Source organism: Methyloversatilis universalis EHg5 (assembly GCF_000378945.1).
Taxonomy (GTDB): domain Bacteria; phylum Pseudomonadota; class Gammaproteobacteria; order Burkholderiales; family Rhodocyclaceae; genus Methyloversatilis; species Methyloversatilis universalis_A.
In genome coordinates this window covers 3,336,802-3,393,870 of record NZ_KB900539.1, presented here as the reverse complement: position 1 = coordinate 3,393,870, position 57,069 = coordinate 3,336,802, and the positions used below count along the sequence as shown (strand labels likewise).

Below are 57,069 nucleotides of genomic sequence, written 5' to 3'. Positions count from 1 at the left end.
CTGGGTTGGTCTGTTCCTGCTGATTTCGCCCTACCTGACCGCGCGCCTGCAGAACCTGGTGTGGAACAACACCCGGCTCGGCGCCCACCGTTTCGAGTCGCATGCGCGGGCACGCACGCTGTATGCGATCACGCTCACCAACCTGATCGCCATCGTGTGCACGCTGGGTTTCTTCGCGCCGTTCGCCGCCATCCGCACCGCGCGCTACCGGATCGAAAGCGTCACCCTGGTCAGTGCCGGCCCGCTGGACGATTTCGTGGCCGGACAGAAACAGGCGGTGTCGGCCACCGGCGAAGAGACCGCGGACATTTTCGATGTCGACATCGCCCTCTGAAGCGCTGACGGTTGCGGCGCTGTACTTCGACGGCCACAGCGCGCGTGCATGGCCAGCCACGCTGTCGCTGGACGGTGACGCGCTGCTGCTCGCCGCGGAAGGGCTGAGCCGCCGGGCCCCGCTGGCCACCCTGCGGCTGTCCGAACCGATGGGGGCGGCGCCGCGGCTGATCACCTTCGACGACGGTGCCCACGCCGAGGTAAGGGATCATGCCGCGCTCGCGCGCCTGCTCGGCGCCAGCGGCCAGCGCGACCGGCTGACGGTGCGCAGCGCCTTCGACCTGCGCATGGTGGCGGGTGCGCTTGCGCTGCTCGTCATCGTGCTGTGGGGCGCGGCGCGCTACGGTCTGCCGTGGGCGGCGGAAGTCGCCGCGCCGCGCGTACCGGAGGCGGTGGTGGCCGGCCTGTCACGCCAGACCCTGGAACTGATCGACGAGCACATGCTTGCGCCGAGCCGGTTGGACGAAGACGCGCAGTCCCGGCTGCGCGGCGTGCTGGCCGGTCGCACGACGCTGCCGCACGCGCTGGTGTTCCGTCACGGCGGCGCGGTCGGCGCCAACGCCTTCGCGCTGCCTGACGGCACGCTGGTGGTGACCGACGAACTGGTCGAGCTTGCCGGCGATGACGAACGCGTGATGGCGGTGCTGATGCACGAACTGGGTCACGTCGAAGGGCGTCATGGCATGCGCATGCTGCTGCAGGGCTCGGCGGTGGCGCTGTTCATGACCTGGTATGCCGGCGACGTGAGCAGCGTGATCGCGATGGCACCGACCGCGCTGATCCAGTCCGGCTATTCGCGCGACATGGAGCGCGAGGCGGACGACTATGCCGCGGCGGCGCTGCGCGCCCAGGGCCGTTCGCCCGCACTGCTGGCCGACATGCTGCAGCGCCTGTCCGAATCTGCCGAGCGCGGCCGCAAGGACGGCGCTGGCTGGCTGGACAGCCACCCGGACAGCGCACAGCGCATCGAGCGGCTGCGCGACCGCTCCTGACGCCGGGCGGGCTGCTCGCCGGTGCGGTCGGCGCCGCCGGCAGGCCACGCGTGTTGCATCGCAACGCGTTCTGAGCGCCGATTGACCTTGGTCAACGCAGGGGTATCAGCCCTTCGGAATACTGCACACCACTGAATGCGATTTCACTTTCTCTGGAGTGCACGACAATGAAGGCGATCAAGTGGGTGGGTGTGGCTGCGCTGGCAGCCGTGGCCGGTGTGGCGAATGCGGCCGACGAAGGCAACTGGATGGTGCGCGCCCGCGCGCTGTACATGAATCCGGACAATGACAATTCCGGTGGCCTGAACCTGCCGATCGACGTGAAGGCCGAGAACAAGACCTTCCCGGAAATCGACATCACCTACTTTTTCACCAAGAACATCGCGGCTGAACTGATTCTGACCTATCCGCAGAAGCATGACGTCGAACTGGGCGGCGTAGGCATCGGCTCGGTCAAGCATCTGCCGCCGACGCTCACCCTGCAGTACCACTTCAACCCGGAAGGCACGATTCGTCCGTACGCCGGTCTGGGCCTGAACTACACCCGTTTCAGCAGCGTCGATCTCGACGCCGGCACCGTGCTTGGCGGCAGCGTGCCGCTGCGCATCGACCGCAGCAGCTTCGGCTGGGCCGCCCAGGTGGGCGCCGACTTCCAGATCGCGCCGAAGTGGTTCTTCAACGTCGACGTGAAGTACGTGAATATCGACACCGACATTTTCGTGAAGGGCACCGGCGCCAAGGTGACTTCGCTGAACATCGACCCGATGCTGTATTCGGTCGGTATCGGTTACCGCTTCTGAGTTCGAGCGGGTCCGTCGGCCCAGGGCCACAAGCCCGAAAGCCGGCGGGCAGCTCACTGGTTCTTCCTGCAGTCCCGGTTCGGGCACCCATTGGGTGCCCATTTTTTTTGCGGTGATCGGTGCAGGGTGTCCGGACGGCGGGAGCAGTGCCCCCGCCGCGGTGGCCGTCGAAAATGCGGTCAGGGTTTGATGGCCTGACCCCATCGCAGTGAGGGCGCCGCGGAAGACGCTGTCAGGCGAGCCAGTCCCGCGGCGGCAGGAAGTCTGTGTAGAGCTTCGCTTCCGGCGAACCGTCTTCCGGGTGCCAGTCGTAGCGCCACTTCACCACCGGCGGCATGGACATCAGGATGGATTCGGTGCGACCGCCCGACTGCAGGCCGAACAGCGTGCCGCGGTCGAATACCAGATTGAATTCGACGTAACGGCCGCGGCGGTAGGCCTGGAAGTCGCGTTCGCGTTCGCCGTAGGGCAGGTCGCGGCGGCGTTGCACGATAGGCAGATAGGCGTCGAGGAAGCCGTTGCCGACCGCCTGCGTCAGACCGTAAGCCTGCTCGAAATCCACGCTGCCGTCGGCACCGAGATCATCGAAGAACACGCCGCCGACGCCGCGTGCTTCCTTGCGGTGCTTGAGATGGAAATACTCGTCGCACCACTGCTTGTAGCGCATCCAGGTGTCGGCGCCGTAGGGCGCCAGCGCGTCGCGGCAGGTGCGGTGGAAGTGGGCCGCGTCATCCTCGAAACCGTAGTAGGGCGTCAGATCCATGCCGCCGCCGAACCACCACACCGCTTCGCCGTCCTGCGGCTGGGCGGTGAAGAAGCGCACGTTCAGGTGCACGGTCGGTACGTAGGGGTTGCGCGGGTGCAGCACCAGTGACACGCCCATCGCCTCGAACGAGGCGCCGGCCAGATCGGCGCGGTGGGCCGAGGCGGAAGGCGGCAGACGATCGCCGCGCACATGCGAGAAATTGCAGCCGCCGCGCTCGAACAGTCTGCCTTCCTCGATCAGCCGGGTGCGGCCGTCGCCCTGCAGTCTTTCTTCCGGGCCGCGCACCCAGCCGTCGGTCAGGAAGGGCGAGCCGTCAGCAGCTTCAAGGCCGGCGATGATGCGGTCCTGGAGATCCAGCAGCCAGGCACGGACCTGTTCGGCGCGCGTGCTCATCGACGCACCGCGCGGTGACCGATGTCGCGGCGGAACTGCGCGCCGTCGAACTGGATCTGGTCGCACAGCGTGTAGGCCGCGCGCTGCGCCTGTTTCACCGTGTCGCCGAGTGCGGTCACGCACAGCACGCGGCCGCCGCTGGTGACCACCGCGTCGTCCTGGTGGGCGGTGCCGGCGTGGAACACATGGCTGTCTTCGGTCGCGGCCGGCAGGCCGGTGATCACGTCACCCTTGCGCGGCGCGTCCGGATAGCCGGCGGAGGCCAGCACCACACCCAGCGCCACCCGGCGGTCCCAGTCGGTGCTGGCTTCGGACAGGCGGTATTCCAGCGCCGCCTCGACCAGATCGACCAGATCGGTCTTCAGCCGCATCATGATGGGCTGGGTTTCCGGGTCGCCCATGCGACAGTTGAATTCCAGCACCTTGATGTCGCCCTCCGGCGAAATCATCAGGCCGGCGTACAGGAAGCCGGTGTAGGGCAGGCCGTCCAGTGCCATGCCGGTGAGTACCGGCTGGATCACCTCGCGCATCACGCGTGCGTGGATTTCCGGCGTGACCACCGGCGCCGGCGAATAGGCGCCCATGCCGCCGGTGTTCGGGCCGGCGTCGCCGTCGAGCAGGCGTTTGTGGTCCTGGCTGGTGGCCAGCGGCAGCGCGCTCTGGCCGTCGCACATGACGATGAAGCTCGCTTCTTCGCCCTGCAGGAATTCCTCGATCACCACGCGCGACTTGCCGCCGTCGTCGCCAGGCAGCATGGCGCCGATGGCGGCGTGCGCCTCGGTCAGCGTCATCGCCACCACCACGCCCTTGCCGGCGGCCAGGCCGTCGGCCTTGATCACGATGGGTGCGCCCTTCTCGTCGACGAAGGCGCGCGCGGCGGCGGCGTCGGTAAAGGTCTGGTACCAGGCGGTCGGGATGTTGTTGCGCACCATGAACTGCTTGGCGAAGTCCTTGGAGCTTTCCAGCTGGGCCGCCTTGCGGGCCGGGCCGAAAACCTTCAGGCCGCGCACCCGGAAACAGTCCACCACGCCAGCGGCCAGCGGCGCTTCCGGGCCGACCACGGTGAAGGCGATGTTCTCGTTCTCGACGAAGCTGATGAGCTCGGCGAAATCGGTGATCGGCAGGTTTTCGATATTGGGTTCGAGCGCGGTACCGGCATTGCCCGGCGCCACATAGACCTTCTGTACGCGCGGACTCTGCGCGAGTTTCCAGGCAATGGCGTGCTCGCGGCCGCCCGAACCGATGACCAGCAGTTTCATGTCGCGTCCTTCTTCAATCGTGCGCGGGTACAGCTCAGTGACGGAAGTGGCGGGTGCCGGTGAACACCATGGCCAGGCCGTGCTCGTCGGCGGCGGCGATCACTTCTTCGTCGCGCATGCTGCCGCCCGGCTGGATGATGGCCTTGGCGCCGGCTTCGGCCAGCACGTCCACACCGTCGCGGAAGGGGAAGAAGGCGTCGGACGCCACCACCGAACCGGCAATGGTCAGACCTGCGTTCTCTGCCTTGATTCGCGCGATCCGCGTCGAGTCAACGCGGCTCATCTGGCCGGCGCCGACACCGACCGTCGCGCCGTCGCGGCAATACACGATGGCGTTCGACTTCACGTACATGGCGACGCGCCAGGCGAAGGTGAGGTCGGTCATTTCCTGCGCGGTCGGGGCGCGCTTGGTGACCACCGTGAGGCGGCCTTCCAGCGATTCCGGTTCGTCCGCGGTCTGGATGAGCAGGCCGGAGCCGACCCGCTTCACATCGTGCAGATTGCGGCCGCGCGCCCAGGCGGTCGCGCCCTTCGGATCGACGCCATCGAGCGGGATTTCCAGCACGCGCACATTGGCCTTGGCCGCAAGCAGCTTCAGCGCGTCGGCGGTGAAGGCGGGCGCCATCAGCACTTCGACAAACTGGCCGCTGACCGCTTCGGCGGTGGCGGCGTCGACCGGGGTGTTGAAGGCGATGATGCCGCCGAAAGCCGAGGTCGGATCGGTGGCGAAGGCCTTGCGGTAGGCCTCAAGCGGGGTGGCGCCGAGTGCCACGCCGCAGGGGTTGGCGTGCTTGACGATGACGCAGGCGCCGGTGTCGAAGCTCTTCACGCATTCCCAGGCGGCGTCGCCGTCGGCGATGTTGTTGTACGACAGTTCCTTGCCCTGCAGCTGTTTCGCGCTGACCAGCGAACCCGGTGCCGGGTACAGGTCGCGGTAGAAGGCGGCGCGCTGGTGCGGGTTCTCGCCGTAGCGCAGGTCCTGGATCTTGACGAAGCGGCCGTTCGACTGTGCCGGGAACTCGGCGCGCGAGCCGTCGGCGTTCAGTGCCGACAGGTAGTCGCTGATCGCGGCGTCGTAGTTCGAAATGCGGTTGAACGCGGCCACCGACAGCGCGAAGCGGGTGGCGTCGGACAGCGCGCCGCTGGCGCGCAGTTCGTCCAGCACGCCGGCGTACTGCGAGGCGTCGGTCAGCACGCCGACACCGCGCCAGTTCTTGGCGGCGGAGCGCACCATGGCCGGGCCGCCGATGTCGATGTTCTCGATCGCGTCTTCCAGCGTGCAGCCGGCCTTGGCGACCGTCGCCTCGAACGGATACAGATTCACCACCAGCAGATCGATGGTCGGAATGTCGTGTTCCGCCAGCGCCTGCATGTGGGCCTCGACTTCGCGCCGGGCCAGCAGGCCGCCGTGGATGCGCGGGTGCAGCGTCTTGACGCGTCCGTCCAGCATTTCCGGGAAGCCGGTGTGGTCGGCCACTTCGGTCACCTTCAGGCCGGCGTTGGCCAGCAGTTGTGCGGTGCCGCCGGTGGACAGCAGTTCGATGCCGAGCCCGGTCAGGGCGGTGGCGAATTCAACGATGCCGGTCTTGTCGGACACGCTGATCAATGCACGCTGTACTTTCATGCGCTTTTCCGGTGGGAAGTTGAGGAATTCGGGGTAGGGGATGCGGCGCGGGCCGCGTCAGAGCATGCCGTGATCGGTGAGCTTGCGGCGCAGCGTATTGCGGTTCATGCCCAGCATGTCGGCGGCGCGGGTCTGGTTGCCTTCGGCTTCACGCATGACCACCTCCAGCATCGGGCGCTCCATCTGGCGCAGCACCATGTCATAGAGGCCGCTCGGCGGTTCCCCGTCCAGATCACGGAAATATCGTTCCAGCGAGTGTCTTACGCACTCGGCAATGTCACTGCGTCCGCTCATGGCGGCGTCTCCCTGATGGTCGGTGCTGAGTGCGCCCGGTCGGGCGTTCAGGCGGCCAGTTCCTGCGCGTCGTCGTCGGAATCCGGCTCGTAGGCGAGCCTGTCGTTGTCGGCCGCCATGCGGCCGAAGAACTCGTCGATCGCAGCCATCTGCGCGTCCGTCGTTTCCAGACGGTTCATCGCGTGACGGAAGGCGGCCGATCCGACCAGTCCCTTGGTGTACCAGGAGATGTGCTTGCGCGCGATGCGCAGGCCGCTCTCTGCGCCGTAGAAGCCGTACAGGTCTTCGACGTGCTCGCGGCACACGCGATGGATTTCGCTCACTTCGGGCGGCGCCAGCAGTTCGCCGGTGGCCAGGAAGTGCTCGATCTCGCGGAAGATCCAGGGCCGGCCCTGGGCGGCGCGTCCCACCATGACGCCGTCGGCACCGCTGACGGTCAGCACTTCGCGCGCCTTCTGCGGCGTGGTGATATCGCCGTTGGCGATCACCGGAATGTTCACGGCAGCCTTCACCGCACGAATGGTGTCGTACTCGGCGTGGCCGGTGTACTGGTCGGCGCGGGTGCGGCCGTGGATGGCCAGCGCGCGGATGCCGCTCTGTTCGGCCATGCGTGCCAGCATCGGTGCGTTCTTGTTGGCGCGGTTCCAGCCGGTGCGCATCTTCAGCGTGACCGGGGTGTCGGGCACCGCCTGCACCACTGCTTCAAGGATGCGCGCCACCAGCGGCTCGTCCTGCATCAGCGCCGAACCGGCCATCACGTTGCAGATCTTCTTGGCCGGACAGCCCATGTTGATGTCGATGATCTGGGCGCCGCGGTCCACGTTGTGGCGGGCGGCATCGGCCATCATTTTCGGGTCGGCACCGGCGATCTGCACCGAGATCGGCGCCACCTCGCCGTCGTGGTTCGCCCGACGCTGGGTCTTCGCGCTGCCGTACAGCAGCGAGTTGGAGGTGACCATTTCGGACACTGCGAGTCCGGCGCCCAGCTTCTTGCACAGCTGGCGGAAGGGGCGGTCGGTCACGCCGGCCATGGGCGCGACGAACAGGTTGTTTCGCAGATTGAAGCCGACGAACTGCATGGTTGGACGAGGGTGATGGACGAACGGGCAAGGGCGGGATTCTACCGCGATGCGGCGGCACGGCGAAATGTCGCGCCGCCGGCCGTGCGCATGGTCACTCCGTCGCGACGGGGGCGCCGAACGCGGCGTCCAGATCGCGCTGCAGATCCGGCCGCGCGGCCAGCACGCGGCGTGTCTCGCCGGCCCAGTCGGCGGCTGCGGTCGCCGGCGTGAGCCGCCGGCCGAAGTCGTCGTCCGGCGGCGCTTCCGGCGCCAGCGCGCGCGCCAGCATGCGCGCACCGAGCGCGGCCTTGAAATGGCCGCCTTCCCAATAGCCGCGGGTGACCGTGCGGCGGTCGTCGCGTGCCGGCACCGCCTCGGCGCTGTCCGCACCGGGCAGCGAAAAATCCCAGGCGCGCACCTGCACGCCGCGTGCCGCAGCGGCCGCCACCGTGTCGGCCACGGCCTGTTTCCAGGTGCTCACCTCTCTGTCCATGTGCTCGCGCGCCAGCGCGCCCAGAATGTGCATGTGATAGGGGTAGCTCATCACCTCCACCCGCATGCGGTGCTCGCCGGCAATATCGAGCAGGCGCCGCAGTGCGACGAAATCGGCGGTGGCGTGCAGATCCTGTGGCCAGTGACGGGCGCGGATGCGTTTCACGTTGTCCGCGGCGCGCTGGCGGAACAGTGCCTGGTAGCCGTCGCGGGCGGCCATCGCGCCATAGTCGTACAGCGGGTTGAAGCCGTCGTCGCGCATCGTCGCGGCAAAGCGGTCGTGCTGGGCGTACAGCGTGCGCACGCTGTCAGCGGTGGCGGCCAGCGTGATCAGGCTCTGTGCCATCACCGTGCGCTGGCGCTGCCAGGCATCGGTGCGCGGATACCACTCACGGTCGCCGTCCGGCGGATTCAGTGCGTCGAACAGTTCCACGCCGACCACCAGCAGGCGTGGCCGGTGGCCGGCTTCCAGCAGGGTTTCCAGATAGCGCACCTGGCTGGTCAGTGCCGCCCCCGGTTCGGCCATGTTGAAGGGCCGCGCGGCCAGTGCCCGCAGCGCCGGGTCGGCCGGGTCCAGACCGATGTCGGCGCGTGAATTGCCGAGGATGAGCGCGTCCGGTGAAGCGCGCAGTGCGCGCGACAGCTTCAGTTCGCCGAGGGGGCGTTCGGGCCGTATCTTGAGTGCGTTCAGGCCGTCTATGCGCGGGCCGTCGTGTAGGCCCCACGGGTCCATGAACCGGTTGAGCGCCATCGCGAGTGCCATCGCCAGCAGCAGCGTGAGCAGCCAGATGCGGGCGAATCGCGTGCGCTGCGCCATTGTTCAGAACTGGAAATAGAGGAATTCGGACGGCCGCGACAGCGACAGCACGCAGACCGTGCTGGCCAGCCCCAGTCCGACCGCCCAGCGCGTGCTCAATCTGAAGCGCAGGCCGTCGGACAGCGGCGCGACGCGTTCGATGGCCGGGCGCAGCCGGGCATGGATCTGCTGTGTGTTCGGGCACAGAAAGGCGATCAGCCCGGCCACCGTTACCCAGCTCCAGGTGGTGACGAACTGTTCGCCGCCGCCCGGATGGAAGCGGACACCTGCTGCCGCCAGCATCGGGGCGACACCGCCGATGAGCTGTCCTACGGCCTGCGGCAGCGCCACGCCGTGCAGTCCCGCCATGCCGGCCAGCAGGTCGAGTGCGCCGCTCAGCGTACCGGCTCTGAAGAATACCCAGGCCACCACCACGGCAGCGAAGGTGAGTGCCACCGCCAGCGGGCGCGGCAGCCGGAAGCGGGCGGACCAGGCGTGTTGTATGCACAGGTAGGCGCCGTGCAGTCCGCCCCACAGCAGGAAATTCCAGCCTGCGCCGTGCCACAGGCCGCCGAGCAGCATGGTGGTCATCAGGTTGGCGTAGCGGCGCACCGGCCCGTGCTTGTTGCCGCCGAGCGGGATGTAGAGGTAGTCGCGCAGGAAGCGCGACAGCGTCATGTGCCAGCGCCGCCAGAAGTCGGAAATGGTGGCCGCCTTGTAGGGTGAATTGAAATTCAGCGGCAGCTTCACGCCGAACAGTCGCGACAGGCCGATCGCCATGTCGGAATAGCCGGAGAAGTCGAAGTAGAGCTGGAAGGTGTAGGCCAGCACGCCGCCCCAGGCGGTCAGCAGTCCGGGTTGGGCTCCGCCCTCGAACACTGAGCCGGCCAGTGGCGCCAGGTTGTCGGCCAGCAGCACCTTCTTGGCCAGGCCGAACACGAAAATGCTGCTGCCGATCAGAATGTTGTTGAGCCGCAGCCGGTAATTCCGCGGCCGTTCGAACTGCGACATCATTTCGCCGTGGTGCAGCACCGGACCGGCGATCAGGTGCGGGAAGTAGGTGACGAACAGTGCGTAGTTGACCAGCCGGGTTTCATGCACCTTGCCGGCCCAGGCATCGACCAGGAAAGCGATCTGGGTGAAGGTGAAGAAGGAAATGCCCAGTGGCAGGATCAGTTCGGGCACCGGCAGCCCCAGGCCTGCCAGCCGGTTCGCGCTGTCGACGAACAGTGCGCTGTACTTGTACGCGATCAGCAGCGCCAGATCGGTACCGATGCCCAGTGCGAGCAGGCGGCCGGCTGCCGGCTGTCCGGCACGGGCGGCGATGGCGCGTCCGGTCGCGTAGTTGAACAGGATGGAGCCGAGCAGCAGCGGCAGGTAGCGCGCGTCCCACCAGCCGTAGAAAAACAGCGAAGCGAGCGTCAGCCAGCCGGCCGCCAGCGTGATCGAGCGTCGACCCATCAGAAAGTAGCCGGCCAGCGCGACCGGCAGGAAGGCGAACAGGAAGGCGTAGGAATTGAACAGCATGCGCAGCGCCAGCGGGGTGTGCGGCGGATTCTAGGCAGCCGCCCCCGAGCCGGCGCGCAACTGTGTCACTGTCATCACGCCAGACGCAGCGCTACCAGCCGCGGGCACCGAACATCATGCGGCGGCCGACGAACTGACGGGCCGGCGGAAAGGCGTCGAGCAGGGCCAGGGCGGCACCGCGCGCGTGGCCGGCCAGCGGGCCGAGCAGCGGGTCGCCGGCGCCCAGCGTAAACACGCGGGCAAGAAAGTCGGTGAAGCCGCCGGTGGCGGCGCGGTCGGTGCGGCGCAGCCGGGCGTAGCGGGCGAGCGCATCATCCAGCCCGAGGTCGTGGCGGGCGAGCGCGGGCAGCAGGCATTCGGCCAGTTGGCCGACGTCGCGCAGCGCGAGGTTCAGGCCCTGGCCGGCCACCGGGTGCAGGGTTTGCGCCGCGTTGCCCAGCCAGACCTGGCGGCCGCGCACGATGTCGGCACGCATGCGCAGCGCCAGCGGCCAGGCGCTGCGCGGCCCCAGGGCCGCGAAACGCACCCGGCCACCGACCGCGTCGCTCAGTCGCTGCATGAAGCGGGCGTCGGTTTCGTCGCGCAGCGCCTCGGCGTCGGCGGCGTCGCAGGTATAGACCACCGCGTAGTCGCGGCCGCAGGGCAGCAGGGCCACCGGGCCGTCCGGCGTGAAGCGCTCGTAGGCGACATGGCCGTGCGGCGCGGCCGGGGTGGCCAGTGCGATCACCGCGTGCTGGCCGTAGTCGTGGCTGCGTGCCAGTGCTTCGTCGTCAGCGACCCGGCCTTCGCACCACAGCAGCACGCGCGCCCGCACCGGGCCGTCGGCGGTGTGCACCTTGATCGCGTCACCGTCCTCATCTGCGCCGGTGACCGGCAGGCCGTAGCGGACATCCAGATCCAGCGCGTCGGCCCGGCTGCGCAGCGCGCGCACCAGACTGCCGGCGCGGGCGACGTGGCCGAGTGCGTCCAGGCCGAAATCGGCGGCGCGCAGTTCGGTGCGGCCGAAATGGCCGCGCTGGGAAATGTGTATGGTGCCGATGGGGGTGGCGTCGGCCGCCGGCCAGGCCTGCAGTGTGCCCAGGATGGCACGCGAGCCGGCGGACAGTGCGATCACCCGGCTGTCCTCGAGCGCGCGTTCGGCGCTGCCGGCGTCGGCCGCCTGCACGGTCAGGCCGGCGGCGCGCAGTGCGCAGCCGGTGGCCAGGCCGACCGGGCCGGCACCGACGATGAAGGCGTCCAGCACCGGTGTGGCGGCCGCTTCGCTCATCCGCGTGCCTCCGCCATCACCGCCTCGATGTCGGCCACCGTCTTGGGTGCAGCCGAGGTGTAGATGTCGCAACCGTCGGCGGTCACGATCACGTCGTCCTCGATCCGGATGCCGATGTTCCAGAACGCTTCCGGCACGTCGTCGGCCGGCCGGATGTAGCAGCCGGGCTCGACCGTGAGCACCATGCCCGGCTCAAGCTGTCGCCATTCATTGGGGCCGCCGCCGCGCGGCCGGTACTCGCCGGCGTCGTGCACGTCCATGCCCAGCCAGTGGCCGGTGCGGTGCATGTAGAAGCGGCGGTAGTCGCCCTTTTCGATCACGTCGTCCAGCGTGCCCTTGAGCAGGCCGAGGTCGATCAGGCCCTGGGCCAGTACCCGGACCGCGGCATCGTGGTAGTCGATGAAGCGTGTGCCGGGTTTCACTTCGGCGAAGGCGGCGTCCTGTGCGTCCAGCACCAGCTGGTACACGTCGCGCTGGGCGCCGGTGAAACGGCCATTGACCGGCCAGGTGCGGGTGATGTCCGCGGCGTAGCCGTGCAGTTCGCAGCCGGCGTCGATCAGCAGCAGGTCGCCGTCGCGCAGTGCGGCGTCGTTCGACACGTAGTGCAGCACGCAGGCGTTGGCGCCACCGGCGACGATGGAGCCGTAGGCCGGCGCTTCCGAACCGGCGCGGCGGAATTCGTGCAGGATTTCAGCCTCGATCTCGTACTCCATCGCGCCCGGCCGGGTGGCCTGCATCGCCCGCCGGTGGGCGCGGGCGGAAATGTCGGCTGCCTGCCGCATCAGCGTCTGTTCGTGCAGGTCCTTGATCAGCCGCATGTCGTCCAGCGGCTGGCGGATGTCCCGCAGCTCTGACGGCGCCTGGCGGCCGGCCCTTACCTGGGCGCGCACCGCGTTGAGTGCGGCCATCATGCGCTGGTCCCAGGCGGCGTCCTCGCCGATCACGTAATGCAGGCGCGGCTGGTCGGCCAGCAGTTCGGGCAGTTTCGCGTCCAGTTCGCCGCAGATGTGCGCTTCATCGAAGCCGAACTTCTCGCGCGCGGCGTCCGGGCCGTGGCGCCAGCCGTCCCAGATTTCCCTTTCCTCGTTCTTTTCGCGGCAGAACAGGATGCTGCGCGGTGCGTCGCCGGCGATCAGCACCAGCACCGCCTCCGGCTCGGCGAAGCCGGTCAGGTAATAGAAATAGCTGTCGTGGCGGTAGCCGTAGTGGGTGTCGCGGTTGCGCGTGCGTTCCGGTGCGGTGGCGATGACGGCCACGCCCGATCCCATGCGTTCGATCAGGCGGGCGCGGCGTTCTGAATAGGGGTGCATGTCGGGTTCCGGCTTTCGGTCAGGTCGGAAGTTTAGGGCCTTCTGCCGCCGAAACGTTCTGTTGCATCCGCTCCGAACGGCTTAAGTCCCGCTTAATCTTCTCCATCGAGCATGCCTCCATCGACAAGGAGGCATCCGATGCCGCATACCGCCGCACTGATTGCACTGACCCCCCGCCACGCCGTTGCCGGCAGCGCCTCTGCGCTGCAGGCCTGCGTGATCGGTGTCCGGGTCGAAGACAGCGCCCCAGAACTGGAAGTGATCGGCCACGGCCATCCGGCGCGGGCGTCGATCGAACGCTATATCGCCGGCTGCTTCCTGCGCAGCTATGGCGCGGTGATTTCCCGTTTCGCCGACACCCTTCTGGGGGTGCGCGGGCCGGACGGCGAGTGGCAGGCTGCGCTCGGCTATTCGCTGCCAGCCTCGCGGCCGGAAGTGTTCGTCGAACAGTATCTGGACCAGTCGCTCGAACAGGCGCTGTCGCAGGTGCTGCGCGAACCGGTGGCGCGTGGCGCGCTGGCCGAGGTCGGCAATATGGCCGCCACCTCCGCCGGCATGGGCCGGGCGCTGATCGCGCTGGCCACCCGCCACCTGTATGCGCGCGGCCTCGATTACGTGGTGTTCACCGCCACCCGGGCGCTGGCGAATTCCTTCGTCCGGCTGGGCATTCCCATCTTTTCGGTGGCACCGGCCGACCCGGCCCGCTTGCGCGATGGCGAAGCATCCTGGGGCAGCTATTACCGCAATACGCCGACCGTGATGGTCGGACGCATTGCCAGCGGCCTGCATACCGTGGGGGTGGAGGCAGCATGAACGACCACAACGGGCTGCCGTCGCTGATCGGCCCGCAAGGCGGGTTCGATGCCGGTGCGGTGCTGGGGCGGGTCGATGCACTGGCAGAACGCATGCGTGACTGCATCGGACAGGGCGCCTGTGCCGGCGACGTGATCGCGCTGCTGGCCGATAACGGCAAGGACTGGCTGATCGCCGATCGCGCGGTGCGTCAGATCGGTGCGGTGCTGCTGCCGCTGCCCACCTTCTTCACCGACGACCAGTGCCGGCACGCGCTCGATGCCGCCGGAGTCAGCCTGTTGATGACCGATGACCCGCTGCGGGCCCACCGCCTCGGGCGCGACGAGGACAGCCTGCTCAGTTCGGGCCGACTCACGCTGTTCCGCGGTGCCCCGCGGCCGGCTCGGGTGCTGCCGCCGGCCACCGCCAAGATCACCTTCACCTCCGGTACCACCGGCCAGCCCAAGGGCGTGTGCCTCAGCGCCGACCAGCTGGCTGCGGTCAGCGGCTCGCTGGCCGGCATCGCCCGCGATCTGGGCATACGACGCCATCTGTGCATGCTTCCGCTGGCGGTGCTGCTCGAAAATGTGGCCGGTGCCGATACCGCCTGGCTGGCTGGCGCCCAGTGCATCGTGCCGCCGCTGGCAGAAGTCGGCCTGACCGGCTCCAGCCATTTCGATGTGCGGGTGGCGCTGGCGGCGATCGAACGCTGGCAGCCGGACAGTCTCATCCTGCTGCCGCAGATGCTCACCGCGCTGGTGGCGGCGGTCGATGCCGGCCTGCCGGCGCCGCGCGGCCTGAAGCTGGTCGCGGTCGGCGGCGCCCGGGTGTCGCCCGACCTGATCACCCGTGCCCGCGCGCTGGGCATTCCGGCCTGCGAAGGCTATGGCCTGTCGGAAGCCGGTTCGGTGGTGGCGCTCAATCTGCCGGACGATGCGCCGGGCGCGGTCGGCCGTGTGCTGCCCCATCTGAAGGTGTCGCTGTCGGCCCGTGGCGAAATCCTGGTTGATGGCCCGCGCCTGCCGGGCTATCTCGGCACGCCGGCGTTGCCGGATGCACCTTTCCCGACCGGCGACATCGGTCATCTCGATGCCGAAGGCCGGTTGCATGTGACCGGCCGGCTCAAGCACCAGATCATCACCAGCTTCGGCCGCAACGTGTCGCCGGAATGGCCTGAAGCCGAACTGCTGGCCGCGCCCGAAATCGCCCAGGTGGTGGTGTTCGGCGAGGCGCAGCCGGCGCTGTCGGCGGTCATCGTGCCGCGCGGCGACATCAGCGACGAAGCGCTGGATGCCGCGGTCGACGCGGCCAACGTCCGCCTGCCCGACTACGCGCGCATCGGCATCCGCCTGCGCGCCGACGCTCCCTTCTCACCCGCAAACGGTCTGGCGACCGACAACGGCCGCGTACGCCGTGACGCGGTGTGGTCTTTCTACGGCGACCGGCTCGCCGTGCTGTACGCACATGCCTCAGGAGTCCCCGAACATGTCGTTTCATGAACGCCTGCAGCGCGAAACCGCTGCCGAACGTGCCCACCTGCTGTCCGCGCCCATCATCCAGGACGCCCTGTCCGGTCGCGTCACGCTGACCCAGTACCGCGCCTTTCTCGAACAGGCCTTCCACCATGTGCGGCACACCGTGCCGCTGCTGATGGCCTGCGGCGCGCGGCTGCCGGCCACCCACGAGTCGCTGCGCCGTGCGGTGGCCGAATACATCGAGGAGGAGATCGGCCACGAGGAGTGGATACTCGACGACATCGCCGCCTGCGGCGGTGATCGCGAAACCGCACGCCGCTCCGCACCGGGCGTCGAAGCCGAACTGATGGTGTCCTACGCCTACGACTGGATCGCGCGCAAGAATCCGGTCGGCTTCTTCGGCATGGTGCATGTGCTCGAAGGCACCAGCGTGCAGATCGCTACCGCCGCCGCCGAGCGCATCGCGCAGACCCTGCACCTGCCGCCGGCGGCTTTCAGCTATCTCAATTCGCACGGCAGCCTGGACCAGGACCATGTGCTGTTCTTCGCCACGCTGATGGACGGCCTGGAAGACGAGGAGGACAGGCTTGCGGTGATTCACGTGGCGCGCGTCATGTACCGCCTGTACGGCGACCTGTTCCGCGCGCTGCCGGCCAGCGACCAGGCGCTCGCGGCATGAAGAGCGGCTTGCGTGCAGTCATCACCGGCGCGGCCGGTGGCATCGGTCGTGCCATTGCCAGTGCGCTGGCCGGCCGCGCCAGCGCGCTGCTGCTGGTCGGGCGCGATGCTGCCCGGCTGGCCACGCTGGCCGACGAACTGGTGCGCAAGGCGCCCGATGTGCAGATCCGCACCGTGACCGCCGACCTGAATACCGCGGCCGGCCGCGAAGCCATCGTACAGGCCGCCGAAGCGTTGCCCGGCGGGCCGAATCTGCTGGTGAACAACGCAGGCGTCAGCGAACTGGCCTGGTTCGAGGACCAGTCGGACGCGCAGATCGAACGCATCGTGCAGACCAATCTGCTCGCACCGATGCTGCTCACCCGCGCGCTGCTGCCGCAGCTGCACCGCCAGACCCGGGCGCGGGTGGTCAATGTCGGCTCCATTCTTGGCGACATCGGCCACCCGGGCAGTGTCGCCTACTGCGCCAGCAAGTTCGCGTTGCGCGGCTTCACCGAAGCGCTGCGCCGCGAACTGGCCGGCAGCCGGGTGCAGCTGCAGTACCTGGCGCCGCGCGCCACCCGCACTGCGCTGAACAGCGATGCCCAGAACGCGCTGAACAGCGAACTGGGCGTGGCCAGCGATACGCCGGAATCGGTCGCCGCCGAGCTGCTGAAGCTGCTTGACGGCCCGCGCGCCGAGCGCCACTTGGGCTGGCCGGAAAAGCTGTTCGTCCGCATCAACCGCATGCTGCCCGCGCTGGTCGATTCCAGCCTCGCGAAGCAGCTTCCCGTCATCCGCCGTCACGCACAACAAGGAGTCAAACCGTGAATGCATTCCTCCGCGCCTCGTGCGCCCTGTTCGCCGCACTGCTCATCGCCCCCGCCTTTGCCGGCGTAGACGAATCGGTGGCCCGGCTGCAGTCCGAGTGGGAACAGATCAAGTACCGCCAGCCGGCGGACAAGCAGGAACAGGCCTTCGAGCATCTGAGCAAGGACGCGGCTGCGGTGCGGACCGAATTCCCGGATCGTGCCGAAGCCGACATCTGGTACGCCATCATCGTGGCCAGCCACGCCGGCGCCAAGGGCGGTCTGGGTGCGCTGTCACTGGCCAAGGAAGCCCGGGCGGCGCTGGAAAAGGCGCTGGCCAAGAATCCGAATGCGCTGGAAGGGTCGGCCTACACCAGTCTGGGCTCGCTCTACTACCAGGTGCCGGGCTGGCCGATCGGCTTCGGCGACAAGGACAAGGCGCGCGAACTGCTGAACAAGGCGCTGGCGATCAACCCCAAGGGAATAGACAGCAATTTCTTCATGGGTGATTTCCTGTACCGCAATGGCGAGTACGAGAAGGCGCGCGTGTCGCTGGAAGCTGCACTGCAGGCACCGGCCCGCCCGACCCGTCCGCTGGCCGACGAAGGCCGGCGCAAGGAAATCGAGGCGCTGCTGGTGAAGGTGCGCGAGAAGTTGAAGTAAACCCGTGCGCCTGCCCCTGAAACTGCAGGTGAACACGCCCTGCCGATGCAATTGTTCCCGGTCGGAGTCAGAATGACGGCATTCCGTTACGACATAAACCGACCGATGAAGGTACTGCTGGTCGAAGACGACGAACTGCTGGGGGCCGGCATACTCGATGCGCTTGAGCGTGCCCGCTATACGGTGGAATGGGTGCGCGACGGCATGCAGGCGCTGACCGCGCTGCGCGGCGGCGGCGTGGACATCGCGGTGCTCGACCTCGGCCTGCCGCGGCTGGACGGCATGGACGTGCTGCGTCGCGCGCGCGAGGCCGGTGTGGTGACGCCGGTGCTGGTGCTCAGTGCGCGCGACACCACCGCCCAGCGCATCGGCGGTCTGGACGCCGGTGCCGACGACTATCTGGTCAAGCCCTTCGACCTCGACGAGCTGCTGGCCCGCTTGCGCGTGCTTGAGCGGCGCACCCGGGGCTCGGTGTCCAACCTCATCCGTTACGGCACGATTGCGCTCGACACCTCCGGTCTCACGGTGAGCCACGACGAACGCCCGGTCGAACTGCAGCGCCGCGAATTCATGGTGCTGCGCCGGCTGCTGGAGAACATCGGCCACGTGATGAGCCGGCAGCAGCTGGTCGAGAACATCTATGGCTGGGACAGCGAACTGGAAAGCAATGCGCTGGACGTGCACATCCACAATCTGCGCAAGAAGTTCTATCCGGAGCTCATCCGTACCGTGCGCGGCGTCGGTTACGTGATCGACCCGCTGCCCGTGGCGCGGCAGGGCTGATGCGCGCGCTGCAGGGCGTGCCCTTGCGGGTGCTGTTGCTGGCCGGCAGTGCCTTCATCCTGTTGTGCGTGCTTGGTACTTCGGCGTTGCTGGCAGTACGCGCAGGCCAGGACGAGGCGGACGAGCTGTTTGACGCCCGCCTCGCCACCTCGGCTCGGGTGCTGGAAAGCCTGATGGCGCGCCAGGTCGAGCACGCCACCATCAATACGCCGCTGGTCATGTCGCTGCCGGTGCCGCTGGAGCTTGAAGCCGGCGAGCGCGATCGTCAGCTGGGCAGTCCGCAGCAGCTGTCATGGTCGGCGGTGCTGCAGGACTGGCTGTTCGGTCACCACGACATCGAAACCCCGCTGGGCCACGAGTACGAAACCCATATCGCGTATCAGATATGGACCGACTACGAAACCTTCGGCAGCGATGGTTTCCGCCTGCTTGCCCGTTCGTCGTCGGCACCGGCGATACCGATGGCGCCGATGCGCGCCGGCTTCAGCGACCATGATCTTGCGGGCAGCCTGTGGCGGGTATTCGTGCTGCATTCGGGCGATGTCTGGATACAGGTGGGCGAGCGGGTCGATGCGCGCGAGGAACTGTCGGCCAAGCTGGGCTGGGCCACAGGCGCACCGCTCCTGATCGGCCTGTTCGTGCTGCTGCTGCTCAACGGCCTGCTGATCGGCTACGGACTGGCGCCGCTGTCGGAGATGGCCGAGCGCATCGCCGGTCGCTCGCCGCGCGATGACCAGCCACTCACGCTGTCGCGGGTGCCGGCGGAAATCGCACCGGTGCTCAGTGCGCTCAATGCGCTGTTCGGCCGGGTGCGCGATGCGCTGGCGCGCGAGCGCCGCTTCATCGACGCCGCCGCGCATGAACTGCGCACGCCGCTGGCCGCGCTGCGCATCCACGCACAGAACGCGCGCCGCGCCGAAGATCCGGCCAGGCTGAACAAGTCGCTGGACAGCCTGCTCGAAGGGGTGGCCCGCACCGTTCATCTGACCGAACAGATGCTGGCGCACAGCCGGGCCGGCCGGGGCGCGCAGGACATTCCGCTGTCGCTGCGCGAGGTGGTGCGCGATGCGGTGGCCCAACGTCACCTGTCGTGCGAGGCCAGCGGTCATGCGCTCGCGCTGCAGGCGGACGAAGAGCCGCTGACCGTGATCGGTGACGCCAACAGCCTGTCGAGCATGGTGGGCAATCTGATCGACAACGCGCAACGCTATGCGCCGGCCGGCACCGCGATACGGCTGGAACTGGGGCGTGACGGAGATCAGGCGCGGCTGGTAGTGAGCGATGCCGGCCCCGGCATTCCGGAAGATCTGCGCGAGCGGGTGTTCGAACCGTATTTCCGCATTCCGGGTTCGGCCGGCAGCGGGTCCGGCCTCGGACTGGCCATTGTGCGAGAGGTGGTGGAATACCTGGGGGGGCAGATCGCGCTTGGCGAAGCCGAGGGCGGTGGCCTGCGGGTCGAGCTGCGGTTGCCGCTGGCGCCTGCCTGAGGCGGTTCAGCGTTCGCCGCGCACCAGCGCGTCGACCTCCGCCAGCCGCTGTGGCGTGCCGACATCGTGCCAGTGGCCGCCGTGGTGTGCCCCGGATACGCGCCCTTCGCGCATCGCCGTGCGCAGCCGTGGCGCCAGCTTCGCCGGGGCGTCCGGGTCGAGGCCATCGAACAGGGCGGGGTGATAGGCACCGATGCCGGAAAAAGTGAGCCGGCCATCAGCCTCGTCATGCACCCGGCCGTCGCGCAGCACGAAATCTCCGGCCGGGTTGTGCGGCGGGTTGTCCACCAGCAGCAGCCGGGCAAGGTCGCCATTGGCTGACAGCGTGGCAGCAGCGGTGGCGAACGCGCCGAAATCGGCGTCGCACCAGATGTCGCCATTGACCACGATGAAGGGCGCCTCACCGAGCAGGTGACGGGCGTGCGCGATGCCGCCGGCGGTTTCGAGCGCACCTTCCGGCTCGGCCGACCACGCGATGCGCACGCCGAGTGCGGACCCGTCACCCAGCGCCTCGACCAGTCGGTAACCAAGGTGGGCGTGGTTGATCACCAGGTCGGTGATGCCGGCGGCACGCAGCGCATCGATGTGCCACACGATGAGCGGTCTGCCGCCCACCGCCAGCAGCGGCTTGGGCAGGTGGTCGGTCAGCGGACGCATGCGCTCGCCCCGGCCGGCGGCGAGGATCATCGCTTTCATCGGGTGCAGGCCGCGGTCAGAAGGTGTAGCCGGCCTGCGGCGTGATGCCTTCCAGGCGGTTCAGCAGTTTTGCCAGCGGTGCGAGGTCGCGGTAGCGCATTGCGGTGGTGCGCAGGTAGTTCATGACCCGCGGCATGTCCTTCAGATAGCCGTCCTTGCCATCGCGATGGCAGAGGCGCGCGAAGATGCCGAGCACTTTCAGGTGGCGCTGGGCGCCCATGAATTCGTAGTCGCGGTGGAAATCGGCGAAGTCCTCGCGCACCGGCAGGCCGGCGCGCTTGGCGTCCTGCCAGTAGCGGATCAGCCAGTCCAGCACCTGTTCCTCGTCCCAGTCGATGTAGGCGTCCTTGAACAGGCTGACCAGGTCGTAGCTGATCGGGCCATACACCGCGTCCTGGAAGTCGATCACGCCGGGGTTGGGCGCGGTCACCATCAGATTGCGGCTGTGGTAGTCGCGGTGCACGAACACCTGCGGCTCGCCCAGGTTCACGTCCAGAATGCGGTCGAACACCTCGTACAGCGCAGTGGTTTCCGCCTCGCTCAGTTCGGCCTTCAGGTGGCGGCCCACGTACCACACCGGGAACAGTTCCATTTCCGCCAGCAGGCGGTCGCGGTCGTACTCCGGCAGCACGCCCGGGCGGCTGGCTTTCTGCATTGAAATCAGCGCGGTAGTGGCGTCGAAGTACAGCGCTGGGGCGTTTTCGGCATCCAGCACCTGCAGATAGGTGGTGCTGCCCAGGTCGGACAGCAGCAGGAAGCCCTGTTCGACATCCTGCGCACGCAGCGCCGGCACGTGGGCGCCGGCCGCCTCGAACAGGGCCTGTACCGCGACGAAGGGGCGGCAGTCTTCCTGTGGCGGCGGGGCGTCCATCGCGATATGGGTGCGGCCGTCCGGCAGCGTGACGCGGAAGTAGCGGCGGAAGCTCGCGTCGGCCGAAGCCGGGCGGATGTCCAGGGTCTGGCCCGGGAACTGCGCGTGCAGCCAGGCGGTGAGTGCGTCGAGGCGCAGGTCTTGGGTCATGGTCATTTCCGGGGCACCCGCTTGCAAATAGTTGCCGTCGCCGGCCGGGATGCGGGTGCCGTTTGATAAGATGCGCGATTCTATAACGCGGCCGCGCACGGACCGCCGACCTGTCGGCGCCGGACGAAGGCCGGTGTGCAACCCGCGATCAGCCCGCTTCCAGCCCTTTCATCCGTGCTCCGGCGTTCCGTCATTCTTTCCCTCGCCTGGATGTCCTGCACCGCGCAGGCGGCCGACGCCTTGCCGTCGCTCAAGGTCGATCCCGGTCTGCTGCCGCCGTCGCAGCGCCCGGCGAAACAGCCTGAGGCAAAGCAGGGCGCTGCCAAGCCTGCCGCGACCGGCAAGACGGCCGAACAGGCCCCGGATCAGAATCAGGGGTCTGCGTCCGCGCAGTCCGCTCCGCAGACCGCCGAAACCTTCCCGGTGGCGGCGCCCGGCGAAACCCCGGCAGCTGCGCCTGCAGCCGCTCCGGCTGCCGTCGCCGCCCCTCAGCCGGCCAAGACTGCCCCTGCGGCGGCGGCGCCCGCTGCCGCAGCGCCGGTCCGGGTGCCGGACGAAGGCCGTGCCGGACGTACGCCGATTGCCGACAGCATGACGGCGCGCAACATGCCGCCGCTCAAGGTCGATCGTTCGCTGGTGCGCAATCCGCCTTCGCGTGCGGCCGGTGCAGCGATCGCTGCCCAGGGCGGGCCCGCGTCGGTCGACGAACCGGTGGCCTATCGCAACGTGACGACCGCGCGCAACATGCAGCCGCTGAAGGTGGACCGCGCGCTGCTCGGCACGCCGCCGGTGGCGCGTCGCCGCTCACCGTCCGAACTGCCCGCCGGGGCGGTGGTGACCCAGCTCGCCGGCAATGCCGCTGCCGCAGATACCGGCGCGCTGCCACCCGCCGTGCCCGAGGACGACGAAAGCCGCATGCTGCGCGGTGCGATCACGCTGTCCGAATATGTAGAGAAGCACCCGGAATCGCGCGCCACGCTGATTGCCGCGGACCAGCTCGACGGCACCACCGACGAAGTCATGCGAGCGGTCGGTGCGGCCGAGCTGCGCCGGCCCGGTACTTCGCTCACCGCCGACACCATCACCTATGCACCGCCGACCGACGAACTGCAGGCCGACGGCAATGTGCGCCTGGTGCGCGGCGAGGACGTGGTCGAAGGACCGTCGCTGCGCTACCGGCTGGAGCGGGGTGAGGGCGTATTCGAGAAGCCGCGTTACACGATACGGCGCAATCTGCAGACTGGCGAAAACCTGCGTACCACCACCGGTCGCGGCGAAGCCGAGCAGATGGAATTCCTGAGCGACAGCCGGGTGCGCATGGACAAGGCCACGTATTCGACCTGCAGCCCGGACAGCCCGGACTGGTATGCCCAGGTCGATACGCTGAACCTCGATTTCGATTCCGAGGTCGGTGAAGGACGCAACGGCAAAATCGTGTTCAAGGGCGTGCCAGTGCTGTACTCGCCCTGGCTGGATTTTTCGCTGAACAACCGGCGCAAGTCCGGTTTCCTGACACCCACCTTCGGCGTGACCAACCGTACCGGTATCGACTTCCTGATGCCGTACTACTGGAATATCGCGCCGAACATGGACGCCACCATCGGTCTGCGCTTCCTCGGTACGCGCGGCCTGATGCTCAGCAACGAATTCCGCTATCTGCAGGAAGACTACGCCGGCAAGCTGCGGCTGGATTATCTGCCCAGCGACAGCATCGCCAACCGCAACCGCTATGCCTTCAGCTTCCAGCACGAACACCAGCTGAACGAGCGGCTGAGCGGCACGCTGAACATCAATTCGGTATCCGATCGCGACTACTACACCGATCTGGGTTCCCGCCTGGCCATCACCTCGCTCAGCTATCTGCCGCGGGAGGGCACGCTGACCTACAACGGCGACTGGTGGCGGGTGAATGCCAAGGCGACCGAGTACCAGGCGCTGGCCAACCGGCCGGAAATCTATCGCCAGATGCCGTCGGTCACCTTCAGTGCGCTGAAATCGGATCTGCCGGGCGGTCTGGTGTTCAGCACGATGGCGAACTACACCGATTTCGCGATCGATGACGTTCGCCGCGACCAGGGTCGTCGCGCGGTGCTGTATCCGCAGCTGTCGCTGCCGATGCGCAATCCGTACTTCTTCGTGACGCCGAAATTCGGCGTGCATCTGACCAATTACCAGATCGATCGCGGCACCAGCAACGCCGGTCTGCCGACCTCGCTGTCGCGCTCTATACCGATCTTCAGCCTGGACGCCGGCACGGTGTTCGAACGCGATTCCGATCTGTTCGGCCAGGGCTACATCCAGACCTTCGAGCCGCGCATGTATTACGTGCTGTCGAGCTACAAGAACCAGAACCGTTTCCCGGTGTTCGACAGCGCGCTGGCCGACTTCAACTTCGCTCAGATCTTCTCGGAGAACGTGTACGTCGGTCAGGACCGCATCGCCGACAGCAATCAGGTGACCGCAGCCGCGATTTCGCGTTTCATCGATCCGCAGACCGGTGCCGAACGCGCCCGCCTTGCGCTGGGCCAGCGTTTTTACTTCGCTGACCAGAACGTGGTGCTGCCCGGCGGCACGCCGCGCACCGGCAATATCGCCAGCACGCTGGCCGCGGTGTCCGGCGAGCTGATGGACAAGACCTGGATCGATGCCGCTGTCCAGTACAACACCGACCTTTCGCAGACCGAGCGCTACAGCATCACCGCGCGCTGGAATCCGCGCGAGGCGCAGGTATTCAATACCTCCTACCGCTTCCGCCGCGCTGGCGTGACCGCAGACGAGGTGCGCGATCTCGACCTGTCGGTGCAGTGGCCGCTGACCAACCGCTGGTATGCGCTGGCCCGCCACAACTATTCGATCGCCGACCGCCGGCTGGTCGAAGGTCTGGCCGGTTTTGAGTACAACGGCGGCTGCTGGGTCGGCCGTTTCGTGTTCCAGCGCATCGCGACCAACGTCTTGCGCACCCGCACCGCGCTGTTCTTCCAGCTCGAGCTGAACGACTTTTCCCGCATCGGTTCCAACCCGCTGGACGCGCTCAAGCGCAGCATCCCGGGTTATGGCCAGATCAACCAGAGCACTGCCGACCCGATCTTCGGCGGCGACTACTGACCGCCCAGATTTCCGACGGAACGCCCCCATGCTGAACACACGGTTTCTCGCCCTGCTGCTGAGCGCCTGCGCGCTGTTGTCTGCCGGCGGCGTCTATGCTCAGGCCAACCGCAACGCGCCCAGCGACGTGGTCGAGGTCGATCGCATTGTTGCGGTGGTCAACAGCGACGCGATCACGCTGTACGAACTGCGCTCGCGCACCGAGCAGGCGGTGGCCCAGCTGCGCGGCCGCAATGTCACGCCGCCGCCGATCGAGGATTTCGAGCGCCAGGTGCTCGAGCGCATGATCTACGAGAAGGTCCAGCTGCAGCACGCGGAAGAGACGCAGATGCGGGTGGACGACCGCATGCTTGAAGCCGCACTGGGCCGCATCGCCGAAAGCAACAACATGAATGCGACCCAGCTGCGCTCTGCGGTCGAACGCGACGGCATTTCGTGGTCGCGTTTCCGTGACGACATCCGCAAGGAAATCATCCTGAGCCGTCTGCGCGACCGCGAGGTCGAAAGCCGGGTCGTGGTGACCGAAGGCGAAATCGACAACTACCTCGCCAGTCCGCAGCGCAAGGCCGAACAGCCCGAGGAATACAACATTTCCCACATCCTGCTGCGGGTGCCGGAAGGCGCCAGCCCGGAAACGCTGATGCGGCTCAAGGCCCGCGCTGATGCGGCGCTCGATGCGATCAAGCGCGGCGAGGATTTCGCCCGCGTGGCCGCTTCGTATTCCGAGGCGCAGGACGCGCTGTCCGGTGGCAGCCTGGGCTGGCGCCCAGCCGACCGCATGCCCCAGCTGTTCGCCGACATGCTGCCCAAGCTCAAGGTGGGCGAGGTGAGCGACATTATGCGCAGCCCGGCCGGCTTCCACATCATGAAGGTGGTGGACAAGCGCGGCGGCGTGGGCGGTGGAGATGGCCGCGTCAGCCAGACCCGCGCCCGCCACATCCTGATCAAAACCTCCGAAGTGCTGAGCGACGCCGAAGCGCGTCGCCGGCTCACTTCGCTGAAGGAGCGTCTGGACAACGGAGGCAGTTTCGAGGAACTGGCCCGCTCCAATTCGCAGGATCTGTCGGCTGCCAAGGGCGGCGATCTGGGCTGGCTGTATCCGGGCGATACCGTGCCCGAATTCGAGAAGGTGATGAACGCGCTGCAGCCGGGTCAGGTGAGCGAACCGGTGCAGTCCCCGTTTGGCTGGCACCTGATCCAGGTGACCGAGCGCCGGGTCGAAGACGTGTCGACCGAACGCCAGCGTGCCGCCGCCCGTATGGCGCTGCGCGAGCGCAAGGCGGAAGAGGTGTATCAGGACTGGGTGCGCCAGCTGCGCGACCGCGCCTATGTCGAAATCCGGCTGAACGACGAACGGTGAGCCGTCCGCGCATCGCCCTCACCACCGGAGAGCCGGCCGGCATCGGCCCGGAACTGTGCGCCGCGCTGGCCGGCCGCCGGTTCGACGCCCGGCTGGTGCTGATCGGCGATGCCGGCCTGATCGCCGAGCGTGCCCGCGTCTGCGGCATTGAACTCGAACTGCGTCCTTACGACGCCTCGCAGCCGGACACCGCATCGGCGGACGGCCTCGAAGTGCTGCACGTGCCGCTTGCAGCACCTGCGGTCGCCGGCCGGCTCGATCCGGCCAACGCGCGCTACGTGCTGGCCCTGCTGGACCGCGCGCGCGACGGCTGCATGCGCGGTGAATTTTCCGCCATGGTCACCGCACCGCTTCACAAGGGCGTGATCAACGACGCCGGCATTGCCTTCACCGGCCACACCGAATATCTCGCCGACACCACCGGCACGCCACAGGTGGTGATGATGCTGGCCGGGCGCACCGGTGCAGACGCCCGGACGACGACCGATGGGCCCTGGCTGCGCGTGGCGCTGGCCACCACCCATCTGCCGCTGTCCGCGGTGCCGGCCGCCATCAACCGCGAATCGCTGGCGCGCACGCTGCGCATACTCGACCACGACCTGCGCGCCCATTTCGGCATTGCCCGGCCGCACATCGTGGTGGCCGGCCTGAATCCGCACGCCGGCGAAGGCGGCCACATGGGGCGGGAAGAACTGGACGTGATCGCGCCGGTGCTCGACGCGCTGCGTGCCGACGGCCTCGACCTCGAAGGCCCGCTACCGGCGGACACGCTGTTCGTACCGCGCCACCTCGACGGCGCCGATGCGGTGCTCGCCATGTTCCACGACCAGGGCCTGCCGGTGCTCAAGTACGCCACCTTCGGCCACGGCATCAACATCACGCTGGGTCTGCCGCTGATCCGCACCTCGGTCGATCACGGCACCGCGCTCGACCTGGCCGGCACCGGCCGTGCCGACACCGGCAGCCTGATCGAGGCGGTCGAAGCCGCGATTTCGATGGCGCACGCGCGCCGGACGCACTGACATGGAAGGTCACCGCGCACGCAAGCGCTTCGGCCAGAACTTCCTGGTCGATGGCAACATCATCCGCAAGATCGTCGCCGCCATCGATCCGAAGCCGGATCAGGTGATCGTGGAAATCGGCCCCGGTCTGGGCGCGATGACCCGGCCGGTCAGCGAAAAACTCGACCGCCTGCATGTGGTCGAGATCGACCGCGACCTCGCGCAGCGGCTGCGCGAAGGCGATCTGGCGCCCAAGCTGGAAATTCACGAAACCGACGCGCTGAAGTTCGACTTCGGCACGCTCGGCCCCGACCTGCGGGTGATCGGCAACCTGCCGTACAACATTTCCAGCCCGCTGCTGTTTCACCTCGCGGAGCACGCAGAGCGCATCCGCGACATGACCTTCATGCTGCAGAAGGAAGTGGTGGACCGCATCGTCGCCGCGCCCGATACCGACGAGTACGGCCGGCTGTCGGTCATGCTGCAGTACCGCTTCGAGTGCGCCCACCTGTTCGACGTGCCGCCCGGTGCGTTCAGGCCGGCGCCCAAGGTGATGTCGGCCATCGTCCATCTGAAGCCGCGCCCGGTCGAACAGCTCACCGCGCGCGATCCGTTGCTGATGTCCGCGATCGTCAAGGCCGCCTTCGGCCAGCGCCGCAAGACGCTGCGCAACACCCTGCGCGAACACCTCGACGTCGCCGACTGGGAGTCGCTGGGCATCGACCCCTCACGCCGCGGCGAAACGCTCGAAGTCGCCGACTACGTGCGCATCGCCAACCACTGCGCGGCGCGCGACTGAGCCGCTGCAGCGCGCACGTCTGAAGCGTCGCTTCAGGCGTCTTTCTTGATGCCGCAGGTGCTGATGCCCAGCAGCGGATAGGCCGGGCAGAAGTTGAACAGCCCGGTCAACAGCGGCACCACACCCAGATAGCCCCACACCCCGATGGTGCCGGTCGCCGCCATGGCGATCAGCGCGAGGCCGACGACGATGCGCAGGATCTTGTCGATGCCGCCCACATTGCTTTTCATGAATGTTCTCCCTTGAAGTGATCTGTGGGCACATGGTGCTGCGACGGCGGGGCGGGCTCAGTGACCCAGGTTACATTGCATAGTGCTCAATGTTTATGTCATACAAATGGATGATTTTATGCACAAAGGGTTGTTTTTATTAGACGCTACTCTGATCTTGATTCAGACAGTTACGGATAAGACATGATCAAAGGACTGTTCGTCAGTGCGCAGATTTTGCTGATTAGGATCATTTTCTTTTCGTACTCCGATGTCGCTGTCGCAGTGAAATACGACGATCTGGTTCCGGGCCATCCCACGTTCGTTTCTGACCAATACGGTACCGGGTGGTGGGCGAAAATGCAGATCCACGTTGGCTGCCCTGGACCAGATTTGGCGCCTTATGGTTGGCATATCCCGAGCTACTGGGGGGATTCGTTGGAGACGTGCAAGCTCTTCACGATTTGGGCTCGCCCGTCATGTCCTTCAGGTGAAGTAATCGGTGATGAGGGCTATTCATGTGGAGTTCCCAGTCCTCTCGCTCTCTCTGCTCGTAAATCCAAGGAGGCAGGCTTTCCGCTGTGCGGGACCTCGACAGAGTTTCCAATCAACTTTGCTGCTGGCAACAAGTTCTTGGCGGAGATTGATTTTGATGGTGCGCTGAGTCTTACGCGGTACTACAACAGCGTGAATCGTTCTGACCAGTTTACTGAACTGATCTCCAGTTCTGGAGGACAACAACCGTTCGGCCGCGGATGGAGTCATCGCTATTCCGCGAGACTGAAGCGCTCGACGGCTTCATCTCCGTCGGTATGGGTTGTGAGGCCTACGGGGCAAGTCCTACATTTTAGATTCAGCGGACTAGGTTGGTATGGTGAGGCAGATGTCTCTGACACTCTCGCTGAGATAAAGGATTCCAACGGTGTGACGACAGGTTGGCGTTACTGGGATCGAGCCGAAAGCGTATTGGAGACCTACGATGGCCAGGGGCGGTTGCAAAGGGTATCGCTGCGTGACGGCGGAGTGACGAGTGTTTTGTATAGCGACGGCACCGATGGTGCTGCGTCAGGTACCGGAGGCTTTATTCTCGATGAGAATGGCGTTCAAACGGCTCTTGTGCTACCGGCCGGTAGGTTGCTAATTGTTTTCGATCAGAACGGACGTCGACGATTCTTCGGTTATGACGCGGCTGGCCGGGTTGTGAAAATTACGGATTCTGAGTCGAGTCTCGCAATCCGATTTATTTACGACGAATCCGATCAGTTGGTTGAGGTGAAGTCTCCCGATCAATCTGTGAAGCGCTATCACTACAACGAGAGTTTGCAGACATCTGGAATTCACCTTCCGGGTACGATGACTGGAATCACTGATGAGAACGGCAGTCGATTCGTTTCTTACATGTACGACAGCGCTGGCCGAGCAATCGGCGAGGTTCTGGCAGGGGGAGTGTCCGCTACTCAAATCGCCTATTCGCTGAATGCGGCTCAGGAAGTTCTTGGCGCGACCGTCACAGACGCCTTGCTTACAGCACGCAGTTATAGTTTTTCGTCGAAAGTCGGACGCGCTCGACTTGGTACGGTGAGCCAGCCGGGTGGCCCCGGATGTGCAGCAGCGGTCTCGTCAAAGCGCTATGACGAACGTGCGAATGCTATCAGTTGGGCCGACTTCGCTGGGGCAAAGACTTGTGTTGAGGTGGCTCCCAATCGGAATGTTGAATTGGTGAGGCTTTCTGGCCTTTCTTCATCTACGTCTTGTCCGACATCTCTTTCCACCTATTCGCCGCTTGCATCCCAACGCAAGACGAGCACCGAGTGGCATCCTCTGTGGGACCTGAAGGTGCGCGAGGCGCAGCCGAACAAGATCACTACCTGGGTGTATCACGGCAGGCCGGATCCCACTGCGGGTGGCGCCATCGCCAGTTGCGCGCCGAGTGATGCGTACGTGTATGACACGGTCCCGATCGCCGTGCTGTGCAAGCAGGTGGAACAGGCGACGACGGACACCACAGGTGGCGCGGGCTTCGGTGCAACGGCCAATGGCGCGCCGCGCATCTGGACCTACACCTGGAACCGCCACGGCCAGATGCTCACAGCCAACGGTCCGCGCACCGACGTGGCCGATGTGACCACCTACGAGTACTACCCGGACACCACGGCGAACTGGACGAAGGGCGACCTCAAGACGCTCACCAACGCTCTGGGGCAGGTGTGGTCCTTCACCCAGTACGACGCGGCGGGGCGACTGCTGTCGATGACCGACCCGAACGGTGTGCTCACCACTCAGACCTGGCACCCGAGAGGGTGGCTGACCAGCCGCACCACGGCCGGGGCGACGACGAGCTGGAGCTACTACCCCACCGGACTGCTGCAGCGGCAGACGCTGCCGGATGGCCGCTACGACGACTACACCTGGGACGACGCGCACCGGCTCACCGACGTGACCGACGCACTGGGCAACCGCACGCACTACACGCTGGACGCCGCGGGCAACGTGACGCAGGTCGACGTCACCGACGCAGGCAATCAACTCGCCCGCCAGCAGCGCACCGAGTACGACCTGCTGGGCCGTCCGTGGAAGCGCCGGGACGCGGCTGGCAACGTGACCGAACAGCGTCACGACGCGATGAACCGACTGAACAAGCTCATCGACCCCAAGAACCGCGAGACGGACTACCAGTGGGATGCGCTGGGCAGGCTGCGGCAGATCGACGACGCGCAGCAACCGGTGCGCGGTGTCACCCAGGCGCAGTACGACGGGCAGGACCAGCTGAAGTCGCTGACGGCACCGAACGGCGCCAGCACGCAATTCATGGTCAGTGGTCTGGGTGACACCACGCAGGAGATCAGCCCGGACCGGGGCACCCTCAGCTACACGCATGACGCGGCAGGCAACGTCACCCAGCGCACCGACGGGATGGGTCGGGTGACGGGCTACACCTGGGATGCGCTGAACCGGCCGCTCACCGTGAGCTATCGGCCTTCGGCGGGTGGTGCCGTGAGCGAGACGGTCACCTATACCTGGGACACCTCAGCCGGATGCAGTCACGGCGTTGGGCGGCTGTGCGCGGTGAGTGATGGCGCAGGCAGCACGACCTACAGCTACAACGACAAGGGTTACCTGGTGTCAGCCACGCGCCTGGAAGCCGGGCAGACGCATGTCACGCAGTATGTGCGGGATCTGTCGGGTCAGGTGCTCTCGTGGGTGGATCCAACCAGTTTCCAGTTTTACTCGGGGCGAGATGAGATCGGACACATGAAATGGTTGCGCATGACACGAGCAGGGCAGCCGGTCAGCGCGATTGCAACAGACCTCTCCTATGACGCGACGGGCACGCTGACATCCTCTCGCATGGCTGCAGGGCAGGGGGCCGGCTCTGTCGGCGTATCGCGAGAGTTCAATGAAGATGGTCTGCTCATCGATGGTCGGCTGGCATCGCCGGGCACACTGTGGTCATTCGAATGGACACAGGCATACGCGCGGCGAGGAGAGTCTATTGAGGTGCAGGTCACGATAAGCCCTGCAGAAGTGCGTGGAGTTCTGATGATCTGCAAATGGCCGTCTGCGCCATGTACGCCCGAAACCAAGCTCGGCGAGACTCGCGTCGACAGCGGCGGCACTTACACGGTACGCACATCAACCGACCTGCCGGTAGGAATCTATTGGGCGGGCATGCGGTTTGAGCCGTATCCCCCATTCAAAGCGCGTTTCGAAACTTCGATGCGACTACTCTTTATCGGGGTTCCACCGAGTCAGTTGATCGACGATCTGTTGCAGTAAGCACATTCAGGGAGAGGACAAAAGCATGAAGCTTCGCATCAAGAATTGGGCAGCTGCGATAGGGCTGTCCTTGTTGGCGGCGGGTTCGGTCCATGCGGCCACGCTGACCTGCACCGGGCTGGTCAATGCGGTGACGGCACACGCTGACGGCAGTGTGTGGATCACGGCGGCGTGGAACAACAATCCGGTGCAGGTCTGCAATACGGTGACAGCGTGGAAGTCTGTGCCGACGGAAGCGTGCAAGCGCTGGCATGCGGCGGCGCTGCTGGCGCGCACGACGCAACAGGCACTGCAGGTGTATTACGGCAGCACGGCAGCGGCAAGCTGCTCAGGCATGGGCAGCTACGGTGCGGCGGATGCACCGACGACGCTGACCAACTAGTAAGACAGCGAGCCTCTCCATGAGACGAGCACTGAGGTACGCGTGGATGCTGTGCATGGTGCTCGTGCTGTCCGGCGCGGTGCGCGCGGACAGCTACGAGTACGACGAACTGGGCAACCTGAAGACCCAGACGACGCCGCGTGGAGTACGCGGTTACACCTATGACGAGATCCAGCGGCTGGATACGGAGACGGGCTACAGCGGCAATCGGGATCACGCCTACGACCTGAACGGCAACCGTACGACGGACGGAGCCAGCGCACCGGGCACGCCGACCACGGCGACCTACACCTCGAACACGAACCGGATCGCGACGATCAACGGTGCGGCGGTGACGATCGACGCAGCGGGTCAGATCACGAACGACGGGCTGAACAGCTACACGTGGGACGACGCCGGGCGGCTGAAGACAGTGAGCCGAGGCGGACAGCTCAGGGCGACGTACCACTACGATCACAAGCACCGTCGGACGAGAAAGGTGACGACGGCGGCCGCCCCTCAGGGCGCCCAGACGGTGGTGTATCACTACGACGATCAGGACAGGCTGATCGCGGAGACGACACCGGCGGGTGTGCCTATTCGTAGCTACGCATGGTCGGATGGGAACCTGCTGGGTCAAGTCGAGTACGTGCCGAACGCGACGAACACGGGGTACGCGGTCGGGCGAGTCCTCTACTATGGCTTTGATCACCTAGGCACACCCCGGCAGGCTAGAGAACGTGCCGGTCCCGTAGTGTGGCGCTGGGAGTCGGATGGCTACGGCAACACGCTGCCCGAAGAGGACCCCGACGGCAACGGACAGAAGACCTACGTGTATCTGCGCTTCCCCGGCCAGTACTTTGATGAAGAGTCGGGGCTGCACTACAACTGGCATCGGTACTATGTGCCGAGGCTCGGGAGGTATCTGTCCAGTGACCCTATCGGGGTTGAAGGCGGGGGGAATACCTACGCTTACGCGCTTAATCAGCCCATCAGGTACACCGATCCCAGTGGGCTCTTCGTGCCGCTGGCAATACCGGGGGTTTGTGCTGCTGGTGGTTGTGAGGCACTTGGAGCGGCCATCATCTTGATGTCCGAGCCCGGGCGGCGGGCTATCAAGGACGCCGCAAATGCAATCGGTGATCTGTGCAAGCCCGATGACTCGGAGAGGTGCGAGAAGGCGAAGCGAGACGCGCAGTCGCGGTATTGGAAGTTGACGACAAAGCGCATTCCGCAGTACCAAAGCGGTGGTGTGAACGGCCCGGACGCAGGGCACTATGCAGCGATCTTGGAGTTGCAGCAGTCCCTGCGGGATGCGGTACGTCGGGTTCGTTTGTACTGCAACCCTCTTCCTGCAGAGATCGCGGAGTGGGAACGGGCTGCCAACGAACCTATCGCCCCTCGGCACTGAGCGAACATGGACAACGATGCCTGGACCGATCTTCCCCTCTCGCTCATAGAGAGTGAGGACTACAAAGCGCTTAATGCGGAGCAGCGAAGCAACTTCGCGGCACGACTGCGCCATTGCGCGGAAGTTGCGGCGAAAGGGGGCTGCGCTGCGAAGACGGAAGGCGCGGGACTGCTTGATGCGATCGATGACATCGAGCTCGACGCGATGTCCATCATGGGCGGGTTCTCAGACGTTGAGGCGACAGTCTCCCCGTACCGAGTTCATTCTTCGTGGACGTTCGAATGTGATCGCCAGGCGATGGCCGGGTGTGTGGTTGCGGACGCAGCGAGCTTCCTGGCAACAGCTCGCATAGGGGTGGATGCATCGCATGACGACGCGAGAAATTGGTTGCGAACTTGGGCAGAGGTTCTTCGCTTGACGCTGAACCGCTTCGGCACAGCGTCCTCGTTTACCGAGGCTGTAGCGCACTTGGTAGTTGCAGATGCGCTGGTCTGTTCGTACTTGGTCTTCGCTGCGACTGCCCGCTTGAATAGTGGGATTCGATGACTCGGTAGGAAGCTCAGGCAAGGTGAATAATAAAATAGGAGGCAGGTCACGGATTTCATGACGCCCGTGCCCGTTGTACGACGTTTTCTTCACTCCATACTACGTGGTGAAGTCGTTTTTTGTGAGCTCGGTGAGTGCGAAATGAAGCGCTCCGCATGTTTGCGGAAACACTGAAAATCGAGGCAGACACTCAGGTCGTGCAATAGACGCCCTTGGCGTTTGCTCTGAATGACGCCGCCGTCCGAACTGCCTGGCTTAGCCTTTCGATATCCGCCGGCTCAAACGCCCTCGGCGCCCGCGTACACGGCAAATCTGTCCCGAACATCAGCGCCTCCGGATTCACCGCATCGATCCGGCTCAGCGCCTCTGCAATATCGAAGTCACACCGCCCGAAACCCGTCGCCTTCACCTTGACGCCGCGCTCGACCAGCCACAGCAGATCGTCGAAGCCTTCAGCGGTGAGTCCGAGATGATCGATGGACACGTTCGGCAGGCGCGCGAGCAGGGCACGCAGGCCGGCGAGATGACGGTTGGCGACGTAGAGCTCGACATGCCAGTCGCACAGTTCATGCACGCGCAGCGCCATGCGTTCGAGCAGCGACACGTCTTCCGAGCCGCCGCGCTGCAGGTTGAATCGCATGGCGCGCACGCCTTCGGCATCCAGGCCGAGGATGACGTCGTCCGGCGTATTGGCTGGCAGTTGCGTCACGCCGATGAAACCGGGGCCGAGGCAGGTGAGTGCGTCGAGCAGGCAGGTGTGGTCGAAGCCCTGGAAGCTGCCGGATACGGCGCCCCCGCCGGTGATGCGCAGCGGCCTGGCGCGGGCGAGGTAGTCGTCGACGGTGAAGAAATCCGGCGTGTAGCCCTGGTTCGGGATGAGCAGAAAGCCGGGCGCGATGATGTGCTGGTGGGTGTCGAAGAAGCCGACTTCGATGTCGGGGATCGAGGCGGGCGTCGTGCGGGGTGTCGCGGCCTTACTTGCGTTCGGCGGCGAGCGCCCGCAGCCCCGCCGGATCCAGTATGTCGATCTGGTTGCGCCCCAGTGCCACCAACCCCTGTTCGGCGAAGCTCTTCAGCAGGCGGCTGACGATTTCGCGCACGCTGCCGAGTTCGTCGGCGAGCTGCTGGTGGGTGGTGTGCAGCGTTTGGCCGTGGCCGAGCAGCAGGCTGGCCAGGCGCTGGTCGAGGCGCTGGAAGGCGATGGCTTCGACCAGCTGCATCAGTTCGGCGACCCGCTCGGCGAACAGGCTGAACACGAAGGTGCGGAAGGCGGGTTCGGACAGCAGGCGGTCGAACAGCGCGGTGGGCAGCACCAGCAGCCGGGCCGGTGTTTCGGCCACCGCGTGCGCGTTGTATTCGATGTGGCCGAGCAGGCAGGCGCTGGAAATGACGCAGGTTTCACCGGCATGCACCCGGTACAGCGGCAGTTCGCGGCCGTTGGCGGATGACTTCGCCACCTTGACCTGACCTTCGAGCACGAAGGGGAAGCCGCCGCAGGGCTGGTATTCGTCGAACAGGTGGGTGCCGGCCGGCACCTCCATCATCCGGCCTTCCTTCTCGATGAGGGCGCGGGCTGCCGGCGACAGGCCGGACAGCAGCGGATAGATGGCGGTGAGGGCGTCGGCGTGGCCGTTCATGACAGGGTGGCGATGACCGGGGCGTGATCAGAGGGGCGTTCCAGCTTGCGCGGGGCCTTGTCCACGGTGCAGGCAGTGCAGCGCGCGGCCAGCGGGGCGGACAGCAGGATGTGGTCGATGCGCAGGCCGAAGTTGCGGCGGAAGGCGCCGGCGCGGTAGTCCCACCACGACCAGCTCTTTTCCGGCTGGTCGAACATCCGGAAGGCGTCGGTCAGGCCGAGCGCGATCAGGTCGGCGAAAGCTGCGCGCTCCTGCGGCGACACGTGGATGTCGTCCTTCCAGTCCGGGTGAGCGTCGCGGTCTTCGGGCGCGATGTTGTAGTCGCCGAGCAGCGCGAGCTGCGGATGACGGGTGAGTTCGTCGCGCAGCCAGCCGGTGAGGGCGGCCAGCCAGCGCATCTTGTATTCGAACTTCTCCGAGCCGACCGCCTGCCCGTTCGGGAAATAGGTGCACACGATGCGCACGCCATCGACCGTGGCGGCGATCACCCGTTTCTGTTCGTCCTCGAAACCGGGAATGCCGATCTGCACGTCGCTTGCGGGCGACTTCGACAGAATGGCCACGCCGTTGTAGGTCTTCTGGCCGCTGATGGCGCTGTGATAGCCGGTGGCTTCAAGTTCGGCGCGCGGGTAGGTGGCGTCTTCGGTCTTGGTTTCCTGCAGGCACACCACGTCCGGCTGCTCGGCGGCGAGCCAGTCGGTGAGGTGGGGCAGGCGGACTTTCAGCGAATTGACGTTCCAGCAGGCGATTTTCAAAAGAGACGGCTCCGTTACTGTTTTGCTGCGCCGTCGGTCGGCTCGGCCGCCGCAGGCTTGGGCGCGGGCGGCTTGGCGCTGCCTTTGGCCGGATAGCCGGCGCGGTCGAGCAGCCGGTTCCAGGCGTCGGCGCTGTAGCCCATGAGCTGGTCGGCGCCGGCGGCGATGGCTGGCACGCGGGCTTCTTTCACCTTGAAGCGGGCGACGAGGGCGGCTTTCTGTTCTTCGGAGGTGATGCGCTGTTCGGTGTAGGCGATGGCGCGCTCGCGCAGCAGTGCCTGGGCAGACTCGCACAGCTTGTCGCACTCGTTGCCGAACCACACGGTGACCGGCGCGTTCTTCATCGCTTCGCGCTCGGCGTAGCTCGCGCCCTGTTCGACCACGCTGGGCTGCAGCTTCTTCTCGGTGGCCGAGCGCGCGTCCGGCGGCGGCGGGGTGTCGGTGTAGTGGGTGCGGCCCTGCGCGTCCTTCCACTTGTAGGTCTGGGCGATTGCGGTGCCTGCGCACAGGGCGCCGGCTAGCACGATGCAGATCAGTCGGTGCAGCTTCATGCGTGCTCTCCTCGGTGACGGCCGCTCGGTGAAGCCCTGATTCTACCCACGCGGGCTGACCCGCGGCGCGGGCCGCCGCGGGTCATCGGGTGCAGGTCGTGTCAGGCGGCCTCGGCCATGCCGCTGTGGCGCAGCAGCGCATCCGGGCGCGGTTCGCGGCCGCGGAAGGCCTTGAACGATTCAAGCGCCGGGCGCGAGCCGCCCACCGCCAGGATTTCGTCCCAGAAGCGGCGTCCGGTGGCGGTGTCGAGCACGGTGCCGGCAGCGCCGCGCGCTTCCTCGAAGGCTTCGAAGGCATCGGCCGACAGCACTTCGGCCCACTTGTAGCTGTAGTAGCCGGCTGCGTAGCCGCCGGCGAAGATGTGGCTGAAGCTGTTGGCGAAGCGGTTCCACTCCGGCGGGCGCACCACCGACACTTCGTCGCGCACTTCTTCCAGCAGCTGCAGCAGCGTGCGGTCGCCGCCGGGCACGAAGTCGTGGTGCAGGCGCAGGTCGAACAGCGAGAACTCGATCTGGCGCAGCGTCTGCATGCCGCTCTGGAAGTTCTTCGCGGCGATCATCTTGTCGTACAGCGCGCGCGGCAGTGGTTCGCCGGCGTCGACATGAGCGGTCATGCCGGTGAGCACGTCCCACTCCCAGCAGAAGTTCTCCATGAACTGGCTGGGCAGTTCGACCGCGTCCCACTCGACGCCGTGAATGCCGGACACCGGCAGGTCCTCGACCCGGGTGAGCAGGTGGTGCAGGCCGTGGCCGGTTTCATGGAACAGCGTGATCACGTCGTCATGGGTGAAGGTGGCCGGCCGGGGTTTGCCATCCTTTTCACCGATCGGCGACGGGAAGTTGCAGTTCAGGTAGGCGACCGGCGTCTGCACGCCGCCGCTGACTGCGCGGCGGGTGATGGCTTCGTCCATCCAGGCGCCGCCACGCTTGGTTTCGCGCGCGTAGAGGTCGAGATAGAACTGCCCCACCAGTTCCGGGCCCTGCGCGCCGGCGCGCTCGATGCGGAAGAAGCGTACGTCCGGGTGCCAGACCGGCGCGGTGTCCGGCCGGATGGTGACGCCGTAAAGCCCTTCGACCACGCGGAACAGGCCTTCCAGCACCTTGTGCTCCGGGAAATACTGCTTCACTTCCTGTTCCGAAAAGTCGTAGCGCTGCACGCGCAGCTTTTCCGACACCCAGGCCATGTCCCAGGGCTGCAGGTCGTCGAGGCCGAATTCGTTGCGGGCGAATGCGCGCAGTTCGTCGAGGTCGCGCTGGGCGTGTGGGCGGGCGCGCTTGGCCAGGTCGCGCAGGAAGTCCATTACCTGTTCCGGCGTGTCGGCCATCTTGGGCACCAGTGACAGTTCGGCGAAGCTGGCGAAGCCCAGCATCTTCGATTCCTCCACCCGCAGCGCCAGGATGCGCGCGATCAGCGGCGTGTTGTCGCGTTCCTTTTCACCGAATTCCGAGGCGCGGGTGGCGTAGGCGCGGTACATGCGGGCACGCAGTTCGCGGTTGTCGGCGTACTGCATGACCGGCAGGTAGGAGGGCATGTGCAGCGTGAACTTCCAGCCGTCGCGCTCGTCGCGCTGGGCGGCTTCGCGGGCGGCCTCGATGCTGTCTTCCGGCAGGCCGGCCAGCAGCGCTTCGTCGGCCACGTATTCGGCGAAGGCGTTGGTGGCGTCGAGCAGGTTCTCGCTGAACTTCGCCGACAGCGCGGCCAGCTCTTCCTGGATTTCCTTGAAGCGCGGCTTCTGCTCTTCGGCCAGCTCGGCGCCGGACAGGCGGAAATCGCGCACTTCGTTGTCGAGGATGCGCTGGCGGGCCGGAGACAGCGTGGCGTATTCGGCCGAATCGCGCAGCGCCTTGTATTTGGCATACAGTGCGAGATTCTGGCCGAGCGCGCTGTAGAAGCGGGTGATGTCGGGCAGCGTGGCGTTGTAGGCCTCGCGCCAGGCCGGCACGTCATTGACGCCGTGCAGGTGGCCGACGATGCCCCAGGCGCGGTTCACCTGCTCGCCCATGTCGGTGATCGGTGCGGCGAAAGCGTCCCAGGTCGGGGTGTCCGGGCGGGCTGTCAGGTCGTCAATCAGTGCCTGATAGCGGGCAAGCAGTTCGCCGATGGCCGGCGCCACGTGTTCGGGCTGCGCCGCATCGAAGCGGGGCAGGCCGGAGAAGTCGAGCAGCGGATTGGTATTCATGGTCGTTGTGCGGTTCTGTTAGACGAGCTTTCGCCCGGAAATGGGCAGGCCAGCGGCCGATTCTAGCCGGCTGGCGCGTCCTTCATGTTCAAGTTGGGCTCCGCCATGCCGAAAGCAAGCGATACACCTCGTTTTCCGTGCCCTTCACGGTATGGAGAGACAGGCTCTGAACCTGCTGGCGGTGCCCAGGCCATGAGAAGACCGTTGCTAACCTCTGTTGATTCCCTGAGCCCCTGGCTGCCTGTTCTGCTGCTGTGCTCCGCGTCACAGGCAGTCGCCCAGTCAGCGCCCGATCTGGGCGGACTGGCGCTCGAAGACCTTCTGCAGATCAAGATCACCACGGCCGCACGCAAACCTCAGTCGCTGGGCGATACCCCGGCGGCCGTGTTCGTAATCACCCGGGAAGACATCCAGCGTTCGGGTGCCACCTCAGTGCCCGAAGCACTGCAGATGGCGCCCGGTGTGCAGGTGGGCCGCATTTCGTCCGGCACCTGGGCGATTTCGCTGCGCGGCGCCAACGGCCGCTTCGCCAACAAGCTGCAGGTGCTGATCGACGGCCGCAGCGTCTATTCGACACTGTTCTCCGGCACGGTATGGGAAGACCGTGACCTGATGCTGGAAGACGTCGACCGCATCGAGGTGGTGCGCGGTCCAGGCGGTGCGCTGTGGGGCAGCAACGCGATGAATGGCGTGATCAACATCATCACCCGTCGCCCGCAGGACACGCAGGGCACCCTGGTGAGCGCCGGGGCTGGCAGCGAACTCGACTGGCTGGCGGTGCGCTACGGCTTTCAGCCGGGCGAGGGCCAGAGCGCGCGCATCTGGGGCAAGCGTCGGGTGGTCGGCCAGAGCGAACGGCCGGACGGCCGCATCGGCTATGACGGCGGCTACAGTTCGGCCGGCGGTTTCAGCTGGGAAACCCGGTTGCCCGGCGGCGACACGCTGGCGCTGAGCGGCGGAGTCAGCAGTGCCCGCCACGGCGAAGAACTGGATCTCACCCGTTTCCAGTTCGGCACCGTGCCGGTGCCCGGCCGCATCGAAACCCGCGAAAACCATCTGATGGCGCGCTACGCCGGCAATACCGCTGAAGGGGCCGACTATTCGCTGCAGGCCTCCTACGCTTACGCCGCATTCGAGATCGCCAATCCGGTCGGGCCGATAGATGACGAGCGCAACACGCTGGACATCGACTTCCAGCGTCGGGAGGCGCGCGGCGAGGGCCGGCACGACATCGTGTGGGGGCTGGGCTACCGGCATACCCGCGACGATCTGAACGTACAACTGATCGGTGGCGCAATACAGCCACCGCGACGCACCATCACCTGGACCAGCCTGTTCGTGCAGGACGACATCACGCTGCTGCCCGAGCGGCTCAATCTGGTGCTCGGGGCGCGGGTCGAAGGAAGCAGCCTGGCGCGGACCGAACTGCAGCCCACGGCGCGACTCATGTTTACGCCGGAAGGCGCGCACAGCTACTGGGCCGCCGTGTCGCGCACCACGCGCCAGCCCTCGCGCGCGCTGCGCGACTTCAGGGCCGACCTCGGCCCCTTCCCGCTGCCGGCACCGCTGGCGGGTGGCTGGCGGGTGCGCAGTAACGGTCAGGGTGAAGACATGCGCAGCGAAACCGCCAGCACGGTCGAACTGGGGTACCGCTACCGGCAGGGGGCGCTCACGCTCGATGCGGCCGCCTTCGCCACCCGCTACCGGCGGCAGGCGGAGTACGTGGTCACCTTCGATGGCGTGGTGGCGCTGCCGGCGCTGACCCGGGTGACCGAACTCGAGGTGCGCACCACCGACGACAGCCGCGCCTACGGCTTCGAACTGGCGGCGGATTACCGGTACAGCATGGACTGGAGCCTGCACGCGGCCTACACCTACACGGATTCGACCGCACTGGACCGGCGCTTCCCGACCGTGCTGCCGCTGACCTCCTTCTTCATCTACTCGGCCGATGCGCGGCACCGGCTGTCGCTGCGCTCGTCCTGGAACCTGGCCGCCGACTGGCAGCTCGACGCCTGGCTGCGCAGCGTGAGCAGTGTGGAGCCCAGCGGCATCGGCGGCTACACCGATGCCGATGTCCGGCTTGCCTGGCAGGTCAGGCGCGACCTTGAACTGTCGGTAGTCGGCCAGAACCTGCTGCATGCGCGCCGCGCGCAGTACGTGGCGGATACGCTGCCGTCATCGCCGCTCGCCATCCAGCGCGCGGCCTACCTGAAAGCGGTGTGGTCTTTCTGACATGCGCTCCGGATCGGGCATGACGCTGCTGCGGGTGCTGGCCGTGCTGTGCGCCCTGGCGGTCGTGCGGCAGCCGGCTGCGCAGACCGACGTGCCGGAGGACCAGCTCAAGGCGGCCTTCGTGTTCAATTTCGCGAAGTATGTGGAGTGGCCGGACGGTGCGCCCGCCGGCAGTCCGCTGGTGATCTGCGTGATCGGCGGCGAAGGCTTCGGTGCCGCGTTGTCCCAGTTCGACGGTCGCGTGCTTGCCGGCCGTACCCTGCAGGTGCTGCGACACGTCGCACCGGCCGATGCGGTGGCCTGCCATGTCGCCGTGCTGGCCGAACCGGGCACGCGCCGGCTGGCCGGCCTGCTGCGACAGCTGCCGGCGCAGGGCGTGCTGACCGTGGGCGATGGCGAGGACTTCATCGACGAAGGCGGCATGATAGGGCTGGTGCGCAGCGGCGACCGCCTGCAGTTCGACATCAATCAGCCGGCACTGCAACGGGCCGGACTGCGCGCCAGTTCGCAGCTTCTCAAGCTGGCGCGCAACCTCGGGGGGCGGGCACGATGAGGCGGCTTGAGCGCTTCCTGTCCGAACTGGTAGACCTGCCTCTGCGCATCAAGCTGCAGCGCATCCTGCTGCTTTGCCTGGCGGCGGCGCTGGCACTGAATTTCGCGGTGTATTCGCTGGGCGGCCTGTACAACGAGCGCGAACGCCTGATCGACCAGCTCGACGCGACCGCCCGCATCATCGGTGCCAACAGCGCATCGGCACTCGCGTTCAGCGACACGGACTCGGCCGCGGCGACGCTGGCTGCGGTGTCCAGCGTGCCGGCCGTGGTACGCGCATGGATACTGCTCAGCGACGGTTCGTCCTTTGCCACCTATCCGCCAGCGCAGCCTCCGCCTGCGGGCATGGCCGGCCTGTCCCGGCTGGCGGTGATCGGCGTGCCGTGGTCGACCGATCTGCTGCTCGCGCGTCCGCTGGTGGATGACGGCCAGCACCTCGGCATCATCGTGCTGCAGGCCGACCTGCTGCCCCTGTGGCGGCGTACCGCTTTCATCCTGCTGCTCAATGCGCTGCTCACCGGGCTGTCATTCCTGCTCGCCTACCGGCTGTCGGCCGGTCTGCAGCGCCGCATCACCGACCCGGTGCAGGCGCTGATCGAATCGGCGCGGGCGGTGGTCGACGAGCGACGCTACGACGTGACCGTACCGCGACCGGGCAATGACGAGATCGGCCAGCTCACCGACCGCTTCAACGAAATGCTGCGCGAGATCGCGCTGCGCGACGGCGAACTGCGCGCGCACCGCGACCGGCTGGAAAGCGAAGTCGAGGCGCGCACCCGCGAACTGCGCGAGGCGAAGGAACAGGCGGAGTCGGCGAGCGAGGCGAAGAGCCGCTTCCTGGCCAATATGAGCCATGAAATCCGCACGCCGATGAATGGCGTGATCGGCATGGCCGGCCTGCTTGAACGCACACCGCTGGACGAGCGGCAGCGGCGCTATCTCGACGGCATTTCCGGCTCGGCGGAATCCCTGCTGCGGGTGATCAACGACGTGCTCGATTTTTCCAAGATCGAGGCCGGCAAACTGCAGTTCGAACACGTGCCGTTCGAGCCGCGCCAGGTGCTGGAGGATGTGGTGATGCTGTTCGCCGATCCGGCGCGCAGCAAGGGCATCGAACTGGCGCTGAGCATTCCTCCGGCGCTGCCGCATGCGCTGATCGGCGACCCGCACCGGCTGCGCCAGGTGCTGATCAATCTGGTGTCGAACGCGGTCAAGTTCACCGCCGTCGGAGAAGTGATGATCGAAGTGTCGGTGGCGCGTTCCGAACCGTCGCCCGGACGAGTCCGGCTGGAGGTGGGCGTGATCGACACCGGCACCGGCATCGTGGCGGACGCTGCGGCCAGGGTGTTCGATGCCTTTTCCCAGGCCGACAGTTCGACCACCCGGCGCTTCGGCGGCACCGGTCTCGGTCTGGCCATCACCCGCGAACTGATCACGGCTCAGGGCGGCACCCTGGGTTTCAGCAGCGTGGCGGGCTACGGGTCGCACTTCCGTTTCAGCCTGACCTTCGAGCGCGCGGAAACCGAGCCGGTCAGCTGGCAGGCGGGTGCGGTGCGACGTGCCCTCGTGGTCGATCAGGCGGTGCGCAGCGCGCAGAACCTGGTCACGCTGCTGGCGGAAGGCGGCATCGACAGCGCGCTCTGCACCGATGCCACGCAGGCGATGGCGGCGCTGATGCGGGCCGAATTGTGCGGCGTGCCTTTCGAACTGGTGCTGTGCGCCCAGCAGCTGAGCGACGGCGGAGCGGTCGAGCTGGCGCGCCTGCTCGATGAGCGCCTCGGCAATCCGCCGCCGCTGATCTGCGTGCAGGGCTTCGCTGACCCGGACCTGGTGCTGTCGACCTTGCCCGTCATACGCAAGCCGGTGCTGCGCGGCGAACTGGTGCTGATGCTCGGCGAGGCAGCGGCGCCGTCGGCGACACCGGCCAGCCGCGCCACCACGCCGCGGATGAAGGTGTTGCTGGTCGAGGACCACCCGGTCAATCGCGAGATAGCGCTCGACATGCTGACCGAACTGGGCTGCGGCGTGCATACCGCGGAGAACGGGCTGATCGCGCTGGGCGCCGTGTCGCGCGAGTCTTTCGATCTGGTGTTGATGGACTGCCAGATGCCGGTGATGGACGGTTTCGAAGCCTGCCGCCGCATCCGCACGCTGGAGCAGGAACTGTCGCGGCCGCCGGTACCCATCGTCGCGCTGACCGCGAACGCCCTCAGCGGCGATCGTGAGCGCTGCCTTGCGGCCGGCATGGATGACTACCTGCCCAAACCCATACCGCTGCGCGAACTGGCAAGAGTGATCGGCCTGCGCGCCCGGCCCCCGGCCGACCCGTCGCCGCTGCTGCCGGTGCCTTCGGCCGACGTCGTGCTGATCGACGAGAAACAGCTGTTCAGCGTACCTGGCATGCGCAGCCCGGGCAGCAATCTGCTGGCGCGCATGGCCGTGCTGTACCGGCGCGAGGCGGGCGCCAGTCTTGCGCGCATGACAGACGCGTCTGCCGCGGGCGATGCCGAGGCGCTGCGCGAGGCGGCGCACCGCCTCAAAAGTTCGAGCGGCGCGCTGGGTGCGCGCCGCGCCTTCGAAAGCGCCCGCGGGGTGGAAACGTCGGCGCGAGCCGGCGATGCACGTTTCGACGCACAGGCGCAGCGTGATCTGGAAGGCATTCTGCTGCACACTTTCGACGCGCTCGACCGGCTGGCCGGCGACGCGCAGACCCCGGGAGTCCGCACGTGATACTGCTGGTTGATGATGATGTGATGGTCAGGCTGCTCGCGGCCGAAGCCCTGATTGCTTCCGGATTCGAGGTGATGGAAGCGGCCGACGGCGAAAGCGCGCTCGAGCTTTTCGGGCGGCACGAGTTTTCGCTGGTGCTGCTGGACGTGAGCCTGGGCGGTATCGACGGCTTCGAGGTGTGCCGGCGGCTGCGCGCCCATCCGCACGGCCGCACGCTGCCCATCATCATGCTCACCGGCATGGACGACACCACATCCATCGACAGTGCCTATGCACATGGCGCGACCGACTTCGTCACCAAGCCGCTGAACTGGACGCTGCTGGTCTATCGCATCCGTTACGCGCTGCGTGCGGCGCAGACGGTAAGCGAACTGCAGTCTTCCGAGCGCCGGCTGGCGGTGGCGCAGCGGGTGGCGCGGCTGGGCGGCTGGGTCTGGCATGTCGATGAAGACCGCTGCGAACGCAGCGCCATCTGCCTGGACCTGTGGGGCGAGGTGCCGGCGGCGCTGCACACCGTGCCCTTCGGCCTGCTGGCTCGCGTGCTCAGTCCGGATCGCCAGCACCTGCGCGAGGCGATGGAGCACGCGCGCGCGGGCGAGCCCTATCAGATGAGCTTTCGCGTGCAGCGCGGCGACGGCATCATCGTGTCGCTGCACGAACACGCGGTGCCGGAGCGCGACGAGTTCGGCCGCGTGGTGCGTGTCGAGGGCGTGACCCAGGACGTGACCGAGCGCGAGCAGGCGGAACGTCGCATCCGCTTCCTGGCCTATCACGACAGCCTGACCGGGCTGGCCAACCGCCAGATGTTCCGCGAAATGCTGGACCACACGCTGGCGCGTTCGCAGCGCACCGGCTCGCGCTGTGCGCTGCTGTACCTGGATCTGGACCGGCTCAAGCGCATCAACGACAGCTTCGGCCACACGCTGGGCGACCAGATACTGCGCGAAGTGGCGAGCCGGCTGGTCGGTTCCATCCGCAGCGCCGACATCGTGGCGCGCGAAGACCAGGCGCCGGAAGAGGTGGTGGCGCGGCTGGGGGGCGACGAGTTCACGGTGCTGCTGACCGATCTGGCGCGCGTCGACGATGCGGCCCGGGTGGCTGCGCGCATCTGCGCCGAACTGGGTGCGCCGCTGCAGGTGGCCCATGTCGAACTGGCGGTGACCGCCTCGATCGGCATCGCGGTGTTTCCGGACAATGGCGAAGATCCGGAAACGCTGCTGCGCCATGCCGACATGGCCATGTATGCCGCCAAGCAGCGTGGTCGCAATACCTACGAATTCTTCACCGAAGCGATGCAGCTGCAGGCGGTCGAACGCCTGTCGCTGGAGCAGGATCTGGTGCGCGCGGTGGAACAGTCGCAGTTCGTGCTGCACTACCAGCCTCAGGTGGACGCCGCCAGCGGTCGCATCGTGTCGGCCGAGGCGCTGCTGCGCTGGGAACATCCGCAGCGCGGCACGGTGTCGCCGGTGCAGTTCATTCCGGTGGCCGAAGAAACCGGACTCATCGTGCCGCTCGGTGAATGGGTGGTGCTGGAGGCCTGCCGCCAGATGGCGGCCTGGCTGGCTGAAGGTCTGCCGGTGGTGCCGGTTGCGGTGAATCTGTCGGCGCACAACTTCCGCTCCGACTCCCTGCTCACCTCGATTGCCTATGCGCTGGAAAGCACCGGCCTGCCGTCGCGCTACCTGCACGTGGAACTGACCGAAAGCGCGGTCATGCAGGAGCCGGAGCAGGCCATGACCACGCTGGGGGCGCTCAAGTCGCTGGGACTGATGCTGTCGATCGACGATTTCGGCACCGGCTATTCGTCGCTGTCCACGCTGAAGCAGTTTCCGATCGACCTGCTCAAGATTGATCGCAGCTTCGTGCGCGACCTGCCGGACGATGCGAGCGGGGCGTCCATCGTCGAGGCGATACTCGCGCTGGCTCACGCGCTCGGACTGGGCGTGGTGGCGGAAGGCGTGGAAACGGTGGCGCAGCGCGACTTCCTGCGCAGCCGGCACTGCGGCCTGATGCAGGGCTATCTGTATTCCCGCCCGCAGCCGGCCGTCACGTTCGCCGGCTTGCTGCGGGAGGGAGTGCTGCAGCGGGAGTGAAGCGGTCCGCGTTGCCGCGGACCGCCGGCCCGGTCGGGCCTCAGTTCTTTGCCGAAACGCCGGCCAGCACCATGTCCTCGTCGATCAGCGCGGACTTGCCGTCCTTGCCGCCGTCGGGCACGACGGTGTCGACCCGGTACAGCCCGCCGGGCAGCGCGTCCGACAGTACGAACAGATAGGTCTTGCCGAGGTACTTTGAGAACTTCTGCTTGTTCGGATCGTTCGTGTAAGGCGTGATCCGGTATTCCTTCGCGTCCACCATCTTGCCGTTGAAGCTCACCTTGACCGGTGTGCCCTTCGGGCCTTCGGACAGCGCCAGACGGATGCGCTTGCGGAAGTAGTTGGATTTGCCGCCGGTCAGCCGCTCCATTTCGCGGATGTCGCGCTCCAGGAAACACATCAGCGCCGGATTGCTCTGGGCCGAGTCGATCTCCGGAATTTCGGTCTTGCGAGCGCCGCTCAGGCAGCTGGTGCTCACCTTGCGAGCACCCTTGTCCTCGCTGATGCGCACTTCCACCGTGTCCTGAAAAGCGGCCTCCTGGCTGCCGCTGCGCTTGAACGAATAGCTCAGCGTGGTTGGCGCCTTCAGGCCGGACAGCTGATCGTTCATGAACAGCTGCTTTTCGGCTTCGGTGATTTCCTGGCTCGGTTCGGCCCGGGCCATACCGGCGTGGACCAGCAGGGCGCACAGCAGGGCGGGCAGGGTGTTGCGGAACTTCATGACGACTCCTCTCGTGGTGCCGGGTCTGTGCCCGTTGGTGAATTCAGCAGGGTTGGGGAATATCGGGTTTGCAGGCACCGGCGCGTGCATCCAGCGTGGGCAGCGCGGACGGTGCGATGCGTTCGAGTTCTGCCCGGGTGCGGGCGTAAGCCTGATCATCGTGCTGCCTGTAGTGTGCCAGCGCGAGGTCGCTCAGAAAGACCGGATTGTCGTGTTCGAGCGCGTCCGCGCGCGCGAATGACTCCAGCGCCTCGCTGCCGCGACCGCTGCCAGCCTGGGCGCGGCCGAGCGCATGCCAGGCGGAGGCACTGGCCGGTTCGCCGGCAATCCACCGCCGGGCCAGCGCTTCCAGATCTGGCCAGCGACCTTCGGCTTCCATGCGCAACGTCTGCAGGAAGGGCGGCAGACCGGCTTCCGGCGCGTCCCAGAAGGCGCGGCCGGCAAGCGGCGCGACCTCCGGGCCCGGCGGCAGCCGGAGCGCCTCGGCGATCCAGGCGGACGGCACTGAAAACTGGTTGTCGTTGCCGGCCCTGAACTTGAATGTCATCAGCCCTACCAGGCGGCCGTCGCGGTCGAACATGCCGCCGCCGCTGGCGCCCGAGGTGAAGGGCGTGGTGCTCTGGATCACCTTGCCACCATCGTGATCGTGCAGCCGCAGCACGGTGCCGTTGCTCACCCGCGGTGCCGCACCCAGGATGTAGCCCAGCGCCACCAGCTCCTCGCCCGGCCTGAGCGGGGTGTCGCGCAGGGGCACCGGCGGTACCTGCGACGCACCGGGCACGTCCAGCAGACACAGGTCGCGGGTGACCTCGGCACGCTGGCCGCTCACCTGCATGCGTTCGCCATTGGACACCACTCGCAACGTGGTGGCGTGGGCGGTCACATGACAGGCCGTTGCGATGACGCCGGGCGCCACCGCCACGCCGGTGCCGACGCCGACATTACCGCGCGCGTCCGAGGCCTCGACCTTGAGCACGCTCGGTCGCAGGCTGATCAGCGCGGCGATGTCACGCTCGCCCAGCGCGCTGGCCGGCAGCGGCAGCACACAGGCAAGCGTGGCGCAGAGCAGGGGCTGGGCTTTGCGCATGGCCGGTGATTCAGCGGTCGGCAGCGGTGTGACTGGCCTGTGCTTCGCTGACCAGCGGTACGCCGTAGGACTTCAGGATGCCTTCGATCGCCGGCAGATTGCGCTGCACGGTTTCGTCGATCTTGTTCTTCCAGTCCTTTTCGCCGAAGCGGACCGCCATCGTGATCGCGTAGTCAAACTTGATCTCGTTCTCCGGCGGGAAGGCGACGGTCACCAGATCCCGGGCGCCCGAGTTCTTGCTGAAGTAACCGGCGATCGGCCCCCAGGCCATCGCGATGTCCAGCTTGTCGCCGACCAGATCCTTCTCGACGATTTCGCCCGGATAGGCGCCCGGGTCGCCGGACTGGCGCTGATAGGAAATGGCCTGGTCGAACAGCTTGTTGCGCAGCAGCCAGTCGACCGGGGGTGTTTGCTGGAACACGCCGAAGCGGATCTTGGACAGCTTTTCCGGCGGCAGCTTGAGCAGGTCGTCCGGGGTTTTCACGCTGTCGAAGCCGCGGCCCTGTCTGAACACCATCGCATAAGTGGAGCGGTAGTAGGGCTTGATCGTCGCGCCGAGGTCGAAACCCACCGGTACGCCGACGATGAGATCACAGCGGAACTTGCCTGGAATTTCCGGGTGCTTGGCCTTCAGCGTCATCCGCACGAAGCCCATGCGGTGCGGAAAGAAAGCGTACTCCAGCTTGTAGCCGAGATCCTTGGCCAGCAGTTCGGCGATCTTGTTTTCGTAGCCTTCGCCCTTTTCGTTCGAGAGCGGCATGTTGTTCGGGTCGGCGCAGACGCGCAGTACCTTGTCGTCGCCGGTCACGCTTTCCTGGGCGTGGGCCGACGGCAGGCCGAAGGTGGCGGCGAGGCCGAGTACGGCAGCGGACAGTCGAAGCTTCATCTTGGGGTTTCTCCTCCGGTGGCAGGGCTCGTGTTGTTGTAGCGGGAAGCGCGCGCAGGCTGCATCCCGAGCCGACAGGCTGACACCGGGAACAGTGATTTTGTTTTGAGAAAATCGCGAAAGTGTCGCTTTCCCGAGGTGTGCTGGAGGATGAAAAAACGGGCACCTGCGTTACCGCGAAGTGCCCGTTCAGTGTGCTGCGGAAGGGCGCTTCTAGCGCCCTTCTTGTCCGACCGCCGATTACGGCAGTGCGAACACCGTCATCACGCCACCGAGTTCGGTGTAGTTGGCCAGCTCGGCGTAACCACCCACGGCACCCAGACCGTCGGTCGGCTTTTCGAGACCGGCTGCCAGACCGATACCGGCCCAGCCACCAATACCCGACAGCACGCCGATGTACTGCTTGCCCTTGTGTTCCCAGGTGTTCACGTTGCCGATGATGCCGGACGGGGTCTTGAACTTGAACAGTTCCTTGTTGATGTCGTCAGCATCGACGCACTTGAGGTAACCCTCGAGCGTGCCGTAGCAGGCGATGCCACCGGCGGTGACCAGAGCGCCCGACCACACCGAGAACTTCTCCGGCTTGGACTGGACGATCTTGCCCTTGCCTGCGTCCCAGGTGATGAAGTTGCCCATGCCGCCGTGGCTGCCCGGGGCCGGGAACATCGACAGGGTTGCGCCGACGTACGGCTGACCAGCGGTGTATTCGACGCGGAACGGCTCGTAGTCCATGCAGACGTGGTTGGTCGGCACGTAGAACAGACCGTTCTTGGCGTTGAACGCTGCCGGCTGCTGGTCCTTCGAACCCAGAGCGGCCGGGCAGATGCCCTTGCTGTTCACGTCTTCACCGTTCTGGCGGGTCGAGTACTTGGCCACGACCTGCGGACGACCGGTGTTCATGTCGACGTGGGTCGCCCAGTTCACCTTCGGATCGTACTTTTCAGCCACCAGCAGTTCGCCGGTCACGCGGTCCAGCGTGTAGCCGAAGCCGTTGCGGTCAAAGTGAACCGCGACCTTGCGCTTCTTGCCCTTGACGTCGACGTCAGCCAGGATCACTTCGTTGATGCCGTCGAAGTCCCACTCGTCGTGCGGGGTCATCTGGTAGACCCAGCGCACCTTGCCGCTGTCGACATCACGTGCCCACAGGGTCATGGACCACTTGTTGTCGCCCGGACGCTGCGACGGGTTCCAGGTCGAGGGGTTGCCCGAACCGTAGTACATCAGGTTTTCCTGCGGGTCGTACGAGTACCAGCCCCAGGTCGTGCCGCCGCCGATCTTCCACTGGTCGCCTTGCCAGGTCTTCAGCGAGGAATCCTTGCCGACCGGAGCCAGCTTGCCGTTCGTCCAGGTGACGGTCTTTTCCGGATCCATCAGCATTTCGGCGTCGGGGCCAGTCGAGTAGCCCTTCCACACCTGCTTGCCGGTGTTGATGTCGTAGGCAGCGACGTAGCCGCGGATACCGAATTCACCGCCGGAAATACCGGTGATAACCTTATCCTTGAACACGTGCGGGGCGTTCGTGTTGGTGCCGCCAACCTTCGGGTCGCCGTTCTTGACGTCCCACAGCTTCTTGCCGGACTTGGCGTCGAGCGCGACCAGCACGGTGTCAGCCTGTTGCAGGAACACCTTGCCTTCGGCGTAGGCCAGACCACGGTTCACCGTGTCGCAGCACATCACCGGGATCACGGACGGATCCTGCTTCGGCTCGTACTTCCACTTGATCTTCTGGGTTTCGAGATCGATCGCGAAAACCTTGTTGGGGAAGGGGGAGTGCACGAACAGGGTGTCACCGACGACCAGCGGGCCGCCTTCGTGACCGCGCAGCACGCCGGTCGAGAAGGTCCAGGCCACCTTGAGGCTCTTGACGTTGCTCTTGTTGATCTGGTTCAGGTTGCTGTAGCGCTGGTTTTCGAAGTTACCGGCTTGCATTGCCCAATTTTTCGGGTCTTTGATCAGCTTGGCGACGTCGGCATTGGCCAGAGCGGTGCCCGGGATGGCCAGTGCGGCGACCCACAGGGGCAGTTGTTTCATCTTGCTAGACATAGGCTCCTCCTCATTGCTACCAAAATGTGACCGGACACCCCATGTCGAAGGCTCCGGCCGCTGTTGCCCTACAACGCCCATAAGTGCCCCCGGGCGTCGAGGTAATGAAGATATAGCACACGATTTTTGAACAGCGGGAAGTTTTCCCTTCATCTTCTTAAAATTTTAAACTTGACGTGTTTTTGATTTTTCGCTCTCTGGCTATCTTTATTGCGTTTGAGGCGGTTGAAGGGGCCGTTAGTGGCGCGCTGCAACATGGATGAAATCGCCAGATGTTGCAGCGCGCAACGCGCTGCCGGGCAGGGTGTACCGCCCCAGCGTTCCGGAACGGAACACTTGGTTTTGCCTAAAAATGAGGCAGTCCGGACGAAAAAAACGGCGCTCCGGAAGATACCGGGCGCCGTCATCCTGCCCCGTGTGCCGGGGCAGGTGTCCTGCGGGGTGAAACGGTCGCTCAGGGCAAGGCGAACACCGTCATCACGCCACCCAGTTCGGTGTAGTTGGCCAGTTCGGCGTAACCACCCACCGCACCCAGGCCGTCGGTGGACTTCTCAAGCCCGGCCGCCAGACCGATGCCGGCCCAGCCTCCGATGCCCGACAGCAGGCCGATGTACTGCTTGCCCTTGAATTCCCAGGTAGTTACGTTGCCGATGATGCCGGATGGGGTCTTGAACTTGAACAGTTCCTTGTTGATGTCGTCGGCGTCCACGCACTTGAGGTAGCCCTCAAGCGTGCCGTAGCAGGCGATGCCCCCGGCAGTGACCAGTGATCCCGACCACACCGAGAACTTCTCCGGCTTGGACTGGACGATCTTGCCCTTGCCTGCGTCCCAGGTGATGAAGTTGCCCATGCCGCCGTGGCTGCCCGGGGCCGGGAACATCGACAGGGTTGCGCCGACGTACGGCTGGCCAGCGGTGTATTCGACGCGGAACGGCTCGTAGTCCATGCAGACATGGTTGGTCGGCACGTAGAACAGGCCATTTTTCGGGTTGAACGAGGCCGGTTGCTGATCCTTGGACCCGAGTGCGGCCGGGCAGATGCCCTTCGTATTCACGTCCTCGCCGTTCTGGCGAGTCGAATACTTGGCCACGACCTGCGGACGGCCGGTGTTCATGTCGACATGGGTTGCCCAGTTCACCTTGGGGTCGAATTTCTCGGCCACCAGCAGTTCGCCGGTCACGCGATCCAGCGTGTAGGCGAAGCCGTTACGGTCGAAATGCACCGCCACCTTGCGTTTCTTGCCCTTCACGTCGACGTCGGCAAGGATGATTTCATTCACCCCGTCGAAATCCCACTCGTCGTGCGGGGTCATCTGGTAGACCCAGCGGACCTTGCCGTTGTCGACATCACGTGCCCACAGGGTCATGGACCACTTGTTGTCGCCCGGACGCTGCGACGGGTTCCAGGTCGAGGGGTTGCCCGAACCGTAATACATCAGGTTTTCCTGCGGGTCGTAGGAATACCAGCCCCAGGTCGAGCCGCCGCCGATCTTCCACTGGTCGCCCTGCCAGGACTTGAGTGACGAATCCTTGCCCACCGGCGCCATCTTGCCGTTGGTCCAGGTCATGGTCTTGTCCGGATCCATCAGCATTTCGGCGTCGGGGCCGGTCGAGTAGCCCTTCCACACCATCTTGCCGGTGTTCAGGTCATAGGCGGTCACGCGGCCGCGCACGCCGAATTCGCCGCCGGAAATGCCGGTGATCACCTTGTCCTTGAACACGTGCGGCGCCTGGGTGTTGGTTTCACCGATCTTCGGGTCGCCGTTCTTCACGTCCCACAGCTTCTTGCCGGTCTTGGCGTCCAGCGCGACCAGCACCGTATCCGCCTGCTGCAGCAGGATCTTGCCTTCGGCGTAAGCCAGGCCGCGGTTCACCGTGTCGCAGCACATGACCGGAATCACGGTCGGATCCTGCTTCGGTTCGTACTTCCACTTGATCTTCTGGGTTTCGAGATCGATCGCGAACACCTTGTTGGGGAAGGGCGTATGCACGAACAGCATGCCGCCGATCACCAGCGGGCCGCCCTCGTGACCGCGCAGCACGCCGGTCGAGAAGGTCCAGGCCACCTTCATGTTCTTCACGTTCGACTTGTTGATCTGGTTCAGCGTGCTGTAGCGCTGGTTCTCGAAGTTGCCGGCCTGCATGGCCCAGTTCTTCGGATCCTTGATCAGTTTCGCCAGATCGGCGTTGGCGACCGCTGCGCCGGGCAGTGCGAGTGCTGCGATCCAGAGTGGAAGTGTTTTTCGAGCGGACATGGTGTTCTCCTCTTTTGCGTCGGACGGACCGGCGCAGGCACGCCGGCCACCTGCCCGCAGAGCCCATAAGCAACAGGCTTTGTGCGGGTTATGGACTTATACAACGCAGGGGAGGGAATCCCCGGTTCCGGGCGCCGGATGCCCTGATGTCGGGATGACTTCACTGAGATTTCGGGAGTGCATCCCGGACCGGGCCGGGCGCCCGCTGGCGGGAGGGGCTCAGCGGCGGCGCAGGTGATCCGGCCGGAAGGCCCAGGCGAGCGCGAGCACGCCCAGCAGCGCAGGCAGCCAGCCCACCCGGGTCGGTACCGACTGGGTGCGGGCGAAATCAGCGTCGGTCATGGCGCTGGCCAGACCTTCGGCATCGGCCAGCGTGTGGTAGCTCATGCCGGTCTGCGAAGCGAGGTCGCGCAGATGGACCGATTTGAGGCTGGACAGGTGTTCGGTGCCCGCGCTCTGCACCTGCGCCATCTGGTTGCCGCTTTCATCGACCATGGCTTCGCTGTTGCCGGACGAGCCGGCACGGCCGCGGGTGGCGGTGTCGATCTGTGCCACCTCGTCCGCCCGCCACACGCCGAGCGGCCGGCCGTCCGGATCGAACTTCGGGATGGGGCTGAGGGTTGGCCCACCGGTGCCGACGATGAGGCCCTTCACTACACCCGGTTCTCCGTCAAAGGACGGCCGCAGTTTTGGGTGCAGCGGCGGCGCCTCGTGTCCGTCGGTGACGAAGATGAGCGAAGGTTTCGGGTCGAGATCCTTCAGCGCACGGATCGACGAAAACAGCCCCTTGGACACTTCGCTGGCGCCGGCCCAGGACATCTGACCGTCGATGTTGGACAGCGTAGCCAGCAGCTCATGGTAGTTGCTGCACACCTCGACCGGCGTCATCAGCGCCAGCAGCCGGTATTCCGAAAACACGCCCCAGCCGACGCTGGAGCCGCAGGGCAGGCTGCGCAGCGCCTGACCCAGACTGTGCTTGGCGTAGGTCAGCCGGTCGACCGGCTTGCCATCCAGTTCATAGTCCAGCGTGTTCATGCTCTGGGTGATGTCGAGCACGATCATGTGGGTATAGCTGCGGCCGGGCAGCGGCAGCGGCGGCAGCACCGCGGCGAGTGCGAACAGCGCGACCGCGATGGCCAGCGGACGCGAGTGCGGGCTGCGTGCCCGGGCCAGCAGCTGGCGCGTGGTCGCGATCATGGCAGGCCCAGCGTGAACGCCTTCATCGTGGTCACCGCCCGTTCGCTGTTCTGCGGCAGCGGCGGCGCTTCCTCGTCAGAGGCCTCCCGTTCGGGCGCCAGCCGCAGCGCCCGCTCCAGGTTGTACTTGGCGTCCCAGTGCTGCGGATTCAGGCGCAGCAGTTCGCGATAGCTGGTTTTGGACAGTTCGGCCAGCGGCAGCGATTTGCCGATGCTTTCCGGCCCGAACTGCAGCGCCTCGCGCAGATGCAGGTTGCCGAGGTTGTACAGCACCGCCTGCAGCAGCGCGCCGTCGGTATTGCGCGACAGCTCCTTGTAGGCTCGCACCGCACCGTCATAGTCGTTGTGCGCTGCCAGCGACAGCGCCCGTGCGAACTCCGCTTCCGGGCTGCCCTGGGTGGCGGCGGCATCAACGCCGCTGTCGACCAGGCGGTTGAAATCGCGGGCGCTGGACAGGCGGTAACCCTCCCAGCCGGCAACCGCGATGCTGACTGCAATGCCCGCCGCGATCAGCGACGACAGACTGCGCATCCTCATGACTGCACTTCCTCCTTCCAGGCCGGCCGCGTAATCAGGCGGCAGGCCAGCGCCGCCGCGCCCGCGAGCAAGGCCAGCGCGTAACACCAGCCGGAAAAGTCCCGGCGGGGAATCCGTTCAACGTAATCCAGCGGCAGGTTTTGCTGGCGATCCACTTCGGCCACCGCTTCCTTCACCGCCTCCGGGTCTTCCGCCTCGAAGGCCTGATAGGGCACACCGGCCGATTTCAGGAACTGGTTCAGCGCCACTTCCGGAATGTTGCCGTCGCCGGCGTCGGCGTTCAGACCGGGGCTGAGCGCCGAGCGGATGAAAATCCAGTACACCGCGATGCGGTTGCGCTGCAGTGCGCGCCGTATCTTTTCGCGCATCGCTTCGTCGATCTGCGCGCCGCCGTCCGACACCAGCAACAGGATGCGGCTGCCGGAGTAGGCGCGACGGTCGAACTGTTCGGCGCCGGCCAGCAGTGCGCGGCCGATGTCGGTTTCCGACAGTCCGCGGCCGATGCCGCCGGCCTGGATGCCGGCCTGCACCACGTCGCCGTGCTGGGTGAAGGGCACCACCGGCATCGGTGCCGAACTGAACAGCAGCAGCGAGTAGCGGTCGTCCGGCCGCCGTTCGGCGAAGTCGGCGAGCAGGCGCCGCGCCACCTTGCCCTTGGCTTCGGCCGTGGTGTCGATCGACGGCTGCCGCCCCTTGGGCAGCAGCGCCTCGTCCATGCTGCGGCTGCGGTCGAGCGCGATCACGATTTCCGCGCCGCGGCCGGTGCGCTGCACCTCTGTTGCCGGCTGCGCCAGCCCGGCCAGCCCGAACACCGCTGCCGCCATCGCAATTGCCGCAGCAATGCGGCCGGCGCGCAGCAGGGCATTGCCCAGCGGGTCCGCCGGCAGCCAGTCGATGCAGGCGTAATCCAGCGTATGGCGCCGGCGCGGCCACAGCGGCAGCAGCGCCAGCAGCAGCAACAGCAGCCACCACGGCGCACCCAGTTCAAGCGCGCCCGGCCACAGATTCAGAGTGAATCCATTCACGTCTCGACCTCCGCCGGACCGTCCCAAGGGCGAGTGCAGCCCCCTCGGGGAGCAGCGAACGCAGTGAGCGTGGGGGCCCTTTTCATGCAAGCGCCCGGCGTTCCAGCTTTGCGGCGCGGGCGCAGAGGCTGCGCGGATCCACGTCGCCGGCCGGGCGATCGGCGAAGAAACGAACCTGCGAGGCTTCGAAGAAGCGGCGCAGATCGGCTTCGAGTGGCGCCAGCCAGGGCGCGCGCGCCAGCAGCACAGACAGATTGCCGTCGCGCACCACCTGACCGGCGGTGTCGTCCAGCGCGCGGTGCAGCCGTCGCCAGCTGTCGGGCGAGCCGCTGTCCAGCCGGCTGAGCTCGCGCTGGGCGCGTGAGAAAGGCAGGCGGCGGCGGGCGGCGAGCTGGCGCAGCAGCGCCAGCAGCAGCCACAGGCCGACCAGCGCGGCGCCGGCGCTCAGCGCCGCGTGCAGGCCGCGCTCGAACGGTGCGGGGTCGATGTGCGGCGCCGGCAGGTCAGGGCGCATCGCTTCCAGCCCGGCGCGCGCCAGCACCACTTCAGGTGTCAGCGGCGCCACGGTTACCGGCAGCGGCGTGGTCTGCAGCCGGCGCTTGCCATCGGTCAGTTCGAGGTCGAGCGCCGGCAGTTCGAGCGCACGCAGTTCGTCCGGCACATTGATGATCTGGTAATCGATCACCAGCCAGCGGCGGCCGGAGGCGTCCTGTTCGATGCG

General features: G+C 66.3%; 48 protein-coding genes (2 of these 48 cut by a window edge). 22 read left to right on the top strand and 26 right to left on the bottom strand.

The window, feature by feature from the left end; translation table 11 throughout:
* From METUNV2_RS0115515 to METUNV2_RS0115505, 3 genes are all read left to right on the top strand, one after another.
* On the top strand, nt 1–334 hold the final stretch of the coding sequence (locus tag METUNV2_RS0115515; RefSeq protein WP_018230390.1) for a YjgN family protein. 761 nt of this gene lie to the left of the window's left edge; the window shows 334 of its 1,095 coding nt (coding positions 762–1,095); its start codon lies off the left edge, out of view; the stop codon is at nt 332–334.
* Nucleotides 315–1,325 (top strand): M48 family metallopeptidase, encoded by a 1,011-nt coding sequence (locus METUNV2_RS0115510; protein ID WP_018230389.1) that lies wholly within the window; start codon nt 315–317, stop codon nt 1,323–1,325. Before METUNV2_RS0115515 ends, METUNV2_RS0115510 begins: the two co-directional genes overlap by 20 nt.
* A gap of 167 nt (nt 1,326–1,492) precedes the next feature.
* Nucleotides 1,493–2,125 (top strand): OmpW/AlkL family protein, encoded by a 633-nt coding sequence (locus tag METUNV2_RS0115505; protein WP_018230388.1) that lies wholly within the window; start codon nt 1,493–1,495, stop codon nt 2,123–2,125.
* A 232-nt stretch (nt 2,126–2,357) separates the two neighbouring features.
* Here the strand turns inward: METUNV2_RS0115505 and hemF are convergent, their stop codons facing one another.
* From hemF to pepP, 9 genes are all read right to left on the bottom strand, one after another.
* Nucleotides 2,358–3,284 carry an oxygen-dependent coproporphyrinogen oxidase gene (gene hemF / locus METUNV2_RS0115500; RefSeq protein WP_018230387.1) on the bottom strand — a complete coding sequence of 309 codons (927 nt, stop codon included), beginning with the start codon at nt 3,282–3,284 and terminating at the stop codon, nt 2,358–2,360.
* Entirely contained in the window at nt 3,281–4,543 is a 1,263-nt protein-coding gene (purD, locus tag METUNV2_RS0115495) for a phosphoribosylamine--glycine ligase (protein WP_018230386.1), read from the bottom strand. Before purD ends, hemF begins: the two co-directional genes overlap by 4 nt.
* Nucleotides 4,544–4,577: 34 nt before the next feature.
* Complete coding sequence (gene purH, locus METUNV2_RS0115490; protein WP_018230385.1) at nt 4,578–6,167, bottom strand: bifunctional phosphoribosylaminoimidazolecarboxamide formyltransferase/IMP cyclohydrolase; 1,590 nt, start codon at nt 6,165–6,167, stop codon at nt 4,578–4,580.
* A gap of 57 nt (nt 6,168–6,224) precedes the next feature.
* Nucleotides 6,225–6,461, bottom strand: a complete 237-nt coding sequence (locus METUNV2_RS0115485; RefSeq protein WP_008064530.1) for a Fis family transcriptional regulator — start codon at nt 6,459–6,461, stop codon at nt 6,225–6,227.
* A gap of 47 nt (nt 6,462–6,508) precedes the next feature.
* Nucleotides 6,509–7,540, bottom strand: coding sequence for a tRNA dihydrouridine synthase DusB (gene dusB / locus METUNV2_RS0115480; RefSeq protein ID WP_018230384.1), 1,032 nt, complete (start codon nt 7,538–7,540; stop codon nt 6,509–6,511).
* A gap of 94 nt (nt 7,541–7,634) precedes the next feature.
* Complete coding sequence (locus METUNV2_RS0115475) at nt 7,635–8,831, bottom strand: hypothetical protein (RefSeq protein WP_018230383.1); 1,197 nt, start codon at nt 8,829–8,831, stop codon at nt 7,635–7,637.
* 3 nt (nt 8,832–8,834) lie between these two features.
* Nucleotides 8,835–10,337, bottom strand: coding sequence for an MBOAT family O-acyltransferase (locus tag METUNV2_RS0115470; protein WP_018230382.1), 1,503 nt, complete (start codon nt 10,335–10,337; stop codon nt 8,835–8,837).
* 91 nt (nt 10,338–10,428) lie between these two features.
* Complete coding sequence (locus METUNV2_RS0115465; protein WP_018230381.1) at nt 10,429–11,604, bottom strand: FAD-dependent monooxygenase; 1,176 nt, start codon at nt 11,602–11,604, stop codon at nt 10,429–10,431.
* On the bottom strand, nt 11,601–12,914 hold the full coding sequence (gene pepP, locus METUNV2_RS0115460; RefSeq protein WP_018230380.1) for a Xaa-Pro aminopeptidase: 1,314 nt from the start codon (nt 12,912–12,914) through the stop codon (nt 11,601–11,603). Before pepP ends, METUNV2_RS0115465 begins: the two co-directional genes overlap by 4 nt.
* Nucleotides 12,915–13,052: 138 nt before the next feature.
* On the opposite strand from pepP, the gene METUNV2_RS19230 reads away from it, so the two are divergent.
* From METUNV2_RS19230 to METUNV2_RS0115425, 7 genes are all read left to right on the top strand, one after another.
* The gene (locus METUNV2_RS19230; RefSeq protein ID WP_018230379.1) at nt 13,053–13,727 is read left to right on the top strand and encodes a thermostable hemolysin; all 675 of its coding nucleotides are present in this window, start codon (nt 13,053–13,055) and stop codon (nt 13,725–13,727) included.
* The gene (locus METUNV2_RS0115450; protein ID WP_018230378.1) at nt 13,724–15,205 is read left to right on the top strand and encodes an AMP-binding protein; all 1,482 of its coding nucleotides are present in this window, start codon (nt 13,724–13,726) and stop codon (nt 15,203–15,205) included. The genes METUNV2_RS19230 and METUNV2_RS0115450 overlap by 4 nt, the downstream gene beginning before the upstream one ends.
* Nucleotides 15,192–15,860 carry a TenA family transcriptional regulator gene (locus METUNV2_RS0115445; protein ID WP_018230377.1) on the top strand — a complete coding sequence of 223 codons (669 nt, stop codon included), beginning with the start codon at nt 15,192–15,194 and terminating at the stop codon, nt 15,858–15,860. The genes METUNV2_RS0115450 and METUNV2_RS0115445 overlap by 14 nt, the downstream gene beginning before the upstream one ends.
* Nucleotides 15,857–16,669, top strand: a complete 813-nt coding sequence (locus METUNV2_RS0115440; protein WP_018230376.1) for an SDR family oxidoreductase — start codon at nt 15,857–15,859, stop codon at nt 16,667–16,669. Before METUNV2_RS0115445 ends, METUNV2_RS0115440 begins: the two co-directional genes overlap by 4 nt.
* Nucleotides 16,666–17,310: a tetratricopeptide repeat protein gene (locus METUNV2_RS0115435; protein ID WP_018230375.1), complete on the top strand. Its 645-nt coding sequence runs from the start codon at nt 16,666–16,668 to the stop codon at nt 17,308–17,310. Before METUNV2_RS0115440 ends, METUNV2_RS0115435 begins: the two co-directional genes overlap by 4 nt.
* Before the next feature lie 105 nt (nt 17,311–17,415).
* Nucleotides 17,416–18,093 carry a response regulator gene (locus tag METUNV2_RS0115430; RefSeq protein WP_018230374.1) on the top strand — a complete coding sequence of 226 codons (678 nt, stop codon included), beginning with the start codon at nt 17,416–17,418 and terminating at the stop codon, nt 18,091–18,093.
* Nucleotides 18,093–19,580, top strand: a complete 1,488-nt coding sequence (locus METUNV2_RS0115425) for an ATP-binding protein (RefSeq protein ID WP_018230373.1) — start codon at nt 18,093–18,095, stop codon at nt 19,578–19,580. Before METUNV2_RS0115430 ends, METUNV2_RS0115425 begins: the two co-directional genes overlap by 1 nt.
* A 6-nt stretch (nt 19,581–19,586) precedes the next feature.
* On the opposite strand, the gene murU is transcribed toward METUNV2_RS0115425, so the two are convergent.
* Together murU and METUNV2_RS0115415 are read right to left on the bottom strand one after the other, a co-directional pair.
* Nucleotides 19,587–20,267 carry an N-acetylmuramate alpha-1-phosphate uridylyltransferase MurU gene (gene murU / locus METUNV2_RS0115420; RefSeq protein ID WP_018230372.1) on the bottom strand — a complete coding sequence of 227 codons (681 nt, stop codon included), beginning with the start codon at nt 20,265–20,267 and terminating at the stop codon, nt 19,587–19,589.
* 25 nt (nt 20,268–20,292) lie between these two features.
* Nucleotides 20,293–21,297 (bottom strand): aminoglycoside phosphotransferase family protein, encoded by a 1,005-nt coding sequence (locus tag METUNV2_RS0115415; protein ID WP_026188210.1) that lies wholly within the window; start codon nt 21,295–21,297, stop codon nt 20,293–20,295.
* Nucleotides 21,298–21,471: 174 nt separating this feature from the next.
* On the opposite strand from METUNV2_RS0115415, the gene METUNV2_RS0115410 reads away from it, so the two are divergent.
* From METUNV2_RS0115410 to rsmA, 4 genes are read left to right on the top strand one after another with little or no spacing between them, the layout of a single operon-like run.
* A complete protein-coding gene (locus METUNV2_RS0115410) occupies nt 21,472–24,402 on the top strand; it encodes an LPS-assembly protein LptD (protein ID WP_232415687.1) in 2,931 nt (976 codons plus the stop codon).
* Between the two features lie 28 nt (nt 24,403–24,430).
* The gene (locus METUNV2_RS0115405) at nt 24,431–25,762 is read left to right on the top strand and encodes a peptidylprolyl isomerase (protein WP_018230369.1); all 1,332 of its coding nucleotides are present in this window, start codon (nt 24,431–24,433) and stop codon (nt 25,760–25,762) included.
* Nucleotides 25,759–26,784, top strand: a complete 1,026-nt coding sequence (gene pdxA, locus METUNV2_RS0115400) for a 4-hydroxythreonine-4-phosphate dehydrogenase PdxA (RefSeq protein ID WP_018230368.1) — start codon at nt 25,759–25,761, stop codon at nt 26,782–26,784. The genes METUNV2_RS0115405 and pdxA overlap by 4 nt, the downstream gene beginning before the upstream one ends.
* Before the next feature lies 1 nt (nt 26,785).
* Nucleotides 26,786–27,562, top strand: a complete 777-nt coding sequence (gene rsmA / locus METUNV2_RS0115395) for a 16S rRNA (adenine(1518)-N(6)/adenine(1519)-N(6))-dimethyltransferase RsmA (RefSeq protein WP_018230367.1) — start codon at nt 26,786–26,788, stop codon at nt 27,560–27,562.
* 32 nt (nt 27,563–27,594) lie between these two features.
* On the opposite strand, the gene METUNV2_RS0115390 is transcribed toward rsmA, so the two are convergent.
* Nucleotides 27,595–27,792: a YgaP family membrane protein gene (locus METUNV2_RS0115390; RefSeq protein WP_018230366.1), complete on the bottom strand. Its 198-nt coding sequence runs from the start codon at nt 27,790–27,792 to the stop codon at nt 27,595–27,597.
* A gap of 183 nt (nt 27,793–27,975) precedes the next feature.
* On the opposite strand from METUNV2_RS0115390, the gene METUNV2_RS19700 reads away from it, so the two are divergent.
* Genes METUNV2_RS19700 through METUNV2_RS0115370 form a run of 4 tightly spaced genes read left to right on the top strand, consistent with a single transcriptional unit; the run spans nt 27,976 to nt 33,866 of the window.
* The gene (locus tag METUNV2_RS19700) at nt 27,976–31,548 is read left to right on the top strand and encodes an RHS repeat domain-containing protein (protein ID WP_081618552.1); all 3,573 of its coding nucleotides are present in this window, start codon (nt 27,976–27,978) and stop codon (nt 31,546–31,548) included.
* Between the two features lie 25 nt (nt 31,549–31,573).
* On the top strand, nt 31,574–31,930 hold the full coding sequence (locus tag METUNV2_RS0115380; protein WP_051081940.1) for a hypothetical protein: 357 nt from the start codon (nt 31,574–31,576) through the stop codon (nt 31,928–31,930).
* Between the two features lie 55 nt (nt 31,931–31,985).
* Nucleotides 31,986–33,320 carry an RHS repeat-associated core domain-containing protein gene (locus METUNV2_RS19220; RefSeq protein ID WP_232415686.1) on the top strand — a complete coding sequence of 445 codons (1,335 nt, stop codon included), beginning with the start codon at nt 31,986–31,988 and terminating at the stop codon, nt 33,318–33,320.
* Nucleotides 33,321–33,326: 6 nt separating this feature from the next.
* Nucleotides 33,327–33,866, top strand: a complete 540-nt coding sequence (locus METUNV2_RS0115370; protein WP_018230363.1) for a hypothetical protein — start codon at nt 33,327–33,329, stop codon at nt 33,864–33,866.
* A gap of 190 nt (nt 33,867–34,056) precedes the next feature.
* On the opposite strand, the gene METUNV2_RS0115365 is transcribed toward METUNV2_RS0115370, so the two are convergent.
* From METUNV2_RS0115365 to METUNV2_RS0115345, 5 genes are all read right to left on the bottom strand, one after another.
* Nucleotides 34,057–34,800 (bottom strand): amidohydrolase family protein, encoded by a 744-nt coding sequence (locus METUNV2_RS0115365; RefSeq protein ID WP_051081939.1) that lies wholly within the window; start codon nt 34,798–34,800, stop codon nt 34,057–34,059.
* Nucleotides 34,801–34,840: 40 nt separating this feature from the next.
* Nucleotides 34,841–35,503, bottom strand: coding sequence for a Crp/Fnr family transcriptional regulator (locus tag METUNV2_RS0115360; protein ID WP_018230361.1), 663 nt, complete (start codon nt 35,501–35,503; stop codon nt 34,841–34,843).
* The gene (gene xth, locus METUNV2_RS0115355; RefSeq protein ID WP_018230360.1) at nt 35,500–36,258 is read right to left on the bottom strand and encodes an exodeoxyribonuclease III; all 759 of its coding nucleotides are present in this window, start codon (nt 36,256–36,258) and stop codon (nt 35,500–35,502) included. Before xth ends, METUNV2_RS0115360 begins: the two co-directional genes overlap by 4 nt.
* Nucleotides 36,259–36,272: 14 nt before the next feature.
* Nucleotides 36,273–36,809, bottom strand: a complete 537-nt coding sequence (locus METUNV2_RS0115350; protein ID WP_018230359.1) for a DUF4124 domain-containing protein — start codon at nt 36,807–36,809, stop codon at nt 36,273–36,275.
* A gap of 101 nt (nt 36,810–36,910) precedes the next feature.
* Nucleotides 36,911–38,989 (bottom strand): M3 family metallopeptidase, encoded by a 2,079-nt coding sequence (locus METUNV2_RS0115345; protein WP_018230358.1) that lies wholly within the window; start codon nt 38,987–38,989, stop codon nt 36,911–36,913.
* A gap of 204 nt (nt 38,990–39,193) precedes the next feature.
* On the opposite strand from METUNV2_RS0115345, the gene METUNV2_RS0115340 reads away from it, so the two are divergent.
* From METUNV2_RS0115340 to METUNV2_RS0115325, 4 genes are read left to right on the top strand one after another with little or no spacing between them, the layout of a single operon-like run.
* Nucleotides 39,194–41,224: a TonB-dependent receptor plug domain-containing protein gene (locus tag METUNV2_RS0115340; RefSeq protein ID WP_018230357.1), complete on the top strand. Its 2,031-nt coding sequence runs from the start codon at nt 39,194–39,196 to the stop codon at nt 41,222–41,224.
* 19 nt (nt 41,225–41,243) lie between these two features.
* A complete protein-coding gene (locus tag METUNV2_RS0115335) occupies nt 41,244–41,777 on the top strand; it encodes a YfiR family protein (protein WP_018230356.1) in 534 nt (177 codons plus the stop codon).
* Complete coding sequence (locus tag METUNV2_RS0115330) at nt 41,774–44,506, top strand: response regulator (protein ID WP_018230355.1); 2,733 nt, start codon at nt 41,774–41,776, stop codon at nt 44,504–44,506. The genes METUNV2_RS0115335 and METUNV2_RS0115330 overlap by 4 nt, the downstream gene beginning before the upstream one ends.
* A complete protein-coding gene (locus METUNV2_RS0115325; protein WP_018230354.1) occupies nt 44,503–46,599 on the top strand; it encodes a putative bifunctional diguanylate cyclase/phosphodiesterase in 2,097 nt (698 codons plus the stop codon). Before METUNV2_RS0115330 ends, METUNV2_RS0115325 begins: the two co-directional genes overlap by 4 nt.
* Before the next feature lie 40 nt (nt 46,600–46,639).
* Here the strand turns inward: METUNV2_RS0115325 and METUNV2_RS0115320 are convergent, their stop codons facing one another.
* From METUNV2_RS0115320 to METUNV2_RS0115280, 9 genes are all read right to left on the bottom strand, one after another.
* Nucleotides 46,640–47,320: a hypothetical protein gene (locus tag METUNV2_RS0115320; protein WP_018230353.1), complete on the bottom strand. Its 681-nt coding sequence runs from the start codon at nt 47,318–47,320 to the stop codon at nt 46,640–46,642.
* A 43-nt stretch (nt 47,321–47,363) separates the two neighbouring features.
* Complete coding sequence (locus METUNV2_RS0115315; RefSeq protein WP_018230352.1) at nt 47,364–48,407, bottom strand: S1 family peptidase; 1,044 nt, start codon at nt 48,405–48,407, stop codon at nt 47,364–47,366.
* 10 nt (nt 48,408–48,417) lie between these two features.
* The gene (locus tag METUNV2_RS0115310; protein WP_018230351.1) at nt 48,418–49,293 is read right to left on the bottom strand and encodes a quinoprotein dehydrogenase-associated putative ABC transporter substrate-binding protein; all 876 of its coding nucleotides are present in this window, start codon (nt 49,291–49,293) and stop codon (nt 48,418–48,420) included.
* Between the two features lie 240 nt (nt 49,294–49,533).
* Entirely contained in the window at nt 49,534–51,336 is a 1,803-nt protein-coding gene (locus METUNV2_RS0115305; RefSeq protein WP_026188206.1) for a methanol/ethanol family PQQ-dependent dehydrogenase, read from the bottom strand.
* A 454-nt stretch (nt 51,337–51,790) separates the two neighbouring features.
* A complete protein-coding gene (locus tag METUNV2_RS0115300; protein ID WP_018230349.1) occupies nt 51,791–53,590 on the bottom strand; it encodes a methanol/ethanol family PQQ-dependent dehydrogenase in 1,800 nt (599 codons plus the stop codon).
* A gap of 219 nt (nt 53,591–53,809) precedes the next feature.
* The gene (locus tag METUNV2_RS0115295) at nt 53,810–54,787 is read right to left on the bottom strand and encodes a VWA domain-containing protein (RefSeq protein WP_018230348.1); all 978 of its coding nucleotides are present in this window, start codon (nt 54,785–54,787) and stop codon (nt 53,810–53,812) included.
* Entirely contained in the window at nt 54,784–55,323 is a 540-nt protein-coding gene (locus tag METUNV2_RS0115290) for a hypothetical protein (RefSeq protein ID WP_026188205.1), read from the bottom strand. The genes METUNV2_RS0115295 and METUNV2_RS0115290 overlap by 4 nt, the downstream gene beginning before the upstream one ends.
* Nucleotides 55,320–56,348 (bottom strand): vWA domain-containing protein, encoded by a 1,029-nt coding sequence (locus METUNV2_RS0115285; RefSeq protein ID WP_018230346.1) that lies wholly within the window; start codon nt 56,346–56,348, stop codon nt 55,320–55,322. Before METUNV2_RS0115285 ends, METUNV2_RS0115290 begins: the two co-directional genes overlap by 4 nt.
* 82 nt (nt 56,349–56,430) lie before the next feature.
* Nucleotides 56,431–57,069 carry the 3' portion of a hypothetical protein gene (locus METUNV2_RS0115280; protein WP_018230345.1) on the bottom strand. Its footprint extends 414 nt past the window's final position, so 639 of the gene's 1,053 nt are visible here — the last part of the coding sequence; the start codon falls outside the window, past its right edge; the stop codon is at nt 56,431–56,433.

What these genes read in the sequence shown, in the direction of transcription:
- METUNV2_RS0115445 (WP_018230377.1), top strand. Translation starts at nt 15,192, where the DNA reads ATGTCGTTTCATGAACGCCTGCAGCGCGAAACCGCTGCCGAACGTGCC.
- METUNV2_RS0115440 (WP_018230376.1), top strand. Translation starts at nt 15,857, where the DNA reads ATGAAGAGCGGCTTGCGTGCAGTCATCACCGGCGCGGCCGGTGGCATC.
- METUNV2_RS0115470 (WP_018230382.1), bottom strand. Translation starts at nt 10,337, where the DNA reads ATGCTGTTCAATTCCTACGCCTTCCTGTTCGCCTTCCTGCCGGTCGCG.
- METUNV2_RS19700 (WP_081618552.1), top strand. Translation starts at nt 27,976, where the DNA reads ATGATCAAAGGACTGTTCGTCAGTGCGCAGATTTTGCTGATTAGGATC.
- METUNV2_RS0115430 (WP_018230374.1), top strand. Translation starts at nt 17,416, where the DNA reads ATGAAGGTACTGCTGGTCGAAGACGACGAACTGCTGGGGGCCGGCATA.
- METUNV2_RS0115300 (WP_018230349.1), bottom strand. Translation starts at nt 53,590, where the DNA reads ATGTCCGCTCGAAAAACACTTCCACTCTGGATCGCAGCACTCGCACTG.
- METUNV2_RS0115465 (WP_018230381.1), bottom strand. Translation starts at nt 11,604, where the DNA reads ATGAGCGAAGCGGCCGCCACACCGGTGCTGGACGCCTTCATCGTCGGT.
- METUNV2_RS0115290 (WP_026188205.1), bottom strand. Translation starts at nt 55,323, where the DNA reads ATGAGGATGCGCAGTCTGTCGTCGCTGATCGCGGCGGGCATTGCAGTC.
- METUNV2_RS0115305 (WP_026188206.1), bottom strand. Translation starts at nt 51,336, where the DNA reads ATGTCTAGCAAGATGAAACAACTGCCCCTGTGGGTCGCCGCACTGGCC.
- METUNV2_RS0115390 (WP_018230366.1), bottom strand. Translation starts at nt 27,792, where the DNA reads ATGAAAAGCAATGTGGGCGGCATCGACAAGATCCTGCGCATCGTCGTC.
- METUNV2_RS0115310 (WP_018230351.1), bottom strand. Translation starts at nt 49,293, where the DNA reads ATGAAGCTTCGACTGTCCGCTGCCGTACTCGGCCTCGCCGCCACCTTC.
- METUNV2_RS0115295 (WP_018230348.1), bottom strand. Translation starts at nt 54,787, where the DNA reads ATGATCGCGACCACGCGCCAGCTGCTGGCCCGGGCACGCAGCCCGCAC.
- rsmA (WP_018230367.1), top strand. Translation starts at nt 26,786, where the DNA reads ATGGAAGGTCACCGCGCACGCAAGCGCTTCGGCCAGAACTTCCTGGTC.
- METUNV2_RS0115360 (WP_018230361.1), bottom strand. Translation starts at nt 35,503, where the DNA reads ATGAACGGCCACGCCGACGCCCTCACCGCCATCTATCCGCTGCTGTCC.
- METUNV2_RS0115330 (WP_018230355.1), top strand. Translation starts at nt 41,774, where the DNA reads ATGAGGCGGCTTGAGCGCTTCCTGTCCGAACTGGTAGACCTGCCTCTG.
- METUNV2_RS0115320 (WP_018230353.1), bottom strand. Translation starts at nt 47,320, where the DNA reads ATGAAGTTCCGCAACACCCTGCCCGCCCTGCTGTGCGCCCTGCTGGTC.
- METUNV2_RS0115380 (WP_051081940.1), top strand. Translation starts at nt 31,574, where the DNA reads ATGAAGCTTCGCATCAAGAATTGGGCAGCTGCGATAGGGCTGTCCTTG.
- dusB (WP_018230384.1), bottom strand. Translation starts at nt 7,540, where the DNA reads ATGCAGTTCGTCGGCTTCAATCTGCGAAACAACCTGTTCGTCGCGCCC.
- METUNV2_RS0115335 (WP_018230356.1), top strand. Translation starts at nt 41,244, where the DNA reads ATGACGCTGCTGCGGGTGCTGGCCGTGCTGTGCGCCCTGGCGGTCGTG.
- pepP (WP_018230380.1), bottom strand. Translation starts at nt 12,914, where the DNA reads ATGCACCCCTATTCAGAACGCCGCGCCCGCCTGATCGAACGCATGGGA.
- METUNV2_RS0115475 (WP_018230383.1), bottom strand. Translation starts at nt 8,831, where the DNA reads ATGGCGCAGCGCACGCGATTCGCCCGCATCTGGCTGCTCACGCTGCTG.
- METUNV2_RS0115425 (WP_018230373.1), top strand. Translation starts at nt 18,093, where the DNA reads ATGCGCGCGCTGCAGGGCGTGCCCTTGCGGGTGCTGTTGCTGGCCGGC.
- METUNV2_RS0115350 (WP_018230359.1), bottom strand. Translation starts at nt 36,809, where the DNA reads ATGAAGCTGCACCGACTGATCTGCATCGTGCTAGCCGGCGCCCTGTGC.
- METUNV2_RS0115405 (WP_018230369.1), top strand. Translation starts at nt 24,431, where the DNA reads ATGCTGAACACACGGTTTCTCGCCCTGCTGCTGAGCGCCTGCGCGCTG.
- METUNV2_RS0115415 (WP_026188210.1), bottom strand. Translation starts at nt 21,297, where the DNA reads ATGACCCAAGACCTGCGCCTCGACGCACTCACCGCCTGGCTGCACGCG.
- METUNV2_RS0115485 (WP_008064530.1), bottom strand. Translation starts at nt 6,461, where the DNA reads ATGAGCGGACGCAGTGACATTGCCGAGTGCGTAAGACACTCGCTGGAA.
- METUNV2_RS0115345 (WP_018230358.1), bottom strand. Translation starts at nt 38,989, where the DNA reads ATGAATACCAATCCGCTGCTCGACTTCTCCGGCCTGCCCCGCTTCGAT.
- METUNV2_RS0115505 (WP_018230388.1), top strand. Translation starts at nt 1,493, where the DNA reads ATGAAGGCGATCAAGTGGGTGGGTGTGGCTGCGCTGGCAGCCGTGGCC.
- METUNV2_RS0115370 (WP_018230363.1), top strand. Translation starts at nt 33,327, where the DNA reads ATGGACAACGATGCCTGGACCGATCTTCCCCTCTCGCTCATAGAGAGT.
- hemF (WP_018230387.1), bottom strand. Translation starts at nt 3,284, where the DNA reads ATGAGCACGCGCGCCGAACAGGTCCGTGCCTGGCTGCTGGATCTCCAG.
- purD (WP_018230386.1), bottom strand. Translation starts at nt 4,543, where the DNA reads ATGAAACTGCTGGTCATCGGTTCGGGCGGCCGCGAGCACGCCATTGCC.
- purH (WP_018230385.1), bottom strand. Translation starts at nt 6,167, where the DNA reads ATGAAAGTACAGCGTGCATTGATCAGCGTGTCCGACAAGACCGGCATC.
- METUNV2_RS0115315 (WP_018230352.1), bottom strand. Translation starts at nt 48,407, where the DNA reads ATGCGCAAAGCCCAGCCCCTGCTCTGCGCCACGCTTGCCTGTGTGCTG.
- METUNV2_RS19220 (WP_232415686.1), top strand. Translation starts at nt 31,986, where the DNA reads ATGGTGCTCGTGCTGTCCGGCGCGGTGCGCGCGGACAGCTACGAGTAC.
- METUNV2_RS19230 (WP_018230379.1), top strand. Translation starts at nt 13,053, where the DNA reads ATGCCGCATACCGCCGCACTGATTGCACTGACCCCCCGCCACGCCGTT.
- murU (WP_018230372.1), bottom strand. Translation starts at nt 20,267, where the DNA reads ATGATCCTCGCCGCCGGCCGGGGCGAGCGCATGCGTCCGCTGACCGAC.
- METUNV2_RS0115510 (WP_018230389.1), top strand. Translation starts at nt 315, where the DNA reads ATGTCGACATCGCCCTCTGAAGCGCTGACGGTTGCGGCGCTGTACTTC.
- METUNV2_RS0115450 (WP_018230378.1), top strand. Translation starts at nt 13,724, where the DNA reads ATGAACGACCACAACGGGCTGCCGTCGCTGATCGGCCCGCAAGGCGGG.